55 protein-coding genes and 1 pseudogene (1 of these 56 cut by a window edge) are annotated in these 56,170 nt (G+C 70.8%); 16 read left to right on the forward strand and 40 right to left on the reverse strand.

All coding sequences use genetic code 11. The annotated features are described in order from the left end of the window. Positions 1–144: 144 nt before the first annotated feature. The 11 genes from AB0H88_RS49025 to AB0H88_RS49075 all read right to left on the reverse strand — a co-directional run bounded on the left by AB0H88_RS49025 (position 145) and on the right by AB0H88_RS49075 (position 11,002). A complete protein-coding gene (locus AB0H88_RS49025; protein WP_357656613.1) occupies positions 145–2,076 on the reverse strand; it encodes a DEAD/DEAH box helicase in 1,932 nt (643 codons plus the stop codon). A 317-nt stretch (positions 2,077–2,393) separates the two neighbouring features. Then, the gene (locus tag AB0H88_RS49030; RefSeq protein WP_357656615.1) at positions 2,394–2,753 is read right to left on the reverse strand and encodes a metal-sulfur cluster assembly factor; all 360 of its coding nucleotides are present in this window, start codon (positions 2,751–2,753) and stop codon (positions 2,394–2,396) included. Beyond that, positions 2,750–3,190: a Fe-S cluster assembly sulfur transfer protein SufU gene (gene sufU / locus AB0H88_RS49035; RefSeq protein WP_225291366.1), complete on the reverse strand. Its 441-nt coding sequence runs from the start codon at positions 3,188–3,190 to the stop codon at positions 2,750–2,752. The genes AB0H88_RS49030 and sufU overlap by 4 nt, the downstream gene beginning before the upstream one ends. A gap of 2 nt (positions 3,191–3,192) precedes the next feature. Continuing rightward, a complete protein-coding gene (locus AB0H88_RS49040; protein WP_357656617.1) occupies positions 3,193–4,455 on the reverse strand; it encodes a cysteine desulfurase in 1,263 nt (420 codons plus the stop codon). Continuing rightward, positions 4,452–5,198, reverse strand: coding sequence for a Fe-S cluster assembly ATPase SufC (gene sufC, locus AB0H88_RS49045; RefSeq protein ID WP_357656619.1), 747 nt, complete (start codon positions 5,196–5,198; stop codon positions 4,452–4,454). Before sufC ends, AB0H88_RS49040 begins: the two co-directional genes overlap by 4 nt. A gap of 4 nt (positions 5,199–5,202) precedes the next feature. Further along, entirely contained in the window at positions 5,203–5,520 is a 318-nt protein-coding gene (locus AB0H88_RS49050; protein ID WP_357656621.1) for a non-heme iron oxygenase ferredoxin subunit, read from the reverse strand. Between the two features lie 53 nt (positions 5,521–5,573). After that, positions 5,574–6,698 carry a Fe-S cluster assembly protein SufD gene (gene sufD, locus AB0H88_RS49055; RefSeq protein ID WP_357656622.1) on the reverse strand — a complete coding sequence of 375 codons (1,125 nt, stop codon included), beginning with the start codon at positions 6,696–6,698 and terminating at the stop codon, positions 5,574–5,576. Then, positions 6,698–8,110, reverse strand: coding sequence for a Fe-S cluster assembly protein SufB (gene sufB, locus AB0H88_RS49060; RefSeq protein ID WP_357656624.1), 1,413 nt, complete (start codon positions 8,108–8,110; stop codon positions 6,698–6,700). The genes sufD and sufB overlap by 1 nt, the downstream gene beginning before the upstream one ends. Then, positions 8,107–8,820: a metalloregulator ArsR/SmtB family transcription factor gene (locus AB0H88_RS49065; RefSeq protein WP_225291448.1), complete on the reverse strand. Its 714-nt coding sequence runs from the start codon at positions 8,818–8,820 to the stop codon at positions 8,107–8,109. Before AB0H88_RS49065 ends, sufB begins: the two co-directional genes overlap by 4 nt. Positions 8,821–8,912: 92 nt before the next feature. Further along, the gene (locus AB0H88_RS49070) at positions 8,913–10,133 is read right to left on the reverse strand and encodes a multidrug effflux MFS transporter (RefSeq protein ID WP_357656626.1); all 1,221 of its coding nucleotides are present in this window, start codon (positions 10,131–10,133) and stop codon (positions 8,913–8,915) included. Positions 10,134–10,225: 92 nt separating this feature from the next. After that, positions 10,226–11,002 (reverse strand): VOC family protein, encoded by a 777-nt coding sequence (locus AB0H88_RS49075; RefSeq protein ID WP_357656627.1) that lies wholly within the window; start codon positions 11,000–11,002, stop codon positions 10,226–10,228. Between the two features lie 193 nt (positions 11,003–11,195). On the opposite strand from AB0H88_RS49075, the gene AB0H88_RS49080 reads away from it, so the two are divergent. After that, positions 11,196–12,104 (forward strand): ABC transporter ATP-binding protein, encoded by a 909-nt coding sequence (locus AB0H88_RS49080; RefSeq protein ID WP_357656629.1) that lies wholly within the window; start codon positions 11,196–11,198, stop codon positions 12,102–12,104. Further along, entirely contained in the window at positions 12,101–12,868 is a 768-nt protein-coding gene (locus AB0H88_RS49085; RefSeq protein WP_357656630.1) for an ABC transporter permease, read from the forward strand. Before AB0H88_RS49080 ends, AB0H88_RS49085 begins: the two co-directional genes overlap by 4 nt. 125 nt (positions 12,869–12,993) lie before the next feature. Here the strand turns inward: AB0H88_RS49085 and AB0H88_RS49090 are convergent, their stop codons facing one another. Further along, on the reverse strand, positions 12,994–14,163 hold the full coding sequence (locus AB0H88_RS49090; RefSeq protein ID WP_357656632.1) for an MFS transporter: 1,170 nt from the start codon (positions 14,161–14,163) through the stop codon (positions 12,994–12,996). 145 nt (positions 14,164–14,308) lie between these two features. Here AB0H88_RS49090 and AB0H88_RS49095 point away from each other — a divergent pair, with 145 nt between their 5' ends. Then, positions 14,309–15,220: an EamA family transporter gene (locus AB0H88_RS49095; protein WP_357656634.1), complete on the forward strand. Its 912-nt coding sequence runs from the start codon at positions 14,309–14,311 to the stop codon at positions 15,218–15,220. A gap of 14 nt (positions 15,221–15,234) precedes the next feature. Here AB0H88_RS49095 and AB0H88_RS49100 read toward each other — a convergent pair whose 3' ends face one another. From AB0H88_RS49100 to AB0H88_RS49135, 8 genes are read right to left on the reverse strand one after another with little or no spacing between them, the layout of a single operon-like run. Then, entirely contained in the window at positions 15,235–15,906 is a 672-nt protein-coding gene (locus AB0H88_RS49100) for a GntR family transcriptional regulator (protein ID WP_357656636.1), read from the reverse strand. A 57-nt stretch (positions 15,907–15,963) separates the two neighbouring features. Beyond that, positions 15,964–16,902: an ornithine cyclodeaminase family protein gene (locus tag AB0H88_RS49105; RefSeq protein ID WP_357656638.1), complete on the reverse strand. Its 939-nt coding sequence runs from the start codon at positions 16,900–16,902 to the stop codon at positions 15,964–15,966. After that, complete coding sequence (locus AB0H88_RS49110; RefSeq protein WP_357656640.1) at positions 16,899–17,864, reverse strand: proline racemase family protein; 966 nt, start codon at positions 17,862–17,864, stop codon at positions 16,899–16,901. The genes AB0H88_RS49105 and AB0H88_RS49110 overlap by 4 nt, the downstream gene beginning before the upstream one ends. Beyond that, positions 17,861–18,877, reverse strand: coding sequence for a proline racemase family protein (locus tag AB0H88_RS49115; RefSeq protein ID WP_357656642.1), 1,017 nt, complete (start codon positions 18,875–18,877; stop codon positions 17,861–17,863). The genes AB0H88_RS49110 and AB0H88_RS49115 overlap by 4 nt, the downstream gene beginning before the upstream one ends. Continuing rightward, positions 18,874–19,767: a dihydrodipicolinate synthase family protein gene (locus AB0H88_RS49120; protein ID WP_357656643.1), complete on the reverse strand. Its 894-nt coding sequence runs from the start codon at positions 19,765–19,767 to the stop codon at positions 18,874–18,876. The genes AB0H88_RS49115 and AB0H88_RS49120 overlap by 4 nt, the downstream gene beginning before the upstream one ends. Positions 19,768–19,783: 16 nt before the next feature. Then, on the reverse strand, positions 19,784–21,157 hold the full coding sequence (locus tag AB0H88_RS49125; RefSeq protein ID WP_357656645.1) for an NAD(P)/FAD-dependent oxidoreductase: 1,374 nt from the start codon (positions 21,155–21,157) through the stop codon (positions 19,784–19,786). Beyond that, a complete protein-coding gene (locus AB0H88_RS49130; RefSeq protein WP_225291383.1) occupies positions 21,154–21,396 on the reverse strand; it encodes a (2Fe-2S)-binding protein in 243 nt (80 codons plus the stop codon). Before AB0H88_RS49130 ends, AB0H88_RS49125 begins: the two co-directional genes overlap by 4 nt. Further along, positions 21,393–22,538 (reverse strand): FAD-dependent oxidoreductase, encoded by a 1,146-nt coding sequence (locus AB0H88_RS49135; RefSeq protein ID WP_357656646.1) that lies wholly within the window; start codon positions 22,536–22,538, stop codon positions 21,393–21,395. The genes AB0H88_RS49130 and AB0H88_RS49135 overlap by 4 nt, the downstream gene beginning before the upstream one ends. Before the next feature lie 97 nt (positions 22,539–22,635). On the opposite strand from AB0H88_RS49135, the gene AB0H88_RS49140 reads away from it, so the two are divergent. Next, on the forward strand, positions 22,636–23,637 hold the full coding sequence (locus AB0H88_RS49140) for a COX15/CtaA family protein (protein ID WP_357656648.1): 1,002 nt from the start codon (positions 22,636–22,638) through the stop codon (positions 23,635–23,637). A 141-nt stretch (positions 23,638–23,778) separates the two neighbouring features. Next, positions 23,779–24,483 carry an ElyC/SanA/YdcF family protein gene (locus tag AB0H88_RS49145; protein WP_357656650.1) on the forward strand — a complete coding sequence of 235 codons (705 nt, stop codon included), beginning with the start codon at positions 23,779–23,781 and terminating at the stop codon, positions 24,481–24,483. On the opposite strand, the gene AB0H88_RS49150 is transcribed toward AB0H88_RS49145, so the two are convergent. Genes AB0H88_RS49150 through AB0H88_RS49165 form a run of 4 tightly spaced genes read right to left on the reverse strand, consistent with a single transcriptional unit; the run spans position 24,459 to position 27,987 of the window. Then, positions 24,459–25,652, reverse strand: coding sequence for a PrsW family intramembrane metalloprotease (locus AB0H88_RS49150; RefSeq protein WP_357656651.1), 1,194 nt, complete (start codon positions 25,650–25,652; stop codon positions 24,459–24,461). The two genes, AB0H88_RS49145 and AB0H88_RS49150, sit on opposite strands and share 25 nt — an antisense overlap. Before the next feature lie 17 nt (positions 25,653–25,669). Then, a complete protein-coding gene (locus tag AB0H88_RS49155; protein ID WP_357656652.1) occupies positions 25,670–26,611 on the reverse strand; it encodes a cation diffusion facilitator family transporter in 942 nt (313 codons plus the stop codon). Beyond that, complete coding sequence (locus AB0H88_RS49160; protein ID WP_357656654.1) at positions 26,611–26,994, reverse strand: metalloregulator ArsR/SmtB family transcription factor; 384 nt, start codon at positions 26,992–26,994, stop codon at positions 26,611–26,613. The genes AB0H88_RS49155 and AB0H88_RS49160 overlap by 1 nt, the downstream gene beginning before the upstream one ends. Before the next feature lie 48 nt (positions 26,995–27,042). Beyond that, positions 27,043–27,987, reverse strand: coding sequence for a heme o synthase (locus AB0H88_RS49165; protein ID WP_357656655.1), 945 nt, complete (start codon positions 27,985–27,987; stop codon positions 27,043–27,045). 333 nt (positions 27,988–28,320) lie between these two features. Between AB0H88_RS49165 and tkt the strand changes: the two genes are divergently transcribed. The 6 genes from tkt to pgl all read left to right on the forward strand — a co-directional run bounded on the left by tkt (position 28,321) and on the right by pgl (position 36,502). Continuing rightward, complete coding sequence (tkt, locus tag AB0H88_RS49170) at positions 28,321–30,351, forward strand: transketolase (RefSeq protein ID WP_357656657.1); 2,031 nt, start codon at positions 28,321–28,323, stop codon at positions 30,349–30,351. 5 nt (positions 30,352–30,356) lie between these two features. Beyond that, on the forward strand, positions 30,357–31,448 hold the full coding sequence (tal, locus tag AB0H88_RS49175; RefSeq protein WP_357656659.1) for a transaldolase: 1,092 nt from the start codon (positions 30,357–30,359) through the stop codon (positions 31,446–31,448). Further along, positions 31,448–33,061, forward strand: a complete 1,614-nt coding sequence (locus tag AB0H88_RS49180) for a glucose-6-phosphate isomerase (protein ID WP_357656661.1) — start codon at positions 31,448–31,450, stop codon at positions 33,059–33,061. The genes tal and AB0H88_RS49180 overlap by 1 nt, the downstream gene beginning before the upstream one ends. Before the next feature lies 1 nt (position 33,062). Beyond that, on the forward strand, positions 33,063–34,700 hold the full coding sequence (zwf, locus tag AB0H88_RS49185) for a glucose-6-phosphate dehydrogenase (RefSeq protein ID WP_357656662.1): 1,638 nt from the start codon (positions 33,063–33,065) through the stop codon (positions 34,698–34,700). Continuing rightward, positions 34,700–35,614: a glucose-6-phosphate dehydrogenase assembly protein OpcA gene (locus tag AB0H88_RS49190; protein ID WP_357656664.1), complete on the forward strand. Its 915-nt coding sequence runs from the start codon at positions 34,700–34,702 to the stop codon at positions 35,612–35,614. The genes zwf and AB0H88_RS49190 overlap by 1 nt, the downstream gene beginning before the upstream one ends. Before the next feature lie 114 nt (positions 35,615–35,728). Further along, positions 35,729–36,502 (forward strand): 6-phosphogluconolactonase, encoded by a 774-nt coding sequence (pgl, locus tag AB0H88_RS49195; protein ID WP_357656666.1) that lies wholly within the window; start codon positions 35,729–35,731, stop codon positions 36,500–36,502. 15 nt (positions 36,503–36,517) lie between these two features. Here the strand turns inward: pgl and add are convergent, their stop codons facing one another. From add to AB0H88_RS49215, 4 genes are all read right to left on the reverse strand, one after another. Beyond that, positions 36,518–37,537, reverse strand: coding sequence for an adenosine deaminase (gene add, locus AB0H88_RS49200; protein WP_357656667.1), 1,020 nt, complete (start codon positions 37,535–37,537; stop codon positions 36,518–36,520). Positions 37,538–37,616: 79 nt separating this feature from the next. Beyond that, positions 37,617–38,189 carry a TetR/AcrR family transcriptional regulator gene (locus tag AB0H88_RS49205; RefSeq protein ID WP_357656669.1) on the reverse strand — a complete coding sequence of 191 codons (573 nt, stop codon included), beginning with the start codon at positions 38,187–38,189 and terminating at the stop codon, positions 37,617–37,619. Between the two features lie 10 nt (positions 38,190–38,199). Then, complete coding sequence (locus AB0H88_RS49210) at positions 38,200–39,069, reverse strand: oxidoreductase (RefSeq protein WP_357656670.1); 870 nt, start codon at positions 39,067–39,069, stop codon at positions 38,200–38,202. 40 nt (positions 39,070–39,109) lie between these two features. Further along, the gene (locus tag AB0H88_RS49215) at positions 39,110–39,976 is read right to left on the reverse strand and encodes a hypothetical protein (protein WP_357656672.1); all 867 of its coding nucleotides are present in this window, start codon (positions 39,974–39,976) and stop codon (positions 39,110–39,112) included. A 72-nt stretch (positions 39,977–40,048) separates the two neighbouring features. Here AB0H88_RS49215 and AB0H88_RS49220 point away from each other — a divergent pair. Then, positions 40,049–40,465, forward strand: a pseudogene (locus tag AB0H88_RS49220) (Clp protease N-terminal domain-containing protein); the annotation flags it as partial. A gap of 321 nt (positions 40,466–40,786) precedes the next feature. Here the strand turns inward: AB0H88_RS49220 and AB0H88_RS49225 are convergent. Next, the gene (locus AB0H88_RS49225) at positions 40,787–41,809 is read right to left on the reverse strand and encodes a GNAT family N-acetyltransferase (RefSeq protein WP_357656673.1); all 1,023 of its coding nucleotides are present in this window, start codon (positions 41,807–41,809) and stop codon (positions 40,787–40,789) included. A gap of 95 nt (positions 41,810–41,904) precedes the next feature. On the opposite strand from AB0H88_RS49225, the gene AB0H88_RS49230 reads away from it, so the two are divergent. The 3 genes from AB0H88_RS49230 to AB0H88_RS49240 all read left to right on the forward strand — a co-directional run bounded on the left by AB0H88_RS49230 (position 41,905) and on the right by AB0H88_RS49240 (position 45,484). Next, positions 41,905–43,296 (forward strand): FAD-binding oxidoreductase, encoded by a 1,392-nt coding sequence (locus AB0H88_RS49230; protein WP_357656675.1) that lies wholly within the window; start codon positions 41,905–41,907, stop codon positions 43,294–43,296. A gap of 31 nt (positions 43,297–43,327) precedes the next feature. Next, positions 43,328–44,932 carry an amidohydrolase gene (locus AB0H88_RS49235; RefSeq protein ID WP_357656677.1) on the forward strand — a complete coding sequence of 535 codons (1,605 nt, stop codon included), beginning with the start codon at positions 43,328–43,330 and terminating at the stop codon, positions 44,930–44,932. 96 nt (positions 44,933–45,028) lie between these two features. Further along, positions 45,029–45,484 (forward strand): hypothetical protein, encoded by a 456-nt coding sequence (locus AB0H88_RS49240; protein ID WP_357656679.1) that lies wholly within the window; start codon positions 45,029–45,031, stop codon positions 45,482–45,484. Between the two features lie 106 nt (positions 45,485–45,590). Here AB0H88_RS49240 and AB0H88_RS49245 read toward each other — a convergent pair whose 3' ends face one another. From AB0H88_RS49245 to gap, 5 genes are all read right to left on the reverse strand, one after another. After that, entirely contained in the window at positions 45,591–45,935 is a 345-nt protein-coding gene (locus AB0H88_RS49245; protein ID WP_357656681.1) for an RNA polymerase-binding protein RbpA, read from the reverse strand. Positions 45,936–46,003: 68 nt separating this feature from the next. Next, positions 46,004–46,234: a preprotein translocase subunit SecG gene (secG, locus tag AB0H88_RS49250; protein ID WP_214636246.1), complete on the reverse strand. Its 231-nt coding sequence runs from the start codon at positions 46,232–46,234 to the stop codon at positions 46,004–46,006. A 99-nt stretch (positions 46,235–46,333) separates the two neighbouring features. Continuing rightward, entirely contained in the window at positions 46,334–47,116 is a 783-nt protein-coding gene (gene tpiA / locus AB0H88_RS49255; protein WP_357656745.1) for a triose-phosphate isomerase, read from the reverse strand. Then, the gene (locus AB0H88_RS49260; protein WP_357656682.1) at positions 47,113–48,300 is read right to left on the reverse strand and encodes a phosphoglycerate kinase; all 1,188 of its coding nucleotides are present in this window, start codon (positions 48,298–48,300) and stop codon (positions 47,113–47,115) included. The genes tpiA and AB0H88_RS49260 overlap by 4 nt, the downstream gene beginning before the upstream one ends. After that, positions 48,300–49,304, reverse strand: coding sequence for a type I glyceraldehyde-3-phosphate dehydrogenase (gene gap / locus AB0H88_RS49265; protein WP_357656684.1), 1,005 nt, complete (start codon positions 49,302–49,304; stop codon positions 48,300–48,302). Before gap ends, AB0H88_RS49260 begins: the two co-directional genes overlap by 1 nt. A 210-nt stretch (positions 49,305–49,514) precedes the next feature. Between gap and AB0H88_RS49270 the strand changes: the two genes are divergently transcribed. After that, on the forward strand, positions 49,515–50,102 hold the full coding sequence (locus AB0H88_RS49270; protein ID WP_357656686.1) for a hypothetical protein: 588 nt from the start codon (positions 49,515–49,517) through the stop codon (positions 50,100–50,102). Between the two features lie 545 nt (positions 50,103–50,647). Here AB0H88_RS49270 and whiA read toward each other — a convergent pair. From whiA to AB0H88_RS49300, 6 genes are all read right to left on the reverse strand, one after another. Continuing rightward, positions 50,648–51,628: a DNA-binding protein WhiA gene (gene whiA, locus AB0H88_RS49275; protein ID WP_357656688.1), complete on the reverse strand. Its 981-nt coding sequence runs from the start codon at positions 51,626–51,628 to the stop codon at positions 50,648–50,650. 71 nt (positions 51,629–51,699) lie between these two features. Beyond that, positions 51,700–52,617, reverse strand: a complete 918-nt coding sequence (yvcK, locus tag AB0H88_RS49280) for a uridine diphosphate-N-acetylglucosamine-binding protein YvcK (protein WP_357656747.1) — start codon at positions 52,615–52,617, stop codon at positions 51,700–51,702. A gap of 155 nt (positions 52,618–52,772) precedes the next feature. Then, the gene (gene rapZ, locus AB0H88_RS49285; protein WP_357656690.1) at positions 52,773–53,639 is read right to left on the reverse strand and encodes an RNase adapter RapZ; all 867 of its coding nucleotides are present in this window, start codon (positions 53,637–53,639) and stop codon (positions 52,773–52,775) included. Positions 53,640–53,661: 22 nt separating this feature from the next. Further along, the gene (uvrC, locus tag AB0H88_RS49290; protein ID WP_357656692.1) at positions 53,662–55,596 is read right to left on the reverse strand and encodes an excinuclease ABC subunit UvrC; all 1,935 of its coding nucleotides are present in this window, start codon (positions 55,594–55,596) and stop codon (positions 53,662–53,664) included. A 72-nt stretch (positions 55,597–55,668) separates the two neighbouring features. Beyond that, entirely contained in the window at positions 55,669–56,109 is a 441-nt protein-coding gene (locus tag AB0H88_RS49295; RefSeq protein ID WP_357656694.1) for a Rieske (2Fe-2S) protein, read from the reverse strand. Between the two features lie 44 nt (positions 56,110–56,153). Then, positions 56,154–56,170, reverse strand: the 3' end of a protein-coding gene (locus AB0H88_RS49300) for a Rieske (2Fe-2S) protein (RefSeq protein ID WP_357656696.1). 439 nt of this gene lie beyond the right edge of the window; 17 of the gene's 456 nt are visible here — the last part of the coding sequence; its start codon lies beyond the right edge, outside the window; its stop codon occupies positions 56,154–56,156.

Consider the following 56,170-nt stretch of genomic DNA (forward strand, 5'->3'; position numbering starts at 1 on the left):
GGCGCCTCCAGCCTGCTCGCCTACATCTGGTTCGGCCTGGCCGGCGCCCTGATCGCCAGCGTCGGCCCCGATGAAGGGGTACGGCGGGCAGCGCCGTGCGTTGATCAGCGTCGGCCACCGGCGTTCACCGGTGGCCCGCCGGGGTCAGCGGTCGAAGCGGCGGCCGGTGCCGCTGCGGAAGCCGCCACCCTGGCCACGGTCGTCGGAACGGTAGCCACCACGCTCGTCCGAGCGGGTCCCGCCGGAGCGGTAGCCGTCACGCGGACGGTCGTCGGTGCGGGCGGGACGGTCACGGTCGGCCGAGAACGGGCGGCCACGGTCGCCACCGGAGGCGCGGTCGTCCGAGCGGTAGCCGCCGCCACGCGGGCCGCGGTCGTCGGAACGGTAGCCGCCCTGACGGTCGTTGGAGCGGTAGCCGCCACCCTGACGGTCGTCCGAGCGAGGTGCGCTCTGACGGTCGTCGGAGCGGTAGCCGCCGCGCGGGGCGTCCGAGCGGGCCGGACGGTCGTCGCCGCGGTAGCCGCCACCACGCGGGCCACGGTCACCGCCACGGTAGCCGCCGCCCTGGCCGCGGTCGCCGCCCCGGTCGTCGCCGGAGGTGCGGGGCTCCTGCGAGCCGCCCTCGGCGTGCCGGCGCGGGTAGCGGTCGTCACCGTCGTGACGACGGGGGCGCCGGTCGTCGCCCGCGACGAAGGGGCGCTGCCCGTCGTCGTGACGGCGCGGACGGCGCTCGCCGTCGAACTCACGGCGCGGACGGCGCCCGCGACGCTCGGAACCGCTGTGGCCGCCTTCGCGGCGGGGACGCAGCGGCTTGCGGACGTCGGGCTCCCAGACGGGGACGGGCTCGCCGCTCGGAACGCGGGCGCCCGTCACCTCGGCCAGGCGGGGGTGACCCGGCTCGGCCTTGAGGCGGAAGGGGTGGATCCCGGCCCGGCGGGTGAGCTGGTCGGTCGACCGGCGCTCGCTCGGCAGCACCAGGGTGACCACGGTGCCCTTCTCGCCGGCGCGGGCGGTGCGGCCGCCGCGGTGCAGGTAGCTCTTGTGGTCCTGCGGCGGGTCGACGTGCAGCACGAGGCTGATGTTGTCGACGTGGATGCCGCGCGCCGCGACGTCGGTGCAGACGAGCACGTTGACGGAGCCCTCACGGAACTCGGCCAGGATGCGGGTGCGCTGGTTCTGGCGCTTGCCGCCGTGCAGGCCGCCCGACTTGATGCCGACGCGGGCCAGCTGCTTGCACAGCCGGTCGACGCCGTGCTGGGTGCGGACGAAGATGATCGTACGGCCCTCGCGATTGGCGATCTCCGCGGTGACGTCGAACTTGTCGTCGCGCGTCACCTGGATCACGTGGTGCTCCATGAGCTCGACCGGGGAGGTCGCGGGAGCCACCGAGTGCGTGATCGGGTCCTTGAGGAAGCGCCGCACCAGCTTGTCGACGTCGCCGTCGAGCGTGGCCGAGAACAGCAGCCGCTGCCCGTCGGCCGGAGTCTGCGCGAGCAGCTCGGTGACGACGGGGAAGAAGCCGAGGTCACACATGTGGTCGGCCTCGTCGAGGACGCTGACGTCGATGTCGCCCAGCGAGCACTCGCCCTGCCGGATGAGGTCGCCCAGGCGGCCGGGGGTGGCGATGACGACGTCGACGCCGCGCCGCAGCGCCTCGATCTGCTTGCCCATCGACATGCCACCGACGATGACCTTCATGCGCAGGCCGAGACCCCGGCCGAGCGGCTCGAGGGCGTCGTGCACCTGCAGCGCGAGCTCACGGGTGGGGACGAGGATCATCGCGCGGGGACGGCCCGGGGTGGGCCGGACGCCGGCGATGCGGGCCATGAGGGGCAGCCCGAAGGCGAGGGTCTTGCCGGAGCCGGTCTGGCCGCGGCCGAGCACGTTGGCGCCGGTGAGAACGTCGGGAATGGTCGCGCTCTGGATGGGGAACGGGCTGGCAATGCCCTGCTTGGCCAGCCCGGTGACGAGCGGCTTCGGCAGCCCGAGCTCCTCGAACCCGGGACCCGCCTCTGGGGTGCTCTCGTCGAGCTCGGGCAGGACCTCGTTGAACTCGGGCAGGACAGCGTCAAGCATGGTCACGAACTTCGTGCCTTTCAGTCGAAGTGGCGCGTCACTTCTGCGAAAAGGACGAGCCGGGACGTACGGCCATGCCGTACTTCATTGCGAGGCGCAGGTGGTCGGCACCTGCTGGGTGGGGACTGGCCTGGAGGACAGGCCGTCTACGCGCACCCATCTGCCGGCCGCAGGCGGCATTGGAACGCACATTGGTGCGCTAGGTGCACGTGTTGCCAACACGAGGAAGACACCATGTATTCCCCGACTTGTCCGAATATTTCAGACTTTGGCAGGCTGAAGCGGCTGACACCGAGATGCCAGCCGTACAGCAACGATCAGACGTTGAAGCCTAGCATACGAAGCTGCTCGCGCCCTTCGTCAGTGATCTTGTCCGGTCCCCACGGGGGGAGCCAGACCCAATTGATCTTAACATCGGAAACCATGCCCTCGAGCGCGGAATGCGCCTGATCCTCGATGACATCGGTCAGCGGGCAGGCCGCGCTGGTCAGCGTCATGTCAATGGTGGCCACAGGCTGGCCGCCCTCGGCGGGGTCGAGATTGAGCCCGTAGATCAGGCCCAGGTCGACGACGTTGATGCCGAGTTCGGGGTCGACGACGTCCTTGAGCGCCTCCATGACCTCGTCGACGGTGGCTTCACCGTCGAACCCGGTCGGTGTCTCCACCGGCTTGCTCATCGCGCAGCACTCCTCACTACAGCGTCCTTGTAGGCCATCCACGACAGCAGCGCGCACTTCACCCGCGCGGGGAACTTGGCCACGCCCGCGAACGCCACCGCGTCGCCGAGCACGTCCTCGTCGGCCTCCACCTTGCCCCTGCCCTGCATGAGGCGGGTGAACTCGTCGACCACGGACAGCGTCTCCTCGACCGTCGAGCCGGTGGTCAGCTCGTGCAGCACGGAGGCGGCGGCCTGGCTGATCGAGCAGCCCTGCCCGTCGTAGGAGACGTCCTCGATCTTGCCGGCGTCGCCCAGCTTGACCCGGAGCGTGATCTCGTCGCCGCAGGTGGGGTTCACGTGGTGAACCTCGGCGTCGTAGGGGTCACGCAGCCCCCGCCCTTGCGGGTGCTTGTAGTGTTCCAGGATCAGTTCCTGGTACATCGACTCGCCGATCATGGCTATGCGAACACCTTCTGAACGTGATGGAGGCCGCGGACCAAGGCGTCGATCTCGTCCGTGGTGTTGTACAGGTAGAACGACGCCCTGGTGGTCGCCGGTATTCCGAAGCGCAGGTGGAGCGGTCGCGCGCAGTGGTGGCCGACCCGCACCGCGATGCCGAACTCGTCGTCGAGCAGCTGCCCGACGTCGTGCGGGTGGATGCCCTCGAGCGTGAACGACAGGGTGGCGCCCCGCTGGTCGAGCGAGTCGGGTCCGATCAGGCGCAGCGTGGGCACCTCGCGCAGCGCGTCGAGCGCGTAGGCCGTCAGGCCGCGCTCGTGCGCCTCGATGGCCTCCATACCGACACCGGTCAGGTAGTCGACGGCCGCGCCGAGGCCGATGGCCTCGACGATCGGCGGCGTGCCCGCCTCGAACTTGTGCGGCACCGGCGCGTACGTCGAGTGGTCCATCCAGACGGCCTCGATCATCTCGCCGCCGCCCATGAACGGGGGCATGGCGTCGAGCAGCTCGGCCCGGCCCCACAGGACGCCGATGCCCGAGGGGCCGACCATCTTGTGGCCGGTGAAGGCCACGAAGTCGACGTCCAGCGCGGCCATGTCGACGGCGTGGTGCGGGACCGACTGGGAGGCGTCGAGCATCACCAGCGCGCCTACCTCGCGGGCCCGGCGGAGCACGTCGGCGACCGGGTTGATGGTGCCGAGCACGTTGGACTGGTGCGCGATCGACACGATCTTCGTGCGCTCAGTGATCAGTCCTGAAATATCCGACATATCAAGGCGACCGTCGTCCGTGACGCCGAACCACTTCAGCGTCGCGCCCGTGCGCTGCACCAGGAACTGCCACGGCACGATGTTGGAGTGGTGCTCCATCTCGGAGATGACCACCTCGTCGCCGGGGCCGAGAGTGAAGCGAGGGTCGGTGTTGCCCGGGTTGCCGAAGGAGTAGGCGACCAGGTTGAGCGCCTCGGAGGCGTTCTTGGTGAAGATCACCTCGTCGCGCGACGGGGCGCCGATGAACCCGGCCACCTTGTCGCGCGCGCCCTCGTAGGCCTCGGTCGACTCCGCGCCGAGCGCGTGCATGGCCCGCCCGACGTTGCTGTAGTGCATCGCCAGGTGCTCACGGACGGTCTCGACGACCGCGGTGGGCTTCTGTGAGGAGTTGCCCGAGTCGAGGTAGACGAGCGGACGCCCGCCGGGCAGCTCGCGGGAGAGAACCGGGAAGTCCTTCCTGATCCTCTCCACGTCCAAGCTGGTGGAAGTCATACAGACGCCTTCGTGTACTGCTCGTAGCCCTCGGCCTCGAGCTTGTCGGCCAGCTCAGGCCCGCCCTCCTCCACGATCTTGCCGCCGGCGAAGACGTGGACGAAATCGGGCTTCACGTACCGCAGGATGCGGGTGTAGTGCGTGATCAGCAGGATGCCCGTGTCACCCGAGGCGCGGAAGCGGTTGATGCCCTCGGACACCACGCGCAGCGCGTCGACGTCGAGCCCGGAGTCGGTCTCGTCGAGCACCGCGATCTTCGGCTGGAGCAGCTCCAGCTGGAGGATCTCGTGACGCTTCTTCTCACCGCCGGAGAAGCCCTCGTTGAGGTTGCGCTGGGCGAACTCGGCGTCGATGGACAGCGCGTCCATGCCGGTCTTGAGGTCCTTGGCGAACTGGCGCAGCTTGGGCGCCTCGCCGCGGACCGAAGTGACCGCGGTGCGCAGGAAGTTGGAGACCGAAACGCCGGGGACCTCGACGGGGTACTGCATGGCGAGGAACAGGCCGGCGCGGGCCCGCTCGTCGACGGTCAACTCCAGCAGATCGACGCCGTCGAGCAGCACCTCACCGCTGGTGATGGTGTATTTCGGGTGACCGGCGATGGCATAGGCGAGGGTCGACTTGCCCGAGCCGTTCGGCCCCATGATGGCGTGGGTCTTCCCGGACTGCACGGTGAGGTTGACGCCGCGCAGGATTTCCTTGTCCTCGACGGCGACCTTCAGGTCACGGATCTCAAGGGTGGACATGTGTTTATGACTCCTTCGAGAGCGAGACGAGGACGTCGTCGCCGTCGACTTGGACTGTGTAGACGTTCACGGGTCTGGTGGCGGGCGGGCCGGTGGGCTTGCCGGAGCGGATGTCGAAGCACGAGCCGTGCAGCCAGCACTCGAGTGTGCCGTCGTAGACCTCTCCCTCGCTGAGCTTCACCTCGGCGTGGGAGCAGACGTCATGCAGGGCGAACACCTCGCCGCCCTTGCGGACCAGCGCGACCGGGGTCTCCCCCACCTCCACGCCGATCACTCCGCCGTCGGGGATGTCCTCGACCTTGCACACTTTCTCAAGACTCATCGACCCTCGGGGGGCTCCGCCCCCCAAGTCCCCCCCTGCTGTGGAAAAGACGTTCATCGCGCGAGCTCCGCCTCCACCGCGTTCATCACGCGGTCACGAATCTCGGCCACCTGGATCTTCTCGATGAGCTGGCCGAGGAAGCCCCGGATGACCAGGCGACGGGCCTCGTCGAAGGGGATGCCGCGGGCCTGCAAGTAGAAGATGTGCTCGTCGTCGAGGCGCCCGGAGGCGCTGGCGTGGCCGGCGCCGGCCACCTCGCCGGTGAGGATCTCCAGGTTGGGCACCGAGTCGGCGCGGGCGCCGTCGGTGAGGATCAGGTTGCGGTTGAGCTCGTAGGTGTCGGTGCCCTCGGCCTCGACCCTGATGATCACGTCGCCGATCCACACGGCGTGCGCGTCCTCACCCTGCAGGGCGCCGCGGTAGTCGACGTTGCTCTTGCAGTGGGGCTGCGAGTGGTCGACCAGGAGACGGTGCTCCAGGTGCTGGCCCGCGTCGACGAAGTAGACGCCGGACAGGTCGGCGTCGCCGCCCGGCCCGGTGTAGGACACGCTCGGCGACAGGCGCACCAGGTCGCCGCCCAGGGTCACCGCGAAGCCCTTGAAGGTGGCGTCCTTGGCGAGCTGGGCGTGGTGGTGGGAGACGTGTACGGCGTCGTCGTCCCAGTCCTGCAGGCTGACGACCTTGAGCGTGGCGCCGTCGCCGACGACGAACTCGATGTTGTCGGCGTAGACCGCGCTGCCCTGGTGCTCGATGACGACCACGGCCTCGGCCAGCGGCTCGACCACGACCACGATGTGGCCGTAGGTGGCCCCGTCGTTGCCGCCGCCGCGCACCTCGATGCGGATGTGCTCGGCGGGCACCGCCTCCTTGGGCACGGTCAGGACCAGCGCCTTCTCGAAGGCGTTGTAGGCCTGGGCGCTGACGCGGTCGGCCGGCACGTAGGCCTTGCCGATGCGCGCGTCCTCACGCCCGACCCACTCGGCGGTGACGCCCGCCGGGGTGTAGGCCTGGGTGAGCACCCGTCCGGTGATCTCCGCCTTGCCGCTGTGCAGGCCCTTCAGGCGCGACAGCGGCGTGAAGCGCCACGCCTCTTCGCGCCCCGTCGGGACCTCGAAGTCGTCCAGGTCGTAGGACGCCTTCTCGTGCAGGGTCGACAAGGGCTTCTCGGTCAGGCCCATCAGCCGACGGCTCCTTCCATCTGCAGCTCGATGAGGCGGTTCAGCTCGAGGGCGTACTCCATGGGGAGCTCGCGGGCGATCGGCTCGACGAAGCCGCGCACGATCATCGCCATCGCCTCGTCCTCGCCCAGACCGCGGCTCATGAGGTAGAACAGCTGGTCCTCGCTCACCTTGGAGACTGTGGCCTCGTGACCCATCGAGACGTCGTCCTCGCGGACGTCGACGTAGGGGTAGGTGTCGGAGCGGCTGATCTGGTCGACCAGGAGCGCGTCGCACTTGACCGTGCTGGCGCTGCCGTGGGCGCCCTCCTCGATCTGCACGAGACCGCGGTAGGAGGTGCGGCCGCCGCCGCGCGCCACCGACTTGGAGATCACGGTGGAGCTGGTGTGCGGAGCCAGGTGCACCATCTTGGACCCGGCGTCCTGGTGCTGGCCCTCGCCCGCGAAGGCGACGCTCAGCGTCTCACCCTTGGCGTGCTCGCCCATCAGGTAGACGGCCGGGTACTTCATGGTGACCTTGGAGCCGATGTTGCCGTCGATCCACTCCATGGTCGCGCCCTCGTAGGCGACGGCGCGCTTGGTGACCAGGTTGTAGACGTTGTTGGACCAGTTCTGGATGGTCGTGTAACGGCAGCGGGCGTTCTTCTTCACGACGATCTCGACGACCGCGGAGTGCAGCGAGTCGGAGGAGTAGATCGGCGCGGTACAGCCCTCGACGTAGTGGACGTAGCTGCCCTCGTCGACGACGATCAGGGTCCGCTCGAACTGGCCCATGTTCTCGGTGTTGATCCGGAAGTAGGCCTGCAGCGGGATCTCGACCTCGATGTTCGGCGGCACGTAGATGAACGAGCCACCGGACCACACGGAGCTGTTGAGGGCGGCGAACTTGTTGTCGCCCACCGGGATGACCGAGCCGAAGTACTCCTTGAAGAGCTCCTCGTGCTCCCTCAGGCCCGTGTCGGTGTCGACGAAGATGACGCCCTTCTCCTCGAGGTCCTCACGGATCTTGTGATAGACGACCTCGGATTCGTACTGGGCGGCGACACCGGCGATGAGGCGCTGCTTCTCCGCCTCGGGGATGCCGAGCTTGTCGTAGGTGTTCTTGATGTCGTCGGGCAGCTCGTCCCAGGAAGCGGCCTGCTTCTCGGTCGAGCGCACGAAGTATTTGATGTTGTCGAAGTCGATGCCCGTGAGGTCGGAGCCCCAGGTGGGCAGGGGCTTCTTGCCGAACAGGCGGAGGCCCTTCAGGCGAAGGTCGAGCATCCACTCCGGCTCGTTCTTGAGCGCGGAGATGTTGCGGACGACCTCCTCGGACAGGCCACGCTTGGCCACCGCCCCTGCGGCATCCGAGTCGGACCAGCCGAACTTGTAATTCCCGAGGCCTTCCAGCTCCGGGCGGTCGGTGACAGTCACCTTCCGGTCTCCTTGCTTTTGTCGCTATGGGTGGCCCTGCTCGTCGCAAGACCCAGCGCGTGCGGGCTCACATGTGTGGTGCAGACCCCGTCGCCGTGCGCGATCGTGGCCAGGCGCTGCACGGGGGTGCCGAGCAGCTGCGCGAACGCCTCGGTCTCGGCCTCACACAGCTGCGGGAACTCCGCGGCCACGTGCGCCACCGGGCAGTGGTGCTGGCAGAGCTGGTCGCCGCCCAGATTGGCCTTGGTGGCCGAAGCGGCGTATCCATCCGCCGACAGCGCCTGCGCCAGCACTTGTACGCGCTGGTCGGCCGGCACCGTCCGCATGACCGGCTCCAGGCGCCGCAGCAGGCTGGACACCTGCGAACGGGCGAAGTCGGTCACGGCTTCCTCGCCCACGCGCTCGGCCAGGAAGCGCAGCGCGCTGCCGGCCAGGTCGTCGTAGGCGTGCTCGAAAGCACTGCGCCCCGCGTCGGTGATGGCGAACAGCTTGGCCGGCCGCCCTCTCCCGCGCTGCCCGTGCGGACGCACGGTGCGGGGCTCGATCATCCCGTCGGCCAGCAGCGCGTCGAGGTGACGGCGGACGGCGGCGGGCGTGAGCCCGAGCCGCTCGCCCAGCGCGGCCGCCGCGACGGGACCGTGCTCAAGGATCAGCCGTGCCACACGGGCGCGGGTGCCGCGCTCGTGTCCGGGCTCGATCGACGTGGGCACGTTTTTCACAACATCAGTGTGCCGTAATTCCTTCCCAGTTCACAAATGGATCCAGAAAAGAAGGGGAATGGAATTTCTCACGCAGGGTAGGCTTACCTAACTCTGCCGATGACCAGGAACGACACGGCCGAGCAGGCGATGAGCCCCAGCATCACCGACGCCATCGGCACTGCCGTACTCGAGCCCACCAGGCCGACCAGCGGCGCGGCCAGGGCGCCCAGCGCGAACTGGAGGACGCCGAGCAGGGCGGAGGCGCTGCCCGCGATCTGCTGCGGCTGGCTGGCCAGGGCCAGCGCGCCGGTGCCCGGAAGCACCAGGCCCTGGCCGCACATGATGACGAACAGCCCGGCGACGATGCCCGCCAGCCCCATGCCGATCATGGCCGCGGCCAGCAGCAGCGCCGCGCCGGTCAGGCCCACGCACAGGCCGATGGCCACCAGCCGGGCCGGCGGCACCCGCCCCGAGAGCCGCCCGCCGACCTGCGCCATGAGGGTCAGGCCGAGCGCGTTGAGCCCGAAGATGAGCGAATACTGCTGCGGTGTGGCGTGGTAGACCTCCTGCAGCACGAACGGTGAGCCGGAGATGTAGCCGAACATGGCGGCGAAGGCCATCCCCGCGGTCAGCGCACCGCCCATGAACGAGCGATCGCGCAGCAGCTGCCAGAAGACGCTCACGGTGTGTTTGAGGCCGCCGCTCTCCCGCTCGTAGGCGGGCAGCGTCTCACGGACCCCGCCTAGCACGGCCACGAGCAGCACGATCCCGGCCAGGCTCAGCGCGACGAACACCCCGCGCCAGGAGGTGAAGCCGAGCAGCTGCGCGCCCGCGATCGGGGCCAGGATCGGCGCGAGGCCGCTGACGAGCATGAGGGTGGCGAAGATGCGCGCGATGGCGGCGCCGTCGTACAGGTCGCGGACCACGGCCCGGACGATGACCAGGGCCGCGCCGCCGAGAATGCCCTGCAGCAGGCGGAAGACGATGAGCACGGGCACCGAGGGGGCGAAGGCGCACAGCAGCGAGGCGAGCGTGTAGCCGGCCACGCCCACGATCAGCGGCAGCCGGCGGCCGCGCACGTCGCTCACCGGCCCGGCGACCACCTGGCCGACGGAGACGCCGATGAGGCAGGCGGTCAGCGTCAGCTGTACCTGGGCGGGGGTGCTGAGCAGCTCGCCGGTGATGGCGGGCAGGGCGGGCAGGTACATGTCGATCGAGAGCGGGCCGATGGCCGAGAGCGCTCCGAGAATGATTAACAGCAGTCCGCGGCGGTTCCCGTTGACGACAGGTGACGTGAGTGGCGTGGCTTCTGCCACGGACATGCGTGAACCCCTCTCCCTCGCAGGCTTGTGGCCCACGAGGGCCGAGGGATGAAACCAAGGTCCGGTCTACCTAATTCCCAGTTATGGGATATTTAGCGGTCTTCGTGGAGTTGGATCACGGACAGCGCCGCGCCCTGTGGGTCGGTGAGCGTGGCGAACCGCCCGGGAGGCGCGTCCATGGCCCCGACGAGGATCGTGGCGCCCGCGCGCTCGGCGGCGGCGACGGTGGCGTCCAGGTCGTCGACGGCGAAGTAGGTCATCCAGTGGGACGGCGTCTCCGGCGGGTAGTTCGGCGACAGCTCGATCATCCCGGCGATGCTCGCGTCCCCGAGGTGCCACTCGGTGTACTTGACACCCTGCATCTCCTGGCGGTGCGGGGTCCAGCCGAAGACGGCCGGATAGAACCGCTCCGCGCTCGCGACATCACGGGTGACGAGCTCGTTCCAGCAGAACGAGACCGGCTCGTTGACCAGCTCGGCGCCGTTGTGGCGGCCGGCCTGCCAGGCCGAGACGAACGACCCGTCGGGCGCCTGGAAGACGGCCATGGTGCCTTCCTCGAACACCTGCATGGGCTCCACGACGACGGTCCCGCCCGCGTTCTTGACCCGGTCGGCGGTGGCGGCGGCGTCGTCGATGGCGATATAGGTGTTCCAGGCCGAGGGCATGCCTTCCCCCATGACGGGGCCCACTCCGGCGACCTTCTCGCCGTCATAGGTGAACTGGCCGTAGCCCCCGGCCGCCGGATCGTCGATCATCTCCGCCTGCCAGCCGAAGACGTCGTCATAGAAGCGGACGGACGCCTCGACGTCGGTGCTCGACAGATCCACCCAGCAAGGAACACCGGGCTCATAGCCACTGCGCTGTGACATGGCAACCTCCTGTGATGTGGACGTCACTCTCAGACTTTCACTCCTGGTGGGGACTTTCCGGGAAACGGCCGGGTCAACAGCTGTCCATATCCGGCCACGCGATCCGCCCCGCGGATCGGCCCCGCGATCGGCCTGGTACGGCCGGGCAGGGTTGCCAGGCGGACCGCGGCGGACAGTCCCTAAACTCGTGGCCATGGAATCCCCAGCCGTCGAGCTCATCGACCTGGTCAAGCGTTACGGCGGCGCCACGGCGGTCGACGGCCTGTCGCTGCGCGCCGAGCGGGGCGCGGTCACCGCCGTGCTCGGCCCCAACGGCGCCGGCAAGACCTCGACGGTCGAGATCTGCGAGGGGTTCCGCAAGGCCGACTCCGGCACCGTACGCGTGCTGGGCCTGCCGCCCGACCAGCCCGCGCTGCGGCCCCGGGTGGGCGTGATGCTCCAGGCGGGCGGCGTGCCGCCCGCGGTGCGCTGCGGGGAGTGGCTGCGCCTGGTCTCACGCTTCTACGCCCGCCCGCTCGACGCCGGCGCCCTTCTGCTACGGCTCGGCCTGGCCGAGCACGCCCGCACCCCTTACCGCCGCCTGTCGGGGGGCCAGCAGCAACGGCTCTCCCTGGCCGCGGCGGTGATCGGCCGGCCGGAGCTGGTGTTCCTCGACGAGCCGACGGCCGGGCTCGACCCGCAGGCCAGGCACGCCTGCTGGGATCTGGTGGGCGAGTTGCGGACGGCGGGGGTCTCCGTGGTGCTCACCACCCATCACATGGACGAGGCCGAACGCCTGGCCGACCACGTGGTGATCATCGATCGGGGCCGGGTGGTGGCCGAGGGCAGCCCGGCGTCGCTGACCGGGGCCGAGCGGCAGTTGCGCTTCCGGGCCCGGCCGGGGCTCTCGCTGGATGAGCTGCTCCACGCGTTGCCGGGGGGCAGCGCGGCCAAGGAGTCGCCCGCCGGCCACTACATCATCGAGGGCCAGGTGGGGCCGGAGTTGCTGGCGACTGTGACGACCTGGTGCGCCGCCGAAGGCGTCATGGCCGATGATCTGAGCATCGAGCGCCGCACACTCGAAGACGTCTTCCTGGAGCTGACCGGCAGGGAGCTGCGATGACCACGCTCGACTTCACTCCCGCCCCCGCGGCGGCGCCGTTCGCCCGCATGGTGATGGCGCAGGCGGCGGCCGAGACGCGCGCGACGCTGCGTAACGGCGAGCAGCTGCTGCTGACGCTGATCATCCCGGTGCTGCTGCTCGTCGGGTTCTCGCTGGCTCCGCTGATCGACGTCGGCGGGGGGCGGCGGATCGACTTCCTCGCGCCGGGCGTGCTCGCGCTGGCGATCATGTCGACGGCGTTCACCGGGCAGGCGATCGCGACGGGCTTCGAGCGCCGCTACGGCGTGCTGAAGCGGCTCGGCGCGACTCCCCTGTCGAGGGCCGGGCTGCTGCTGGCCAAGACGGTGGCGGTGCTCGCGGTCGAAGGCGTCCAGGTCGTGGTGATCGTGGCGGTCGCGCTGGCGCTCGGCTGGCGGCCCCAGGGCTCGCCGGTGGGCGCGCTGCTGCTCGTGCTGCTGGGGACGGCGGCCTTCAGCGGGCTGGGGCTGCTCATGGCGGGCGTGCTGCGGGCCGAGGCGACGCTGGCCGCGGCCAACCTCGTCTACCTGGTGCTGCTCGGCGCGGGCGGGGTGATCTTCCCGCTGGCGAAGTTCCCCGCCGGGATGCGGCCGGCCCTGGAGGTGCTGCCGATCTCGGCGCTGACCGGCGGGCTGCGTTCCGTGCTCGCCGGGGGCGCGGCCCTGCCACTGGGGGCGCTGGGGGTGCTGGCCGCCTGGGCGGTGCTGTCGCTGGGCATCGCCGCGCGCACGTTCCGCTGGGAGTGAGCGGGATCTGAGCTGGACCTGAGCTCGGCGGCCCTTAGGTGGGCGGCCCCGCCTGAGCTGGGCGGTCCCGAGCTGGACCTGAGCTGGACGGCCCTTAGGTGGGCGGCCCTGAGCTGGATGGGGCGTCAGGCGCGGCCGGTGACGCCGTAGCGGTGGCGGCCGATGACGGCGACCACGGTGAGCGGCACCGCCACGGCCGCCGAGACGCCGAACAGCAGCGCGTACCTACCGTCCTGGGCCGCCGGGCCGCCCGCCCACGACGACACCGCGCTGCCGACGAACAGCGCCGCGGCGAAGAAGGCCACGCTGGTCCCCCTGGCGTTGGGCGCGACGGTGGTGATCCAGGTCTGCAGCGAGGAGTGCATGAACGACCACCCCACGCCCAGCAGCAGCGCGGTGACACCGACGGTCACCAGGCTGACATGGATGGCCACGAGCGCGTACCCGGCGCAGAGATGCGCTCCCCCGACGGCGATGAGCACGGCCGGAGGCCACGTCCGCGACAGGCGTTTGACCAGCCTGCTGAACAGCCACAGGCCCACGCCGTAGGTCGCGGTGGCCAGACCCGCGACCGCCGCCCTGACCCCGCCGTGCTCCAGGGCCGTGGCGAGGAAGGCCATCGTGCCGAGCAGCACCGCGCCCTCCACGAAGGCCAGTCCGAACACCAGCAGCGCCCACGGCTCGCGCAGCACCGCGCCCACGTGCCTGCCCAGCCCGGCGATCTCGGCCCGGGGCGGCTCGGGCAGGGAGCGCAGCGCGAGCGCGCAGGCCAGCGCGCAGGCCGCGGGCACGGTGAACGCCACGTGCCAGTCGACCAGGTCGGCGAGCACGCCGCCGAGACCGGTGGCCATGGCGATGCCCAGGGCTCCCGCGCCCATCAGGTCCGACAGAGCGCGCTGCCGTACGACGGGCGCGACCGTGTCGCCGACGTAGGTGAGCGAGGTCGGGATCACCGCGCCAAAGCAGGCGCCGGCCACGATCCTCGACACCACCAGCGCGCCCAGCGCCGGCATGAGGGCGGAGACCACCCCGGCCAGCGCGGCGCCGAACATCGCCGCCCGCATCACCCGCACCCGTCCGAACCGGTCGGAGAGCACGCCCCACAGCGGCTGCGTCAGGCCGTAGGCCAGGTAATAGCCGCTGGCGACCGCGACCGCCGCCGACAGCGGGACGCCGAGGTCGGCGGCGATCAGGACGAGCATGGGGTTCACGGCGAACCGGTCGAAGCTGCTGACGAAGGTGGCCGCGGACAGCACGAGCGGAGGACGGACGAGGGAGGCCGGGGGTGCGGTCATGACTCCATGGTCGAATTGTCGGCTTCAACGGTTCAGTGCGTATTTGTACCACCCTAGTGGGGGAATGTCGGCCCAGCTCGGTACCGTTCTAACCGCCGTCCCCCTACCGAGCCGTCGGCCTGTGCCGTGCCTATTGAGGAGTGCTGTGAGCGCCTTCGCCCTGGATGATCCCTTCGACCGGGGATCCGGTCTGCCCAGGCCCGGCAGAATGCTGCGCAGCGCCGCCGACGCCATTCCGCCTTCCGGGCTGGTGCTGCTGGCGATCTTCTCCGTGCAGCTGGGGGCGGGCTTCGCCAAGGAGCTGTTCGCGGCGCTGCCGCCGAGCGCGGTGGTGTTCCTGCGCATCGGCGCGGGCGCGTTGATCATGGGCGCGGTGGCCAGGCCCAAGCTGAAGGGGATGTCGTGGCGTGACCTGGGGGTCGGGCTCGTCTTCGGCGTGACGCTGGCGCTGATGAACCTGTCGTTCTACGAGGCGATAGCGCGGCTGCCCCTGGGGATCGCGGTGGCGATCGAGTTCCTCGGGCCGCTGGGCGTGGCGGTCGCGGCCTCCAGGCGGCGGCTCGACCTGGTGTGGATCGGCCTGGCGGCGGCGGGCGTGGCGCTGCTCGCGCCCTGGGGCCAGTCGGCGGCGGTGAGCTGGGCCGGCATCGGGTTCGCGCTGGGGGCGGGAGTGTTCTGGGCGGCCTACATCCTGCTGTCGGCCTCGGTGGGGCAGCGCTTCCCCGGCACCACCGGGCTGTCGTTCGCGATGATCGTCTCGGCCGTGGTGGTCGCGCCGGTGGGCATCGCGTCAGGCGGCGGCGACCTGCTCCACCCGCATCTGCTGCTGATCGGGCTCGGGGTGGGGCTGCTGTCGTCGGTGATCCCGTACTCGCTGGAACTGCAGGCGCTGCGGCGGATGCCGAAACACGTGTTCGGCATCCTGATGAGCCTGGAGCCCGCGGCGGCCGCGCTGGTCGGCGTGCTGGTGCTGAGCGAGATGCTGCACGCGCAGCAGTGGGCGGCGATCATCTGCATCGTGGCCGCGAGCCTGGGCACGACCCGCGCGACGAAATGACCTCTCGGAAGTGATCAGCGCGGGTCGGCCCAGATGCCGCGGACGTGCTGGATGTGCTCGGACATGATGTGGCGGGCCGCCTCGGTGTCACCCGCCTTGAGCGCGTCGAGCAACGCGACGTGCTCCCGGGCCGAGTCCGACAGCGTGCCGCGCTCCGACAGCTGTGACAGGCCGTAGAGCCGGGCCCGGTTGCGCAGGTCCTTGACCACCTCGACCAGGTGGGCGTTGCCCGACAGCGTCAGCAGCTCCACGTGGAAGCGCAGGTCGGCGTCCACGTACCCGAGCAGGTCACCCCGCTCGGCGGCGGCGACGATCTCCTCGGCGACGGGCCGCAGCCGCTCGAAGTCGGCCGCGCGCGAGCTGTCGGCCAGACGGGTCACGGTGGGCACCTCGATGAGCTGCCGGATCTCGGTCAGCTCGTCGAGATCGCGGTCGGACAACTCGGTGACCCGGAAGCCCTTGTTGCGCACCGCCTCGACCAGTCCCTCCTTGGCCAGGTCGAGCATGGCCTCACGGACCGGCGTGGCGGAGACGCCGAACTGCGCGGCCAGCACCGGCGCGGAGTAGACCACCCCCGGACGCATCTCACCCGTGATCAACGCGGCGCGGAGCGCGTGCGCGACCTGCTCGCGCAAGCTCTGCCGCTCACCCACCATCGGCAGGTCGAGCCGGTCCTCGGCAGCCATCCGGCCATCCCTTCGCTCAGTACACGCCCGCTGTTCACCCCCTGCTGGGGCACCCCGCTAAACCCACGCCTCGTACGCGGCGGCGGCGACCACCAGGTCCTCCCACGCCATCCCGGTGCTCTTGAACACGCGGGGACCGGAGCCCGCAGGAACCCGGCCGGCGATCAGGTCGGCGAGGTTCCCGGCGAGATGACCGGTGGTGATCGTACCTTGGCGCACCGGGATGACCACATCCCCCGCTTCGGCCAGCGCCGCCGACCTGGCCTCGACGACGACCGTGGCGCGGGCGATGAGATCCCCGGCCAGCTCGCGGGCCTCTGGTTCGTGCGATCCGACCGCGACCACCGTGGCGTCGTCGCGAACCAGTTCGCCGGGGAAGAGCGGCTCCCTGGCCGTGGTGCAGCAGGCGATCAGGTCCGCCTCCGCCACGGCACTCAGGTCCGGAGCCTGGCCGTGCACCGCGCGGGCCGGCAGGCCGTGGTCGCGGCAGCGGGCGGCGAGGCTCTCGGCGCGTTCGGGGTCGCGGCCGACGACCGTGACCCGTTCGACCGGCCGGACCGCGCCCAGCGCGAGGATGTGCCCCCACGCCTGCGGGCCCGTGCCGAACACCACCAGGTTATGGGCGTCCGGCTCGGCCAGATGCTTGACGGCGAGCGCCGAGACCGCCGGGGTGCGCAGCGCGGTGAGCGTGATGCCGTCCATGGCGGCCAGCGGGCTCAGGGTGTCGCCGTCGAGCAGCAGGTAGGTCCCCTGGATGCGGGGCAGCCCGCGCTCGGCGTTGCCGGGTGCGATGGTGACGGCCTTCACGCCCGCGTACCGTCCCGCGGCGGCGGGCATCAGCAGGAGCTGCCCGGCGGGCAGCTCGACGATCGGCCGCAGCGGCGTCTCCTCCGGATCGAGCCCGTCCCGCAGGGCCTCTTCCAGGATGCGTACGGCCCGCGCCACGGGCACCAGCCGCTCGATGGTGGCGGCGTCGAGGTAGGGCAGCGCGTTCACCGCAGCACGAACCCGGTGCCGAGGGGGTCTTCGGGGTCGAGCTCGAAGGTGTGCCGCCCGGTGCGGTAGGCCATCCCCTCGATCTCGGCGACGACGCCCTGGTCGGTCACCTTCCCCACGGTGGCGACGAACGTGCCGCCGGCGATGCCGGTGTGGATCAGCGGTCCCTGGTGACCGTCGTCGTACAGCAGGGCGAGCCGCGCGGCCGTGCCGGACCCGCACGGCGAGCGGTCCACCTCCCCGTCGGCGAACACGGTCACGTTGCGCTGGCGCGGCCCTTCGCCCGGGACGTCCTCGTAGAAGATCACCCCGTAGACGCCGGACAGCCGGTCGTCCGCCGGGTGCCGCGTGGCCGGGTGGCCCGCCAGGGCAGCCTTGATACGGCGGCCGTGGCCGACGAACTCCGTCAGGCTTCCGGCCTCGACGGACAGGCCGACGGCCGAGGCGGGCAGGGTGGCGTAGATGGCTCCGCCATAGGCGAGGTCGACCTCGACCCCGGCGACGGGGACGGCGCGCGCGACGACGTACGACGGGACGTTGACGAAGGTGACCGACTCGACCCGCTCCCGCGAGCCGCGCACGCGGGCCGTGACCCGGCCCGAGGGCACGTCGACGACCACGTCCGTCTCGCCGCCGGGGTCCGCCTCGACCAGGCCCTCGCGGACGGCGTGCACGCCGAGCGCGATCGTGCCGTGGCCGCAGGCGGTGGAGTAGCCGTCCTTGTGCCAGAACAGCGCGCCGAAGTGGGCGCCGGGGTCGTCGGGCGGGACCAGGAAGCAGCCGTACATGTCGGCGTGGCCTCGCGGCTCTTGGCAGAGCAGCCGCCGCACCCGCTCGGCCGGGCCGCCAGGTGCGGCGGCCCGGCGTTCGAGTACGGTGGCGCCCGGGATGTCCGGGGCGCCACCGGTGACGATCCTGAACGGCTCGCCGGCGGTGTGGTAGTCGACCGTGGTGACGCTCACAGCTCGAATCCCTCAGGGAAGGGGTCGCGCGGGTCGAGGAAGTACTGGGCGGTGCCGGTGACCCAGGCGCGCCCGGTGATGGCCGGCACGACCGCGGGCCGCCCCCCGACGGTGGTCTCCCCCAGCAGGCGGCCGATGAAGCGGGTCCCGATGAACGACTCGTTGACGAACTCCCCGCTGCCCGGCCCCCCGCTCACGGCCAGCTCGCCGCGGGCGTGCAGCTGGGCCATCCGGGCGCTGGTGCCGGTGCCGCACGGCGAGCGGTCGAACCAGCCCGGGTAGATGGCCATCGCGTGCCGCGAGTGGTGCGCGTCCGAGCCCGGCGCGGCGAAGTAGACGTGGTGGCAGCCGCGGATGCGGTCGTCCTCGGGGTGCACGGGCTCGTCGGCCGCGTCGATCGCCGCCATCGTGGCCAGGCCGGCGGCCAGGATCTCGTTCTTGGCCTTGCGGTCGAAGGGCAGGCCGTAGTCGTCGAGGTCGACGATCGCGTAGAAGTTGCCCCCGTACGCCAGGTCGTAGCGGATGTCGCCGAAGCCGGGCACCGTGACGACGGCGTCGAGCCTGTCGCAGTAGGCGGGCACGTTGCGCAGCGTCACCGACATGGCCATGCCGTCCTTGACGGCCACGTCCACCTCGACGAGCCCGGCGGGCACCTCCAGGCGCACGGTGGTGACCGGCTCGACGACCTCCACCATGCCGGTCTCCACCAGCACGGTGGCCACGCCGATGGTGCCGTGACCGCACATCGGCAGCAGCCCGGACACCTCGATGAACAGCACGCCCCAGTCGGCGTCCGGCCGGGTGGGCGGCTGCAGGATGGCGCCGCTCATGGCGGCGTGGCCGCGCGGCTCGTTCATCAGCAGCCTGCGGATGTGGTCGAGATGGTCGCGGAAGTAGACGCGCCGCTCGGCCATGCTCGCGCCGGGGATCACGCCCACGCCGCCGGTGATCACACGGGTGGGCATGCCCTCGGTGTGCGAGTCGACGGCGTGGAAGACCCGCTTCGTCCTCATCGCATGCCCTCCGCGAGCGCCTTCTCCGTCGCACCGCGTACGGCCGCCTCCTGCGTCTCGGTCAGGGGCACGCGCGGCAGGCGGCAGGGCCCGCCGTGACGGCCCGCGATGTCCATCGACAGCTTGATGGCCTGCACGAACTCCGTCTTGGAGTCCCAGCGAAGCAGCGGGTGGAGCGTACGGTACAGGGGCAGCGCGGTCTCGAGGTCACCGGCCAGCGCGGCCCGGTAGAGCGCGACGCTGGAGGCGGGCAGCGCGTTGGGGTAGCCGGCGACCCAGCCGACGGCCCCGGCCACGGCCAGTTCCAGCAGCACGTCGTCGGACCCGATCAGCACGTCCAGCCCGGGGGCCAGCTCGCCGAGCTCATAGGAGCGCCGCGGGTCGCCGCTGAACTCCTTCACGGCCACGATCAGGCCCTCGCCGTGCAGGGTGGCCAGCAGCGCGGGCGTCAGGTCCACCTTGGTGTCGTAGGGGTTGTTGTAGGCAACGATCGGCACCCCGGCCTTGGCCACCTCGCGGTAGTGCGCGACCACGGAGCGCTCGTCGGCCCGGTAGGCGTTGGGCGGCAGCAGCAGCACCGAGCCGCAGCCGGCCGCAGCCGCGCGCTCGGCCCACAGCCGCGACTCCGCCGCGCCGTACGCGCCGACACCCGCCATCACGTTCGGCCCGCCGACCGCCTCGACGGCCGTCTCGATGACCTTGGCCCGCTCCTCGGCGGTGAGCGTCTGGTACTCGCCCAGCGACCCGTTGGGGACCACGCCGTCGCAGCCGTTCTCGACCAGCCAGCGGCAGTGCTCCGCATAGGCGTCGAAGTCGACGGACAGGTCCTCACGCAGGGGGAGAGCCGTAGCCACCATGACACCGTGCCAGGATTTAATGCGATTTGTCATTAAAGAGTCCTCCAAATCAGGGTGTATCGAGTTCGAGTTCGAGCTCGGCGAGAGCGCCGAGTGAGATGGGTTGCGCGATGGGGCGGCGAGGGGGCCGTGGCGACTCCCCCGCCAGGCAGGCGACCGCGTAGCCGCAGACGCGGCCCTGGCACCAGCCCATGCCGGGCCTGGCCAGCAGTTTGATCGAGCGCGCGTCGGTGGCGCCGAGCTCCAGCGCCGCGCGTACGCGGGCGACCGGCACCTCCTCGCACCGGCACACCAGCGTGTCGTCGCGCAGCCAGCCCTGCCAGCCCGGCTTGATCGGATACGCGTGATGCAGCGCCTCGCCGAACGCGCGCATCCGCCGGCGCCGCCTGGCCAGCACGCCGGGCACCGGCGCACCGGCCACGGCCAGGCCCGCGATGCGGCCCTCCAGCTCGGCCAGGTACCGCCCGCCCACGCCGACCGGCTCGCCCGCCGCCCAGACGCCGCGCGCCGTGGTGCGCTGGTGGTCGTCCACCGCGAGCACGGGCATGCCGTCCGCGTCCTGGCGGGTCTCACAGCCCAGCTCGACGCCGAGCTCGATCTGGGGGACGAAGCCGTAGCCGACGGCCAGCGTGTCGCAGGCCAGCTCGCGGGTGGCGAGCACGTTCCAGTCACTGTCGAGCCGCGCCACGGTGACCGCCTCCAGCTCGCGCTCGCCGTGGGCGGCGATCACCGCCTGGTGCGTCCGGTACGGCACGCGGTGCCTGGCCATGGCCAGCCCGTAGCCCGCCGCCTCCCCCGCCTTGCCCGCGGCCAGCAACGGATGCCGGGCCAGGCCCAGGCCGCCGTTGGCCTCCAACACACCCAGCACCTCGGCCCCCGCCCCCGCCAGGCCGGTGGCCACGGGCAGCAGGAACGGCCCGGTGCCCGCGACGACCACCCGGCCGCCCGCGACGACGCCGTTGCCCTTGAGCAGCGCCTGGGCGCCGCCCGCCGTCAGGACGCCGGGCAGGTCCCAGCCGGGGAACGGCAGCGGCCGGTCGTGCGCGCCGGTGGCGATCAGCAGGTCGCGGCAGCGGATCGCCACCGCGCGGCCGTCCGGGGTCTGGCAGTGGACGGTCAGCTGGTCGCCGTCCCGCGTCACGGTCCACACCTGGTGGCCGAGCAGGACCTCGGCCCGCTCGGCGAGCGCGCGGGCCTGCCTGAGGAACCGGTCCAGACCCGGCGTGCCGGTGCGCGCCGCTCCGGGCGGGTGACGGAAGTACTGACCGCCGAGGCGGGCGCCGGAGTCGACGAGGACCACACTCAGGCCGCGCAGGGCCGCCGTCAGGGCCCCCGCCACTCCGGCGGGCCCGCCACCGACCACGGCGAGATCGCAGGTCACGCTCACGTAGTCGGCACGAACACGGTCGTCGATCGGGCTCATGCGGTCGTCACCTCGTCTCCGGGCCGCGCCTCCAGCAGGCAGGCGCGTTCTGGTGGGCGGCCGTTCACCGTGATCAGGCAGTCGAAGCAGACGCCGATGCCGCAGAACAGGCCGCGCGGCCGCCCGCCGAAGCGGGTGGTCCGCCAGGCGCGGACCCCGGCGGCGTGCAGGGCCGCGCCGATCGTCTGCCCCGGCTCGACCGGCACGGCCCGGCCGTCGATCGTGATCTGGAAGGTCACGCGGACTCCTCGGTCGCGAAGCGGTCCGGGCGGAAGGGGTACAGGTCGAGTTCGGGGCCGGCGCCGGTCAGCAGCTGGGACAGCAGGAGCCCGGTCGCGGGCGCGAGCCCGATCCCGGCGCCTTCGTGTCCGCACGCGTGATAGAGCCCGGGCGCGCGCGGATCCGGCCCGATCACCGGCAGATGGTCCGGACAGTACGGCCGGAACCCGCAGTACGACCTGATCACTCGTACCTCCCGCAGCGCCGGGAACAGGGCGACGGCCTGAGCCGCCAGCCGGGCCAGTACCCGGGGCGAGATCGTGCGGTCGAACCCGACCCGCTCCCTGCTCGCCCCGATGAGCACGGTCCCCGCCGGGGTGCCCTCGACGACGGCCGAGGTCTCCAGATCGGCGGAGTCGCTGGCCACGTTGGTGACGTAGGCGGCGGTGTAGACCTTGTGCCGGATCAGCGGCTCGCGCAGCGGCTCGGTGACGAGGATGAACCCGCGCCTGGGCAGGACCGGCAGCGCCACGTCCGCGAGCCCGGCGATCTCGCCGCCCCACGTGCCGGCCGCGTTGATCACCGCGCCGCCGAGGATGTCACCCTGGTCGGTCCGTACGCCCGTCACCCGGTCCCCTGACCGGGTGAACCCGGTCACGGTGACGCCGGTGCGCAGGTGGAGCGTGCCGTGGCCGTAGCTCTCCGCGCCGTGCCTGAGCAACTGCGCGGCGGCCAGCATGGGCTGCACCTGGGCGTCCTGCGGGTAGTGGACACCGCCCGCGAGCCCCTCGGCCAGGTGCGGCTCGTAGTCGCGCAGGCCGGCGGCGGGCACGACGGTGTACTCGACACCCTGCTTGCCCGCCAGCCCGACGAGCTGCCGCTGGACCTCGTCGGTCTCGGCGACCACCAGCCCGCCCTTGGGCTCGTACTCGAACCCGCCCAGCGCGGCCAGCTCCCCCCACAGGCGGTTGGACAGCAGCGCGAGGTCCAGCTCCGGGCCCGGCTCCTTGTCCGAGACCAGCACGTTGCCCTCGCCCGCGCCCGTCGTGCCGCCCGCCACGGGGCCGCGGTCCACCACGGTCACGTCCAGCCCGGCCCGTGCGGCGTAATAGGCGCACGCGGCGCCCACCACTCCGGCGCCGATGACGATCACATCCGACATCCTCACCTCCCGTCTGTAATATGTCACATACCCATGCTGCTTGAGAAGCACGTTCCCGGGTTAAGGACCGGACAACCAGGCCCTTACCATCAATGACGTGAAGCTCGTCGACGTGAAACTACCCACGGACCACCCCAACCCCCTGGTGCGGCGCCTGTTCTCCTTCTGGGCACCGACCGCCGAGTCGATGCGGGGCTGGGCACTGGCGTCGGTGGTGGTCAACGCGGGCATCACCGTGACGGGCGCGGCCGTGCGGCTCACCGGCTCCGGGCTCGGCTGCCCGACCTGGCCGAGGTGCACGCCCGACAGCTTCGTGCCCGTCGCGCATCCCGAGATCGCGGCCACCACCATGGCCGTCGAGTTCGGCAACCGGCTGCTGACGTTCCTGGTGCTGGCGGTGGGGTTCGCCTGCGTGGTGTCGGCGATGCGGCTGGCTCCGCGGCGCAGTCCGCTGCTCTGGCTGGCCCTGCTGCAACCCGCGGGCATCGTCTTCCAGGCGCTGTGGGGCGGGCTGGTGGTCAGGAGCCTGCTCAACCCGTTCACGGTCAGCGTGCACTTCCTGGTCTCCATCGCGCTGATCGCCGCCTGCTGGACGCTCTACGCTCGAGCGGGCGAAGGCGACGGGCCGGTCCGCCGGGTGACGCACCGCGACATCCGGCGCCTCGGCTTCGTGCTGGTCGCGGCGGTGGCGGTGCTGCTCCTGGCCGGGGTGCTGGTGACCGGCACGGGGCCGCATTCCGGCGACGCGGTGGCCTCGCGCTTCGATCTCGACATCGAGAGCGTGGTGCGCCTGCACTCCGACATCGTCTACATCGTGCTGGGGCTGTCGTTCGCGCTGCTGTTCGCGCTGCACGTGACCGACTCGCCCAGAGCGGCCCGCCGGGCGGCGCTGGCGCTGCTCGTGGTGGAGCTGGCCCAGGGCGTGATCGGCTACATCCAGTACTTCCTGGCGGTGCCCGCCCTCCTGGTGGGCCTGCACGTGCTCGGCGCGACCCTGGTCTGGATCGCCACGCTCAGGGTGGTCACCTCGCTGCGCACCCGCGCCCCGCTGACGGCCCCCGCCGCTCCCGCTCCGGCCGAATCACCGGCCAGAGTCTGAGCCGCTGAACCCCTCCCCCACCGAAACGGCAGCCCCGATCTGACGCCGTCGTGCCCCTCCCCCACCGAAACGCCAGCCCCGATCTGAGCCGTTGTGTCAAGGTATGAGGGACTACCTCCCCCTACCTTGTGAGGCCCCTGAGTGGCTTTAGCCCGTCCCGCTCGGAAGACCCTGCGACGCCTGTACCAAGGGCTGGTACTCCTCAGCGTGCTCGCCCTGGCGCCGATGACCTGGGCGTGGCTCGACAGCTCCGACCACCGCGAGGTGGCCGACACCGCCGGCTGGCTGACGCGGGTGCCGACTTCGCAGGTGGCGCTCGTGCTCGGCGCGGGCCTGTACGCCGACCGTCCCTCGTCCATGCTGGCCCGCCGGCTCGACATCGCGGCCGAGCTCTACCACGCGGGCAAGGTCAAGGCGCTGCTGCTGTCAGGCGACAACAGCCGCAAGGAGTACGACGAGCCGACGGCCATGCGCGACTACCTGCGGGCCAAGGGCGTGCCGGACGCGGTGATGGTCCTCGACTACGCCGGGTTCGACACCTGGGACTCGTGCGTGCGGGCCCGCAAGGTCTTCGGCGCCGAGCGGCTGACCGTGGTCACGCAGGTGTTCCACCTGCCGAGAGCGGTCACGCTCTGCCGTACGGCGGGCCTGACGACCTTCGGCGTGGGCGACGACTCCACCAAGCAGTATGCCGCGACCACCTACGTCCTGGCCGGACGGGAGCTGTTCGCCACCGGCAAGGCGTTCGCCGACGCGCTCCTGCTGCACTCCGACCCGGTCTATCCCGGCCCGCGGGAGACCTCGCTGCGCGCGATCCTGGCTCAGCCGGGAGCGCCGGGCGCGTAGCCCGGTGGCGGGGTGCCCCGCGTCGCGGTCCCGAGATGGGCGGGCGGCGCCGGGAAGCTCGCCTTGGCGGTGCTCATGCATTCGAGCAGGGCCCGCTGCTCCTCGTGGAAGGTCTGCTCGTCGATCATCCGCCGGGCCGCCCGCTCGTGCAGCAGGCCCAGCTCGGTCGCCGCGAGCTGGTAGTCGCTCATCGCGCGCAGTCCGCGTTTGCCGCCGTGGACCTTGGCCCACTGTCTGGCCTGCCGGCGCCGCGACAGGGCGGACAGCATGTAGATGTCGGCCGGGTCGACCAGCTTGGTCGGCTCGTACGGCGGCAGGTAACGCTGGATCAGGGCGACGATGCGCCGCCGGTCACTGATCACCAGCGCGATCAGCACCACGAGCACGACCAGCAGCACCAGGTAGGCGATGACCAGGCCGGGGAAGCCGCCGTAAGAGCTCAGACCGTTCCAGAGGCCGTGCAGGAGCATCGCGCCGACCCAGCCGGCCAGGATGGAGAAGACCCGGTCCGACCCCTGGCGCTGGGCGGCGTAGGCGACCGCGACGCCGATCATCGAGGTGAACAGCGGGTGCGCGAACGGCGACAGCACGCCGCGCAGCACCACCGTGACGGCCAGCCCTATGCCGCCCTGGTCGGAGTTGAGCGCGGCGATGTAGTAGCTGACGTTCTCGCTCATCGCGAAGCCGAGGCCGACCATGCTGGCGTAGATGATGCCGTCGGTCGGCCCGTCGAGCTCGGCCCGGCGGAACCTGAGCAGCCCGAGCAGCACCAGCCCCTTCATCGTCTCCTCGACCACCGGGGCGCCGAACGTGGCGGCGACGTTGCGCGCGCTGGCCGCGCTCAGGTTGGCCGCGTCGATGATGTAGTGCAGGTTGAGCGAGTTGATCAGGCCGGCGACCAGCACCGCCACGCCCGCCCCCCAGGCGAAGGCGAAGATGAGGTTGCTGCGCGGCTCCGGCTCCATACGATCCAGCGCCAGCACGGCGGCCAGCAGCAGCGGCACCGGTGCCAGCGCCAGGACCAGCGAGATGAAGAACTGCACGGGCGCGCCGTTGAGCACGTCGAAGGCGAAGGAGACGAGCGCGCACAGGCCGGTCACGATCAGCCCGATGATCAACGCGAACGACGGGCGGTCCTTCAACACCCAGCGTGGATCACGGGACGCCATACCGTGACTGTAACGGATCAAAAAGGCGCTGTCCTGCCCAGGTGGCGCGGTCCGTGCGGGTCCTCACAATGCTCCGCCCGGTCCTTCAGGCCGTGGTCCACCTGTAGCGTGGTGTGGCCGATCTCGAAGCGATCGTGCAGCAGGTCAGCCAGGCGGGTGCGGACCCGGTGGCAGTCGGACCCGCGGGCCACGATCACGTGCGCCGACAGCGTCGGATAGCCGCTGGTCACCGTCCAGACGTGCAGGTCGTGCACCTCGACCACGTCAGGGTCGCCGGCCAGGACCCGGCCGATCTCGTCGGGATCGAGATCGCTCGGCGCGGCCTGGAGCAGCACCCTGGCCGAATCGCGCAGCAGCCCCCAGCCGGCCTTGAGCATGAGCGCGGCGACCACGAGCGCGGCGATCGCGTCGGCCTGCCGGAACCCGGTCAGCCACACCACCACGCCGGAGATCGCGGTGGCGATGAAGGCGTACATGTCGTTGAGCACATGCTGGAAGGCGCCCTCGACGTTGAGGCTGCGCCGGTCGGCCCTGGACAGCAGCCAGGCGGCCAGCGCGTTGACCGCGATGCCGGCCACGGCCGTGACGACCACGATGGGCCCGGAGACCTCGGGCGGGTCCATCAGCCTGCGCACGGCCTCGTAACAGAAGTACGCCACGAGCAGCAGCAGGGTGATGCCGTTGAGCTGGGCCGAGAGGATCTCGGCGCGCTTCCAGCCGAAGGTGTAGGCGCCGCGGGCGGGCCGGGCGGCGAAGCGCATCGCGACCAGGGCCAGCGCGATCGCGCTGGCGTCGGTGAGCATGTGGGCGGCGTCGGAGATCAGCGCGATCGAGTTGGCGATCAACCCGGCGACCACCTCGATCGCCATGTAGCCGACGATCAGCGCGAGCGCGCCCACCAGGTAACGCTTGTCGGCGTCGGCCGAGTGGCCGTGCCCGTGACCGTGTCCCTGGCCCATCAGCGCTCCTCCTTCATGTGCTCGCGGCTGAGGTCGAGCAGCATCCGTACGTGCGCGTCGGCCAGCCGGTAGTAGATCATGCGGCCCGCCCGGCGGCTGGCCACGATGCCCGCCGTACGCAGCAGCCGCAGGGCGTGGGACACGGCCGTGTCGGTCACCTCGACCGCGTCGGCCAGGTCGCACACGCACAGCTCGCCCGCCTCCAGCAGGGCGTACAGCAGGCGGGCCCGCGTGGCGTCGCCCAGCAGGCGGAACAGGTCGGCGAGCCGGGTGGCCTCGTCCGGCGTCACCAGCCGGTCGCGGGTGGCCGCGACGCGCTCGGCGTCGGGCTCCTGAACCACGCAGCCGTCGAATGAAGCGACAACACCTGAAGAGCTATTCATATGTTCACCATAACGACAGGACGAAGCCCACCGCAACAGGCGGTGGGCTCAGCTCAGCAGCGGATCGATGGCGACGGCGAGGAACAGCAGCGCCAGATAGGCGTTGGACCAGTGGAAGAAGCGCATCGGGCGCAGATCGACACCGGTCTTGCCGGAGTTGAGGCGGGCCAGGAGGCGATGGACCTCCCACAGGCACATGGCGCCCAGGACGGCGGCCGCGATCGGGTAGAACAGCGTGGTGTGCGCCACCGGCCACAAAGCCAGCGAGCAGAGCACGGTGGCCCAGGTGTAGGCGATCGACTCCAGGATCACCCGGCGCTCGGTGGCCACCACGGGCAGCATCGGCACCTTGGCCGCCGCGTAGTCCTCCTTGTAGCGCATGGCCAGCGTCCAGGTATGCGGCGGCGTCCAGAAGAACACCACCCCGAACAGCGCCAGTGGCGCCCAGTCGAGCCGCCCGGTGATGCCCGCCCAGCCGATCAGCACCGGCATGCAGCCCGCGATGCCGCCCCAGACGATGTTCTGGGCGGTGCGCCGCTTGAGGATCATCGAGTAGACGATGACGTAGAACAGGATGGCGCCGGTGGAGAGCACGGCGGCCAGCCAGTTGGTGGTCAGCCAGAGGCCGACCAAGGACAGCACGCCGAGCACGATGCCGAAGATGAGCGCGCCGGTCGGCGAGACCTGGTGCCTGGCCAGCGGGCGCCGTCTGGTGCGGCGCATCTTCTGGTCGATGTCGCGGTCCACGTAGCAGTTGAGCGCGTTGGCGCTGCCCGCGGACAGGGTGCCGAACACCATGACCGACACCGACGTCCACAGCGGCGGCAGTCCGCCCGCCGCGAGGAACATCACGGGGAGAGTCGTGATCAGCAGGAGCTCGATGATCCGCGGCTTGGTCAGAGCGATGTAGGCCTTCACGAGCGTGCCGATCGTCCTCGGCGGCTCGGCCGCGGGAGCGGGGGCCGTCGTCTGCCTGTTCGTCAGCACCGTCAAGGCGCTTCCAGCACGTGCGGAGTCAACGCGTAACCTCTGATTGGAGCGGAATCTCATGGACGGACGCCACGGCGTCCCTGTGATGACAACGAGAACAACCAAACTGTAGTAGCAGGGTCGTCCGGTCCGGCCAATGGGGGGACACGCACGGGGTGGAAGGGGAATCTTTCGCCGACTCCACTCAGTTAGGGTCCGGTGTGGCGGGATATGCCAACCGGTACCACCAATGACAACTAGATTCCGGAGACCGAGCACTTGAGCACCGAACTCGTGCCAGACCTCGAATGGACCGACCTAGACAAGCAAGCGGTCGACGTCGTTCGAGCCTTGGCCATGGACGCAGTCGAAAAGGCGGGTTCGGGTCACCCGGGCACCGCCATGAGCCTGGCTCCCGCCGCGTACCTGCTGTTCCAGCACGCGATGCGCCACGACCCCACGGATCCCACGTGGCTGGGGCGTGACCGCTTCGTCCTGTCGTGCGGGCACTCCAGCCTGACCCTGTACATCCAGCTGTTCCTGTCCGGATACGGACTCGGCCTGGACGACCTGAAGGGGTTGCGCCAGTGGGACAGCCTGACCCCCGGCCACCCGGAGCACGGGCACACGGTCGGTGTGGAGACCACCACGGGCCCGCTCGGCCAGGGCCTGGGCAACGCCGTCGGCATGGCGCTGGCGGCCCGCCGTGAGCGCGGCCTGTTCGACCCCGACGCCGAGGCGGGCGCCTCGCCCTTCGACCACCACATCTGGTGCATGGTCAGCGACGGCGACATCGAGGAGGGCATCAGCCACGAGGTCAGCTCGATCGCCGGCCACCAGAAGCTGGGCAACCTCACCGTCATCTATGACGACAACCACATCTCCATCGAGGACGACACGCTGATCGCGAAGTCCGAGGACGTGGTCAAGCGCTACGAGGCCTACGGCTGGCACACGCTCAGCGTCGACTGGACCGAGTCCGGGGAGTACGTCGAGGACGTCCAGGCGCTGCACGCGGCGCTGGAGGCGGCCCGCGCCGAGACCGACCGGCCGACGTTCATCCGCCTGCGCACGATCATCGGCTGGCCCGCCCCGAACAAGCAGAACACCGGCAAGATCCACGGCTCCGCCCTCGGCGCCGACGAGGTCGCCGCCACCAAGCGGGTCCTCGGCATGGACCCGGACAAGAGCTTCGACGTGCCCGCCGAGGTGCTGGAGCACGCGCGCGAGGTGGCCCGCAGAGGCCACGAGGCGCACGCCGCCTGGCAGAAGGGCTACGACGCCTGGCGCGAGGCCAACCCCGAGCGGGCCGCCGAGCTGGACCGGATCTCCCGCCACGAGCTGCCCGCCGGGTGGACCGAGGCGCTGCCCGCCTTCGACAAGGGCGGCTCGATGGCCACCCGCAAGGCCTCCGGCGAGGTGCTCAACGCGCTCGCGCCGGTGCTGCCCGAGCTGTGGGGCGGCTCGGCCGACCTGGCCGAGTCCAACAACACCACGATGAAGGGCGAGCCGTCCTTCATCCCGGAGGAATACCAGACCAAGGAGTTCCCCGGTAACCGCTACGGCCGCACGCTGCACTTCGGCATCCGCGAGCACGGCATGGGCGCGATACTCAACGGCATCGCCCTGCACGGCGGCACCCGGCCCTACGGCGGCACGTTCCTGGTCTTCTCCGACTACATGCGCCCCTCCGTGCGCCTGGCGGCGCTGATGAAGCTGCCGGTCACCTACGTGTGGACGCACGACTCCATCGGACTGGGCGAGGACGGCCCGACCCACCAGCCGGTCGAGCACCTGTGGGCGCTGCGCGCGATCCCCGGCCTCGACGTGGTGCGCCCCGGCGACGCCAACGAGACGGCGTACGCCTGGCAGGCCGTGCTCGAGCACGACGACCGGCCCGCCGCGCTGGCCCTGACCCGGCAGAACCTGCCGGTCTTCGAGGGCACCAGCGCCGAGGGCGTGGCCAAGGGCGGCTACATCCTGCACGAGGCGTCCGGCGGGCAGCCCCAGGTGATCCTCATCGCCACGGGCAGCGAGCTGGAGCTGGCCGTCAACGGCCGCGAACTCCTCGAAGCCGAAGGCATCCCGACGCGGGTCGTGTCGATGCCGTGTGTGGAGTGGTTCCAAGGGCAGGACACTGCGTATCGGCAGACTGTTCTGCCGTCAGCGATCAAGGCCCGGGTCGCGGTCGAGGCGGGCATCGCTCTCGGCTGGCGCGAGTTCGTCGGCGAGAGGGGCGAGGTCGTCAGCCTTGAACACTTCGGCGCGTCCGCACCGTATAAGACGCTGTACGAGCAATTCGGGCTGACGGCGGAGCGCGTGGCCGCCGCGGCCAAGGCGAGCCTCGCCAAGCTGGGCCACGACAAAGGCGAGACGACGGGAAACTGAACGAAATGAGCGAGAACCTCAAGAAGCTGTCCGCCCAGGGCGTGTCCATCTGGCTGGACGACATCAGCCGTGAGCGCCTGCGCACGGGCAACCTGGACCAGCTGATCCGCGAGAAGAACGTGGTCGGCGTCACCTCGAACCCGACCATCTTCGCCGGCGCGCTCAGCAAGGGCGACGCCTACGACACCCAGCTGCACGACCTGGCCGTGCGCGGGGTCGACCTCGGCGAGGCCGTGCGCGCCATCACCGCCTACGACATCCGCTGGGCCGCCGACGTGCTGCGCCCGGTCTACGACGCCACCTCCGGCGTCGACGGCCGCGTATCCCTGGAGGTCGACCCGCGGCTGGCCCGCGACAGCGACAAGACCGTGGCCGAGGCGCGGGCGCTGTGGTGGCTGGTCGACCGGCCCAACCTGTTCATCAAGATCCCGGCGACGGTCGAGGGGCTGCCCGCGATCACGCAGGCGCTCTCCGAGGGCATCAGCGTCAACGTCACGCTGATCTTCTCGCTGGAGCGCTACCGCGCGGTCATGGACGCCTGGCTGGCCGGCCTGGAGGCCGCCCAGGCCAAGGGCCTCAACCTGGGCACGATCGAGTCGGTGGCGTCGTTCTTCGTCAGCCGGGTCGACACCGAGATCGACAAGCGGCTCGACCAGCTCGGCCGGCCGGAGCTCAAGGGCAAGGCCGGCGTGGCCAACGCGCGCCTGGCCTACGCCGCGTTCGAGGAAGTGATGAACTCCGAGCGCTGGCAGCGGCTGCGCGCCGCCGGCGCCCGCCCGCAGCGCCCGCTGTGGGCCTCGACCGGCGTCAAGAACCCCGACTACTCGCCCACGCTGTACGTCGACCAGCTCGTCGCCCCCGGCACCGTCAACACGATGCCGGAGAAGACGGTCGACGCGACCGCCGCCGGCGCCAACATCACCGGTGACACCGTGCGCCCCTTCTACGAGGACGCGTGGAACACCATGGCCGCGCTCAAGGAGGCCGGCGTCGACTACGACGACGTCGTCAACGTGCTGGAGGACGAGGGCGTCGAGAAGTTCGAGGCGTCCTGGAACGAACTCCTCGAGAGCGTCAGCAAGAACCTGGCCCGCTGATGACTGTCTCGTACCGCGAGGAGGGGGTGGCCAACGCCGCCTCTTCCGCCGCGGGGCGGCTCGTCGCCGACGGCGTGCCCGCGCGGCTCGCCGCCGGCGATCCCACGCTGTGGGGCAGTGACGCGGAGGCGGGGGCGGCCGTCCGGCTGGGCTGGCTGACCCTGCCCCGCACCTCGCGCGAGCTGCTGCCCGAGCTCGGCAAGCTGGCCGAGCGGGCGCGCGCCGAGCGCCTGACCAACGTGGTGCTGGCCGGGATGGGGGGCTCGTCGCTGGCGGCAGAGGTGATCTGCGCGAGCGCCGACGTGCCGCTGACCGTCCTGGACACCACCGACCCGGGTCAGGTGCGCCGGGCGCTGGTCGAGCCGCTGGAGGCCACGATCGTGGTCGTGGCCAGCAAGAGCGGCTCGACGGTCGAGACCGACAGCCATCTGCGTGTCTACGAGGAGCTCTTCCGCCAGGCGGGCATCGACCCGGCCGACCGCATCGTGGTCGTCACCGACCCGGGCTCGCCGCTGGAGCAGACGGCCGTGGACGCGGGCTATCGCCTGGTCCCGGCCGTGCCCGATGTGGGCGGCCGCTACTCGGCGCTGTCGGCCTTCGGCCTGGTGCCCAGCGCGCTGGCCGGGGCCGAGGTCGAACGGCTGCTCGACGAGGCCGACGAGGTGCTGCCGCTGCTCTCGCTCGACGCCGGCAACCCCGGGCTCGAGCTGGGCACGGCGCTCGGCGGGGCGGCGCTCGCCGGGCGCGACAAGCTGATCGTCGACGACCGGCTGTCCGCGATCAGCGGGCTGTCGGACTGGATCGAGCAGCTCGTCGCCGAGTCCACGGGCAAGAACGGCCTGGGCATCCTGCCGGTCGCCGGCGCCGAGCCGAACGGCGCCCGTGACGAGCTGGTCGTCGGGATCGAGTCCGACGACGGCGACGTGCGCGTCGACGGGCCGCTCGGCGCGCAGTTCCTCATCTGGGAGTACGCCACGGCCGTGGCCGGGCTGCTGCTCGGGATCGACCCGTTCGACCAGCCGAACGTCGCCGAGTCCAAGGACAACACGGCCGCGCTGCTCGACATGGAGGCGCTGCCGCTGGGTGAGCCGGCGTTCGTCGACGGGCCCGTGGAGGTGTACGGCGCCACCAAGGCCAGGGATCTGCCCGGTGTGCTGAGCGAGCTGCTCGAAGCGGTGCCCGACGACGGCTACCTGGCCGTGATGGCGTATCTGGACCGGCTGTCGGCCTTCGATGTGTTCGTGCCGGAAGGCGCGGACTTCGAGCAGATGACCGACGCGTGGATGGCGGCCGACCCGGCCACGCTCAGGGCGCTGCTGGCGCTGCGCACCGACCGGCCGGTCACCTTCGGGTGGGGGCCGCGGTTCCTGCACTCCACCGGCCAATATCACAAGGGCGGCCCGCAGAACGGGGTGTTCCTGCAGATCACCGGTGCCGTGGCCGACGACGTGCCGGTGCCCGGCAGGCCGTACACGCTGGGCGGGCTCGAGCTCGCACAGGCCCTCGGCGACCTCGGGGCACTGCTGCGGCGCGGCCGCCCGGCCGTACGCCTGCACTTGACCGATCGCGCGGCCGGAGTCGCGCACCTGCTCGCAGCCGCACAGGAGGCTTGACATGAAAGACCCCGAAACACCCTCGGAGGAGGCCCTCGAACGTGAGGCGACAGACTTTGAGGAGACACTGGCGGCGACGGTAGCCACCTCGGCCGCGGCCACCTCCACCACCTTGGAGGTGGCGGCCGCCAACCCGCTGCGTGATCCGCGCGACAAGCGGCTGCCCCGGGTGGCGGGACCGTGTGTGCTGGTGTTGTTCGGCGTGACGGGAGACCTGGCCAAGCGCAAGTTGCTGCCGGCGATCTACGACCTGGGCAACCGAGGGCTGCTGCCGCCCGGTTTCTCGCTGGTCGGGTTCGCCAGGCGTGACTGGAAGGACCAGGACTTCGCCCAGGTGACGCATGACGCCGTCAAGGCGCACGCCAGGACGCCCTTCCGTGAGGAGGTCTGGAAGCAACTGCGCGAGGGCATCCACTTCGTGCCGGGCGAGTTCTCCGACGACGGGGCGTTCGACGCCCTGGCGATGGCGTTGAAGGAGATCGACGAGACCCGGGGCACCGGCGGCAACTATGCGTTCTATCTCTCCGTGCCGCCGAAGTTCTTCCCCGTGGTGGTGGAGCAGCTCAAGCGGACCGGTGTGTCCCAGGCGCCTCCCGGGTCGTGGCGGCGCGTGGTGATCGAGAAGCCGTTCGGGCACGACCTGAAGTCGGCGCACGAGCTGAACGAGATCACCACCTCGGCCTTCCCGGAGAGCTCGATCTTCAGGATCGACCACTATCTGGGCAAGGAGACCGTCCAGAACATCCTGGCCCTGAGGTTCGCCAACAACCTCTACGAGCCCATCTGGAACCGTAGCTTCGTCGACCACGTGCAGATCACCATGGCCGAGGACATCGGCATCGGCGGCCGGGCCGGCTACTACGACGGCATCGGCGCGGCCCGTGACGTGATCCAGAACCACCTGCTCCAGCTGCTCGCCCTGGTGGCGATGGAGGACCCGACGTCCTTCGACGCCTCCGCGCTGCGGCGGGAGAAGGAGAAGGTGCTCAAGGCCGTGCGCCTTCCGTCCGACCTGGGGCTCAACACCGCGCGCGGGCAGTACGACGCGGGCTGGCAGGGCGGCGAGAAGGTCGTCGGCTACCTGCAGGAGGACGGCATCTCATCCGACTCCACGACCGAGACCTACGCGGCCATCAAGCTGGAGATCGCCAACCGGCGCTGGGCGGGCGTGCCGTTCTACCTGCGCACCGGCAAGCGCCTCGGCCGCCGGGTCACCGAGGTGGCCGTGGTGTTCCAGCGGGCGCCGCACCTGCCCTTCAGCAAGGACGACACCGAGATCCTCGGCCAGAACGCGCTGGTCATCAGGGTGCAGCCGGACGAGGGCATCACCGTGCGGTTCGGCTCCAAGGTGCCGGGCACGGCCATGGAGGTGCGTGACGTCTCGATGGACTTCGCCTATGGGGAGTCGTTCCTGGAGTCGTCCCCGGAGGCGTACGAGCGGCTGCTGCTCGACGTGATGATCGGCGACCCGCCGCTCTTCCCGCACCAGCGGGAGGTCGAGCTGTCGTGGAAGATCCTCGACCCGATCGAGGAGTTCTGGGCCACCCAGGGCCAGCCCGAGGGCTACCCGTCCGGTTCGTGGGGGCCGCCGTCGGCCGACGCGATGATGGGCGACGGCCGCGTATGGAGGAGACTCTGATGACCACCTTCATGCTCACCGACACGACGGCGGGGAAGATCTCCGCGCAGCTGACGCAGCTGCGCCACCAGATGGGCGCGCCCGCCATCGGGATGGTGCTGACGCTGATCGTGGTCTGCGAGGAGCGCGACCAGTACGACTCGCTGCGCGCGGCCAGCGAGGCGGCGCGCGAGCACCCCTCACGCATCATCGTGGTGATCAACCGCGAGCCCGACGAGACCAACCGGCTCGACGCGGAGCTGCGCATCGGCGAGTCCACGCCGGGCGAGGTGGTCGTGCTGCGGCTCTACGGCGAGCTGACCGATCACGCCGACTCGGTGGTCAGCCCGCTGCTGCTGCCCGACACCCCGGTCGTGGCCTGGTGGCCGGGGCTGGCGCCCGAGGTGATGTCCAAGGACCCGGTCGGGATGCTCGCCCAGCGGCGCATCTCCGACGCCAGGGGCTCGCGCGACGGCGGGGTCGAGTCGCTGGTGACCAGGGCCAAGGGCTACGCGCCCGGTGACACGGACCTGTCCTGGGCCCGGCTGACGCCGTGGCGCAGCCTGCTGGCGGCGGCCTTCGACCAGCCCACGGGCAAGGTGCGCAAGGGCACCGTGGAGGCGTCCCCGGGCAACCCCAGCGCGCCGCTGCTGGCCGCGTGGCTGTCCGAGCGTCTCGGCGCGCCGGTCAAGGTGGCCGACTCCGACGGGCCCGGCCTGACCGCCGTCCGGCTCACGCTGGCCGACGGCGTGCTGGCGGTGATCAGGAGCGACGCCCGGCTGGCGACGCTGTCGCGGCCCGGCCAGCCGGACCGGAACGTGGCCCTGGCCCGGCGACAGACCGCCGAGCTGCTGTCGGAGGAGCTGCGGCGGCTCGACTCCGACGAGATCTACGGGGCGGCGGTCAAACGACTGGCCCGCTCGCACAAGTCCTGACGCCTCCTCCCACCGGTCATGGCGGGCCCTGTCTTACGAGGGGGGCGCGCCCGGCCGGTGGGCGCCGATCGTGAAAGAGCGACAGTGAGAGAACGACAGTGAGAGAGTGAGTACGTGAGCGTTCCCAATGTGGTCGTCCATCGTGACGGCGACGTCCTCGCCAAGGCCGTGGCGGCGCGGATCATCACCCGGCTGGTCGACGTGCAGTCGGCCAAGGGGTCGGCGTCGCTGGTCCTGACCGGCGGCACGGTCGGCCACGCGACGCTGGCCGCGATCGCCGCCACGCCGGCGCGCGACGCGGTCGACTGGCACCACCTCGACATCTGGTGGGGCGACGAGCGCTTCCTGCCGACCGGCGACCCCGAGCGCAACGAGACGGGCGCCCGCAAGGCCCTGCTCGACCACGTCGACCTCGATCCCGACCGGGTGCACGTCATGGCCGGGCCCGACTCGGGGATGTCGGCGGAGGAGTCGGCCGAGGCCTACGCGGCCGAGCTGCGCAAGGCGGCCCGGCCGGAGGACCACGGCCCGGTGCCCGGCTTCGACGTGATGCTGCTCGGCATCGGGCCCGACGCGCACGTGGCGTCGCTGTTCCCCGGGATGCCCGCCCTGTACGACACGCGGCCGGTCGTGGCCGTGCACGGCGCGCCCAAGCCGCCGCCCACGCGCATCTCCCTGACCCTGCCGACCATCCAGGCCTCGCGCGAGGTGTGGGTGGTGGCGGCGGGCGAGGAGAAGTCGGGTGCCGTACGCCTGGCGCTGTCCGACTCCGGGCCGGTGCAGGTGCCCGCGGCCGGGGCCAGGGGCCGGGTGCGGACGCTGTTCCTGCTCGACCGGACCGCCGCCGCCAAGCTCCCGCCGGGCCTGGGCCGCATCGCCTCTCCCTGAGCTTCCGTAGTGCCCTCAGCCGGTCAGTGAGTCGATCTCGGCCAGCAGGGTCTGCTTGCGCGCCGGCGGCAGGAAGGACGCGTGCACGCCGTTGCGGGCGAGCCGGGCCAGTTCCGGCTCGCCGAGGCCGAAGACGTGCGCGGCGAGGCGATACTCACCGGCCAGGGTGGTGGCGAACATGGGCGGGTCGTCGCTGTTCAGCGTGACGAACAGCCCCTCCTCCAGCATCCTGGGCAGCGGGTGCTCCTCGATGCGGGCCACCTGTCCCGTACGCAGGTTGGAGGTCGGGCAGACGTCCAGCGGCAGCTGCCTCTCGCGCAGGTGCGCCACCAGGCGCGGGTCCTCCAGGCAGGAGATGCCGTGCCCGATGCGCTCGGCGCCCAGCCCCTCGATGACCTCCCACATGGTCTCGGGACCGGTCATCTCGCCGCCGTGCGGCACGCTGTGCAGCCCTGCCGCCCGCGCCGCCGCGAACGCCTCGCGGAAGGCGTCACGGTACGGCGCCCGGCTCTGCTCGATCCCGCCCAGCCCGAAACCTACCAATGCGGCGGGAGGTTCTTCCAAGGCGTGCGCGAGCGTGACCTTGGCCGCCTCCTCACCGAACTCCCCGGGGATGTCGAAGATGTAGGCCATCTCCACCCCGTGGTCGGTCTCCGACCGGCGGGCGGCCAGGTCGAGCGCCTCGGTGACCTCGCGCATGGGCATCCCGACGATGCTGTGGGCGTACGGGGTGACCTGCAGCTCGGCGTAGCGGGCTCCCTGGGAGGCCAGGTCACGGGCCAGGCCGAGCACGAGGGCGGCGATGTCCTCCGGCTCCCGGACCAGCGCGTTGACGGCCTGGTACACCTGGGCGAAGTGGGGGAAGTCGCGGAAGGTGTAGAACGCGCGCAGCTCCTCCTCCGTGGTGGGGACCGGGCCGCCGGGGTGGCGGCGGGCCAGCTCCAGCACGGTGGGCACGGAGGCGGAGCCGACCAGGTGCACATGCAGCTCCACCTTGGGCAACGCGTCGATGAAGGCGTCAATGGGGGTCGTCATGGCGACGACCCTAAGCCCGACATTTCGCCCCAGGCCATGTTTTGAGACGAAATTTCACACAAGAATGTTAGGTTTGGCTCTATTGAGCCCAGGCACGCACCAGCGGCAGCAGGACCTCGTCCACCGATTCCGCGACGAAGGACCCGTCGAACAGGGGCCCGAGGAAGATCATGCGGTGCCAGACCAGTGCCTCCGCCACCCCGAACAGGCGGCCGGAATCCACCGGCCCCGGCAGGTCACCGCGCTTCCTGGCCCGCTCCAGCAGCGCCTCGACCCCGCTGAGATCCTTGGCCGGCATGTGCTCGCGCAGCGTCCTGGCCAGTTCCTGGTGCGAGACCAGCGTCGAGGACAGCCCCATGATGAGCCCGTGCTTGCGCTCGACCGCGCCGCACAGGCCACCGAGCACCGCGGCGAGGTCGCCGCGCAGCGAGCCGGTGTCCTCGGCGGCCGGCGTGTCCATGTCGAACCGGCGGCAGATGACGTCGACCACCAGCTCCGGCTTGCCCGCCCACCGCCGGTAGATGGTCGCCTTGCTGGCCTTGGCCCGCTTGGCGATCTGGTCGACCGACATCCGGTCGTAGCCCATCTCCGACAGCAACTCCAGCGTCGCGTCGAGGATGGCCCGCTCCCGCCCGGGGTCGAGTGGTGCCACGTGCACGTCCTCAGCTGTAGGTGATCTCCTCGAATCGTACGCCGGTCAGCCGCGTGGACACCTCCCACAGGTCGGCGGCGAGCTGCTCGGAGCGGGCCGCCTCCGACGGCGTGAGCAGCTGGGTCTTGGGACCGACGAACTCCCCGCCGTGGATCTCCGGCGAGGTGGCCGCGTAGAGGGAGGACACCGCACCGGCCGCCGCGCTCTTCAGGAACACCCCCACGAGGGGCTGTAGCGGCCCCACGCTGAAGAAGTTGGTGGCCGTGGCACCGGGATGGGTGGCGACGCTGAGGAGGTCCACCTGGGACCGCTCAGCGCGTCGTTGGAGCTCCAGGGTGAAGAGCAGGTTGGCCAGCTTGGAGCGGCCGTACGAGCTCATCTTCTTGTAACCGCGCTCCAGACCCAGGTCGTCGAGGTCCAGCTTGCCCATCTTGTGCGCGTCGCTGGAGACGTTGACCACCCGCGCGCCGGGCCGGGCCAGCAGCAGGGGCAGCAGCAGCCCGGTGAGCGCGAAGTGGCCCAGGTGGTTGGTGCCGAACTGCATCTCGAAGCCGTCACGGGTCAGCTGGCGCGGGATCATGCCGATGCCCGCGTTGTTGACCAGCAGGTCCACCCGATCGACGCCGGCCGCGAAGCTCCTGACCGAGGCGAGGTCGGCCAGGTCCAGCGTGCCGTGCTCGACCTGGGCGCCGGGGACGGCCCGGCGGATCTCCTCGACGGCCGCGCCGCCCTTCGCGGCCGAGCGGGTGGCCACGACGACGCGGGCGCCGTGCCTGGCGAGCTCGAGCGCCGTGGGCAGGCCGATGCCGCTGTTGGCGCCGGTCACGATGGCCGTCTTGCCAGTCAGATCGGGTATGTCGGCGGGGGTCCAGGTGCTCATCGCCACTCCAGGTGTACGAAACCGTTTCGTACACTTTAACCTACCGCTCCACGCGGTGCCGAGCGTGCCGCTCCTCCCGTTCGGCGACCTCCAGCCGCTGCGCGCTCTCGGCGAGCCGCTTGCGGGCCTTGGCCAGCTTCCGCTCCAGCCCGGCGACCCGCTCGGCGCGCTCGTCGTGCTCCTGTACGGCCTGCTCCAGGGCGGTGACCCACTCCCGGTGGGTGTCCAGCGCCTGCTGCCGTTCGGCGGCCTTCCTGGCTTCGGTCTCCTCCCGCCTCTTCGTCTCCGCCTCTTGCCGCTTCTTGGCCTCCGCGCTCCTCGCCTCCGCGCTCCTCGCCTCCGCGCTCCTCGCCTCCGCGCTCCTCGCCTCCGGGGCTGAGTCGGCTGAGGTTGTCGAGGCCGCCGGCTTCTTGGCGGGCTTGCCGCGCGGCGCCGGGGCGGGGGCGGGGGCGGGGGCGAAGCCGCTGTAGCTGAGCGGCTTGGCCAGGTGGCCGCGCCGTACCTCCTCGGCCGCGCCCGCGTCCACGACGGCGGCGTCGAGCGTCTGCTCGGCCTCGGCCGCCGCGGCGGCCGACACCCCGGCCTCCCGCCTGATCAGCCGCGACAGCCGTCCCGCCAGCTCGCCGCGCCGCCGGGTCAGCTCCGCCAGCGCCTCGGCGTCGTGTCTCTCCCACGCCTCGCGCAGCTCCTGCCCGAGCGACAGCAACTCGCCGAGGTCGTCCGGGTGCTCGCGGGCCAGCCGGTTCACGGCCGACGCGGAGACCGTGGGTTTACGCAGTCCGGCGATGTCGCGGGCCAGCCGTACCTCGCCCGCGTCCTTGGCGGCACGGGCCTCGGCCTCGCGCGCGGCGGTGAACTCGGACGGCGGGAGCTCATACAGGCGACCGGCCACCTCGTCAAGATCCACACCTGTCAATTACCCCACATCCGCTGGTTTGTAGCGCATAGTGGAGACACGCCACTCGAACGGAGGCCATCGGTGTTCGAGCGCTTCACTGACCGTGCCCGCCGGGTCGTCGTCCTCGCCCAGGAGGAGGCGCGGACGCTGAACCACGCCCACATCGGCACGGAGCACATCCTGCTCGGCCTCATCCACGAGGGCGAGGGCGTGGCGGGCCTGACACTCGACAGCTTCGGCATCGAACTGGAGAACGTGCGCGCCTTCGTCGCGCGCGAGGTGGGCGAGGGCGACGACGCGCCGAGCGGGCACATCCCGTTCACCCCGCGCGCCAAGAAGGTCCTGGAGCTCTCGCTGCGCGAGGCGCTGCAGCTGCGCCACAACTACATCGGCACCGAGCACATCCTGCTCGGTGTGATCAGGGAGGGCGAAGGGCTGGCCGCCCAGGCGATCGTGGACGCCGGTGTGGAGCTGGGCGAGCTGCGGCACCGCGTGCTCATCCGGCTCGGGCAGGGAACCAAGGACCGGCCGGCCGAGATGTTCTTCGCCGGCGGTATGGCGCTCGGCGAGCGGCTCACGCAGATCCAGGAGAGCCTCGAACGCATCGAGCGCCACCTGGGCATCCGGCAGCCGGACCAGGCGGCGCCCGACCCGAAACCGGCAGAACAGGGCCCCGGGCCGGACCCGTCAGAACGGGACTCCGGGCCGGAGCGGGACCAGCGGGACCAGCGGGACCAGCGGGACCAGCGGGACCAGCGGGACCAGCGGGACCAGCGGGACGAGCGGGACGAGCGGGACGATGGACGAGGCGAGAGCGCCTCAGGCTGACGCCATCGCGCCGACCGGCAGCCTGGCCTCGATCACGCCCGGGTCCTCGGTGTAGCCGAGCGTGGCGCCCAGCGACAGCAGGAGCCGCCGCATCCGTACGTTGTCGGACAGCATCGTGGCCCTGACCTCGGCGTAGCCGAGATCGCGCGCCTCGCGTACCAGGCTCCTGGCCAGCGCCGTGCCCAGACCGCGCCCCTGCCAGCGGTCCTCGACCAGGAAGGCCATCTCGGCGATGCCGGGATCCGGGGTGAACATCAGGCTGGCCATGGCCACCACCTGGCCGTCGTGCCCGGCGACGATCGAGTGGCCGCGGCTGCGGTCGCAGAGCCGGTCGAACATCCGCGCCGGCAGCGCGGGCATCGAGGTGAAGTAGCGGAACCTGCGCGCCTCGGGCGAGCACCTGTCGTGCAGGTCACGGACGGCCTCGCGGTAGATCGAGGTGAGCGGCCGGACCGTGACCTCCTCGCCGTCGGCCAGTTTGACCGTGGGCTCGGCGGCGCCCTGCTCGACCGGCGGCTGCGCGAGCCGGACGAAGGAGGCGGCCCGGGCCGCCTCGGTCAGGGTGAAGGGCAGCTCGGCGCGGCGCAGCCGGACGGCGCGCCTGGGTGCGACGGGCACCACGAGCAGGGTCGGGTCGGGAAGGTCACTCACCGCTTCACCATAGATCCACCTGGCATCGTCGGCGCGCAGCAACTCGGCCAGGTACTCCGGCAGCCGCCACGGCATCGACCGCAGCCGGGAGGCGAGCAGCAGCGCGCGGGTGGGCTCGTCGGTCAGCTCGTGCGCCGTCGCCGGGACCACCTGGACCCGGCGGCCGCCCGCCGCCTCCAGGGCCTCACGCACGGCCTCGGGGCCGGCCGGGATGTCGGCGACGAACTCGTCGACGGTGCCGTCCGCGTCCGACTGGACGCTCAGGCCGAGGATGTTGCCGCCCCTGTCCGCCAGGGCCGCTGCCAGGGAGGCCAGCCGGCCCGGACGCTCGTCCACCGTGGTGCGAATGCGCAAGAATCCCATAGGAAGAGGATGCCGGGGAGGTGTTACCTGGCCGCTAACGTCGTGTTTCGAATGCGAGTTTCGTAGCGAGATGCGGCGTATAGGAGGATACGGCCATGAACGCGCATGTCTCCCTGTCGTCCGGATTCGTGAACGGCGACGTCTCCTTCTGGTACCGCTCCTCCGGCGTGCCCTCACCTGGTCCGCGCCTCGACGGCGACCTCCAGGCGGACGTGGCGATCGTCGGCGCGGGCTACACGGGGCTGTGGACCGCGTACTACCTCAAGCAGGCCCAGCCGTCGCTGAACGTCGTGGTGCTGGAGAAGGACTTCGCCGGGTTCGGGGCCTCGGGGCGCAACGGCGGCTGGCTGACCGGCGACCTGGCCGGGTCGCATCAGCGCTACGCCAGGACGCACGGGGTGGAGGGGGCGCGCCGGCTGCAGCGCGAGATGTACGCCTCGATCGACGAGGTGATCCAGGTCTGCGAGAAGGAGGGCATCGACGCCGACGTCGTCAAGGGCGGCGTGGTCAACGTTGCCCGCACTCCCTCCCAGGCGGCCCGGTTGCGGGCCTCGGTGTCGGCCGCCCGCGCCTGGGGCATCGAGGAGGCGGATCTGCGGCTGGTCGATCCCGCCGAACGACTGCGGGTGGCGGGGGCCGTGGCCGCCTCCTGGAGTCCGCACTGCGCGCGGGTGCAGCCCGCCAAGCTGGTACAAGGGCTGGCGCGGACCGTACGGGAACTCGGGGTGACCATCTACGAGCGGACACCCGTCACGGAGATCACCCCGGGGCTGGCCGTGACGCCGTTCGGGACGGTCCGCGCGCGCCACGTGCTCCGCGCGACCGAGGGGTTCACCTCGCGACTGAAGGGGCTGCGGCGGCAGTGGCTGCCGATGAACAGCTCGCTGATCGTCACCGAGCCGCTGCCCGCCTCGTTCTGGAAGACGGTCGGCTGGGAGGGGGCCGAGCTGCTCGGGGACATGGCCCACTACTACATGTACGCGCAACGGACCGCCGACGACCGCATCGCCTTCGGCGGGCGCGGCCGGCCGTACCTGTACGGCTCGCGGGTGGATGCCAGGGGGCACACGCACGAGCAGACGGTCGAGGCGCTCTGGCGGCTGCTGATCGACTTCTTCCCCGCCGCGGCGTCCTCCTCGGTGGCGCACGCCTGGTCGGGGGTGCTGGGGGTGCCGCGCGACTGGTGCTCGACCGTGCACGTGGACCCGGCCACCGGCCTGGGCTGGGCGGGCGGCTACACCGGGCACGGGGTGACGACGGCCAACCTGGCCGGCCGGACGATGCGGGATCTCGTCCTGGGCGAGCGGACGGCGCTGACGGAGCTGCCGTGGGTGGGCCGCCGGGTGCGAGCGTGGGAGCCGGAGCCGCTGCGCTGGCTGGGGGTGCACGCGATGTACCGGTTGTACCGGGTGGCCGACCATCGGGAGCGGTCGATGACGGGCACGTCCGTACTGGCCCGCATGGCCGATCTGATCACCGGCCACTGAATCACCATCGTCATGGAGATTGGGGAGCACGATGAACACGCTCTTTCGAGGGGGACGGGTCTTCACCGCGAAGACCGGCTTCGCCGAGGCCGTGCTGGTCCGCGACGGTGTGATCGCCGCCGTGGGCGACGAGCGGGACCTGGTACGGCTGGCGCCGGGGCACGAGAGCGTGGACCTGGAGGGGGGTCTGCTGGTGCCCGGGTTCATCGATGCGCATGTGCATCCGGTGCAGGCGGGCCTGGAGCGCGCCAAGTGCGATCTATCCGAAATTTACGGACTCGATGCCTACCTGGCGAAGATCGCCGACTATGCGGCGAAAAATCCTGAAAAAGAGTGGATTGATGGCGGCGGGTGGGACATGTCGGCCTTCCCGGGTGGGCTGCCGCACCGCGAGCAGCTCGCCTTCGCCGACCGGCCCGTCTACCTCATCCAGCGCGACCATCATGCCGCCTGGGTCAACGCCCGCGCCCTGGAGCTGGCCGGCGTCACCGCCGACACCCCCGACCCCGCCGACGGCCGCATCGAACGCGACGCCGACGGCGCGCCCAGCGGCGTCCTGCACGAGGGCGCGATGGACCTCGTCGGCCTCCTCACCCCCCGCCCCTCCGCTCGCGATCTGGACCGGGCGCTGGAGGAGGCGGAGCGCTACCTGTTCTCGCTCGGTATCACCGGCTGGCAGGACGCCATCGTCGGCTCCTACGCGGGCTCGGTGGACCAGCTTCCCACCTACTTGTCGGCGGCCGGCGCCGGCAGGCTGCGGGCCCGCGTGGTGGGCGCCCTGTGGTGGGACCGTACCCGTGGCCTCGACCAGATCGACGACCTGACCGCGCGGCGCGCTTCGGCGGAGGGGTTGGACCGGTTCCGCGCGACCTCCGTGAAGATCATGCAGGACGGCATCACCGAGAACTTCACCGCCGCGACGCTGGAGCCCTACTGCCTCTGCGGCGGCACGGGCCTGTCCTACGTCGCCCCGGACAAGCTCAGGAAGTACGTGGCCGAGCTGGACCGCCTCGGCTTCCAGGCGCATGTGCACGCGATCGGCGAGCGGGCCGTACGCGAGGCGCTGGACAGTTTCGAGGGCACCTCGCCCGCCAACCGGCACCACATCGCCCACCTGCAGATCATCGAGCCGTCGGACGTGCCCCGCTTCGCCGCCCTCGGCGTGACGGCCAACCTGCAGCCGCTCTGGGCGACCCACCACGCGCAGATGGACGAGCTGACGCTGCCGTTCCTCGGCGAGCCCCGCTCCTCATGGCAGTACCCCTTCGCCGACCTGCTCTCCCACGGGACGCGGTTCTGCGCGGGCAGCGACTGGCCGGTGTCGAGCGCCGACCCGCTGCAGGGCATGCACGTGGCCGTCAACCGTACGGAGCCCGGCAGCTCGGTGCACGCCGACTACCCCACGGCGCAGACGCCGTTCCTGCCCGGCCAGCGCCTCGACCTGGCGACCGCGCTGACGGCGTACACGGCGGGCTCGGCCTGGGTCAACCGCTCCCCCGCCGGGGTGATCGAGCCGGGCCGCCCGGCGGACCTCGTCGTCCTGGACCGCGACCCGTTCACGCTGCCGGAGCGCGACATCTGGACGACTCAGGTGCGCATGACGTTCGTGGACGGCGTAGCGGTCCACGACGGGTAGGCGCGGATCCGGGGGTAGGCGCGATCCGGCCTCCATGGGCGGGTCGGGTGCGCGATCTGGCGCTACGGAACGCGCACCCTCGCCGTCCCGCACGCCATGCTCTTCGCCGTCCCGCTGACGGTCATGTACTGGCGCGACCTGGGGCTGGGACGCCGGATCGCGGCCGTGGCCTCGGTGGCGTCGATCCTCTGCGCCTGCGTGTGGCTGCTGCCCGTACCGCTGCACTGGGCCGACCTGGCGGGACTGGTGTGGCCGTTGGCGTTCACGATCGGCGCCTCGGCGGTGCGCGACCTGCTGGACCTGGACACCACAGGGGTGGACCACGAACTGGCCGCCGAACACGCGGCGGCGGTGCGCCAGGGCTATCTCAGCGGCCGGGCCGACGTGCTGCGACTGGTGGAACAGGTCACGGACGCGGCCGCCCACCGCCTGAGCGAGGACCGCGAGTCGCTCGACCCGCGCTTCCTCCCGGAGATCGAACGCCGCCTGGCCCAGGTCCGCGACCGCGTCTCAGCTCTCCGGCACCAGCCAGATCCTGAGACCACCCCATAGATCCCGACACCCCGAACCCTGCAAGCGAACCCCGGGAACGGCCCACGTCACCAACAGCGAAGGGCCCCGGCGCAGTGTGCCGGGGCCCTTCTGAGATAACAAGATCCTACCAGGGGGACTTGTTGTTGCGGAGACGCTCCAGCGCTTCCTCGAGGATCGCCTTGCCGTCCTTGTCGCTCCTGCGCTCCTTCACATAAGCCAGGTGCGTCTTGTACGGCTCGTTCCGGGGCGGGGCAGGCGGGGCCTGCTCGTCCTGGCCGGCCGGGAGGCCGCAGCGTGGGCAATCCCACGTTTCGGGCACCGCCGCATCGCTGGCGAAGCTGGGCCGCGTCTCATGCATGTTGGCGCACCAGAACGGGACCCGCACTCTCGGAGCTGCCTCGCCGCGCTCGGCCTCCCCCATCGGGCCGGCGCCGACACGGCTGCCACGGATCGCGTTGCCACTACCCACGGATGAACTCCTCGCTCGATCGCCCCGTGACCCACGGGGGGAGAATCACTGTCACGCGTCAATCTGACTCAGGGCCGCAGAAGCAGACCCAGAGCGATGATGCAGACGAACCAGACGGTGCCCGTGATCACGGTCAACCGGTCGAGGTTACGCTCCACCACCGAGGAACCACCGAAGTTCGACGAGAAACCGCCGCCGAACATGTCAGACAGGCCACCACCCTTGCCCTTGTGGAGCAGGACGAGCAGGATCATGAGACAGCTCGCCAGGATGAGGGCGATGGAGATTCCGATTTCCACGGTATGCCTAGTCCTTCAATGCTCTGTCACGCGTGACGATTCAAACTTGCTTCTAGAGGGTACGGCTTGTTGTCAAGTCGCACCCCCGGAACGACTCAGTTAGCCAGACATATCGGAGAAACGGCAGATCTTAACGAACTCCCCGGCATCGATGCTGGCACCGCCCACGAGCGCGCCGTCGATATCGGGTTGAGCCATGATCCCAGCGATGTTGCCTGACTTGACTGACCCTCCGTAAAGGATACGTACTGCGGAGGCCACTTCGGGGTCGTACAGCTCAGCGAGTCTGCCTCGCAGCGCCGCACAGACCTCCTGGGCGTCCTCGGGAGTGGCCACCTCGCCGGTGCCGATCGCCCACACCGGCTCGTAGGCCACTACCATCGATTGTGCCTGCTCAGCGGAGACTTTGCGCAGTCCGCCGTCAAGCTGGCTCAAGCAATGTGAAACTTGCTCGCCCGCCTGGCGCACGGGAAGGCCCTCGCCGACGCACAGGATCGGCGTGAGCGAGTGGCGGAACGCGGCGTGCACCTTGGCGTTGACCAGGTCGTCGTCCTCGCCGTGATACTGCCGCCGCTCCGAGTGGCCGGCCAGGACGAACGTGCAGCCCAGCTTGGCCAGCATCGCGCCCGAGATCTCACCGGTGTAGGCGCCCGCCTCGTGCTGGGACAGGTCCTGCGCGCCGTAGACGATGCGCAGCTTGTCACCGTCGACGAGCGTCTGAACGCTGCGCAGGTCGGTGAACGGCGGCAGGACGGCGATCTCCGCCTTGTCGAAATCCTTGTCGGTGAACCCGAAGGCGAGCTTCTGGACCAGCGCGATGCCCTCAAGGTGGTTGAGGTTCATCTTCCAGTTGCCGGCGAAAAGCGGCTTTCTCACGGTCAGTCCTCCAGGGCGGCGAGTCCGGGCAGAGTCTTGCCCTCGAGATATTCCAGGCTCGCCCCACCACCGGTGGAAATGTGCGAGAAGCCATCTTCGGGCAATCCGAACTTCCGTACGGCCGCCGCCGAGTCGCCACCGCCGACCACCGTCAGGGCGTCGGCCCCGATCAGTGCCTCGGCCACGGCCCGGGTGCCGCCGGAGAAGGCGTCGAACTCGAAGACGCCCATGGGGCCGTTCCAGAAGATGGTCTTGGCGTCGGCCAGCTTGGCCGCGAACAGCTCACGGGTCCTGGGACCGATGTCGAGCCCCTCGCGGTCGGCCGGGATCGCTGTGGCCTCGACCACGTCGTGCGGCGCGTCCTCGGCGAAGCCGGTCGCGGCCAGCACGTCGACGGGCAGCACCAGGTCGACGCCGCGCTCGGCGGCCTCGTTGAGGAAGCCGCGCACCTGGTCGAGCTGGTCCTCCTGGAGCAGCGACTTGCCGACCTCATAGCCCTGGGCCTTGAGGAAGGTGTAGGCCATGCCGCCGCCGATCAGCAGCCGGTCGACCTTGGCCAGCAGGTTGGCGATGACGCCGAGCTTGTCGGAGACCTTGGCACCGCCCAGCACGACCACATAGGGGCGCTCGGTGTCCTCGGTGAGCCTCCTGAGCACCTCCAGCTCGGCCACGATGAGCTTGCCCGCCGCGTGCGGCAGCAGCCGGGGCACGTCATAGACGCTGGCGTGCTTGCGGTGGACCGCGCCGAAGCCGTCGCCGACGTAGAGCTCGGCGAGCCCCGCCAGCTTCTCGGCGAACGCGCCACGCTCGGCGTCGTCCTTGGACTCCTCGCCCGCCTCGAACCGGAGGTTCTCCAGCAGGGCGACCTGGCCCTCCTCCAGCGCGTCCGCGACGCCCTGGGCGCTGTCACCGACCACGTCGGCGGCGAAGGCCACGTCCTCGCCGAGCAGCTCGGCGAGGCGCTCGGCGACCGGCTTCAGCGAGAGGCCCGGGTTGGGCCGCCCCTTGGGGCGACCCAGGTGAGCACAGACGATGACCTTCGCGCCCGCGCCGGTCAGCGCCTTGATCGTCGGTACCGACGCGCGGATACGGCCGTCGTCGGTGATCGTCTCACCGTCGAGTGGGACGTTGAGGTCGGCGCGCACGAGCACGCGCCGACCCTTCACGTCGAGATCGTCGAGCGTACGCATCAGAGGTCCGCGCCCACCAGCTGGATGAGGTCGACGAGGCGGTTGGAGAAGCCCCACTCGTTGTCGTACCAGCCGACGACCTTCACCTGGTTGCCGATGACCTTGGTCAGGCCGGCGTCGAAGATGCAGGAGGCCGGGTCGGTGACGATGTCGCTGGAGACGATCTCGTCCTCGGTGTAGCTGAGCACGCCCTTGAGCGGCCCCTCGGCGGCGGCCTTGTACGCGGCGTTGACCTCTTCGACGGTCACGTCGCGGCCGACCTCGACGGTCAGGTCGGTGGCCGAGCCCGTGGGGATCGGCACGCGCATCGCGAACCCGTCGAGCTTGCCCTTGAGCTCGGGCAGCACCAGGCCGATGGCCTTGGCCGCGCCGGTCGAGGTGGGCACCACGTTGACGGCGGCGGCGCGGGCGCGGCGCAGGTCCTTGTGCGGGCCGTCCTGGAGGTTCTGGTCCTGCGTGTAGGCGTGGATGGTGGTCATCAGGCCCTTCTGGATGGTGAAGGCGTCGTTCAGGACCTTCGCCAGCGGAGCCAGGCAGTTGGTGGTGCAGGAGGCGTTGGAGATGATCGTGTGCTTGGCGGCGTCATAGGTGTTGTCGTTGACACCCATCACGATCGTGACGTCCTCGTTCTTCGCCGGGGCGGAGATGATGACCTTCTTGGCGCCGTTGTCGGCGTGCACCTTGGCCTTGGCCGCGTCGGTGAACAGGCCGGTCGACTCCAGCACCACGTCGACGCCGAGGTCGCCCCACGGCAGCTTGGCCGGGTCGCGCTCCTCGAAGACCTTGATCGCCTTGCCGTCGACGATGATCTCGTCGCCGGCGACCTTCACCTCGTACGGCAGGCGGCCGAGGATGCTGTCGTACTTCAGCAGATGGGCGAGCGTCGCATTGTCGGTCAGGTCATTGACCGCAACGATCTCGATGTCCTTGCCACTGGCGGCCACCGCACGCCAGAAGTTGCGACCGATGCGGCCGAAGCCGTTGACGCCTACGCGGATGCTCACGGGAACCGATCTCCTCGTACGTGATGGCGAGCTGAAAACCTCAATGACAAACCCTATCGGAACCAAATTGGTTTAGACCACTTGACTCCCCCTCCCGTGAATCCACGATCCGGAGGCGTAATTTGTGAGCTTCGAGTAAAGTGCCCGACTCATCGGAGTAAGTTCCGGCATTCTCTGGGGGCTGAGATGTCACAACCTAGGTCCGGCCTGATGTCTGGCCTGGTCGTGGGTTTCGTAGCAACGCTCGTCTGCGCCATCGCGCAAGCGGCGGTACTCCTCTACGGAGACCGCTTCATCCCGGCTGCCTTCCTGACCGCCGGCGACGGCCTCTGGGCGATGACCACGATCGCCTTCGCCTCGGCCCTGCTCCTGTCTGTCCTGGTATGCCTGTTCAGGCCGGGCAGTCGGCTCCTGCCGTGGTGGTCGGCCCTCTGCGCGGTGGCGGCGGTGGCCCTGGGATGGACCACCGCCCGCGCGGCGAGCACCGGCGGCCGGCCCGACCTGAGCCTCGACCGCCTCATGACCAACTTCCCGGCCGAGCTGGCCGGCCTCTGGCCCTCGCTGAAGGACTCCTGGGAACTCTGGCTCCCCCTGGCGGTGGCGGCCCTGACGGCCTATTTCCTCGTACGCGTACGAGTGCGCCGCGTCCGGGCCCGCCGAGCCTCCCTCACCCCACAGGAGGACCCAGCTCCGGCCGAACCGGAATACCGAGCCCCCTTCGAGCCCCTCCAAAGCCCCACCAACCCCTCACGCCCCACGGGCGACCTCTTCACGCCGAGAGACTCGGGCCGCGCCTGAAACGGCTCACCGGCCCGGTCCACGGAGACCGGCCAAGCATGCGCACGTCACGGCGGGACGTCCCTCCACCGGAGGAGCGTTCCCCTGGACAGAGCCCAGCCCACGACGGCGATCGGCGCCCACCGTGCCGTGCCGTAATGCATGAACCGCTTTGACGGCAGGCCACACACGGCGGAGCACCACCGGGAGAACCCGCAAGCTCCCCACACGGACAGGCCCGTCCAAAACGCAGCGATCCCCGCACGGAGAAGCCCGCCCAGAACCCTCAGCACCGCCCTGCCGCGCTCCCGGCGACCCCTCCCGAGGCACGCACGCGGGCACGTTGCCCGCAGACACCGGGCCCGCAGACACCGGGCCCGATCACATGCCCGCGATCACCGGGCCCCAGCCACCGGGCCACCGCGCCGCACAGATAACGCCTGCACTGAGTCACCGCACCGCACAGAGAACGCCCTCACCAGCCACCACACCGCACAGCGAAACTTCACCGGGCCACCGCATCACACAGGCCACACAGGGACTGCGCGCCGCGCGGAGAAACGCCCTCACTGGGCGAGCATGTCCACGGTGAGGTTCGCCTCGGTGTTGGGGATGCCCAGGTCGGTGGCACGTTTGTCGGCCATCGCCAGCAACCGCCGGATGCGTCCGGCGATCGCGTCCTTCGTCAGCGGCGGATCCGCGATCTGCCCCAGCTCCTCCAGAGACGCCTGCTTGTGCTCCACCCGCAGCCGCCCCGCGATCACCAGGTGGTCGGGCGCCTCCTCACCCAGGATCTCCAGCGCCCGCTGCACCCGCGCCCCCGCCGCCACCGCGGCCCGCGCCGAGCGGCGCAGGTTGGCGTCGTCGAAGTTGGCGAGCCGGTTGGCCGTGGCCCGCACCTCGCGACGCATCCGGCGTTCTTCCCAGGCCAGCACGCTGTCGTGCGCGCCGAGCCGCGTCAGCAGCGCGCTGATGGCGTCGCCGTCGCGCACCACCACCCGGTCGACGCCCCGCACCTCCCGCGCCTTGGCGTGGATCTTGAGCCGCCGCGCCGACCCCACCAGCGCCAGCGCCGCCTCGGGCCCCGGGCAGGTGACCTCCAGCGACATGGAGCGTCCCGGCTCGGTCAGCGAGCCGTGCGCCAGGAACGCCCCGCGCCACGCGGCCTCGGCGTCGCAGGCGGCCCCCGCCACCACTTGACGAGGCAGGCCGCGGACCGGGCGCCCGTGGTTGTCGATGAGACCCGTCTGCCGGGCCAGCGCCTCACCGTCGCGGTAGACGCGCACGACATAGCGCGAGCCCTTGCGCAGCCCGGCGGGTGCCAGCACGAGCACTTCGGCCTTGTGGCCGAACACCTCCCCGATGTCCTTGATCAGCCGCCGCGCGGTGGCGTTGGTGTCGAGCTCCGCCTCGATCACGATGCGCCCGCCCACCAGGTGCAGCCCGCTGGCGAACCGCAACAGCGTCGACACCTCCGCCTTCCGGCAGCAAGGCTTCAGCACTGGCAGGCGGCTCAGCTCGTCCTTCACCACACCCGTCATCGCCATAAGCGTTAGTCCTCCCCCATTCAGACCGGCTCTCAGCAGTGTCTCGCACCTTTGCGCCGCGCCGACCAGGATCAACGCTTCTGGAGGAAAATCTCGTCCAGGACGGAGGCAAGACGTCGTGAGTCATGCCGGGGGGAGCCGTCGGCGGCCGCGACGTCGGCCATGACGAGCCGCCCGCCGAGCGCGATGGCGGCCTTCTCCAGAGCGTCGCGGTCGTCGACCACGCCGGTGTCGGCGAGCACGACGTCGACGCGCAGGCCGGGCGCGTGCTGCCGGAGCACCTCCAGGTGCTGCTGGGGTGAGAAGTCGTCGGTCTCACCGGGCTGCGGCGCCAGGTTGAGCGTGACCAGCCGCTGGGCTTTCGACTCGTGCAGCGCCCGAGCCAGCTCGGGCACCTTGAGATGCGGTAACACGCTGGTGAACCACGATCCGGGCCCGAACACCAGCCAGTCGGCCTCCAGCACGGCGCGTACGGCCTCAGGCCGCGCCGGCGGGTCCTCGGGCACCAGCGAGATGGCCTGCACCCGGCCGGGGGTCAGCGCGCAGGCCACCTGCCCGCGTACGGTCGAAATGACGCCGTCGAGCTCCACCTCGGCCACGATGTCCAGCGGCACCGACGCCATCGGCAGCACCCGGCCGTGGGCGCCGAGCAACCGGCCCACCCAGTCGAGGCCCGCCACGGGGTCGCCGAGCAGCTCCCACAGCGCCACGATGAGCAGGTTGCCGACGGCGTGGCCGTGCAGGTCGCCCTCGCTGCGGAAGCGGTGCTGGACGACCTCGCTCCAGGTACTCCCCCACTCGTCGTCGCCGCAGAGCGCGGCCAGCGCCATGCGCAGGTCACCGGGAGGGAGTACGCCCAGCTCGCGCCTGAGCCGCCCGCTGGAGCCGCCGTCGTCGGCGACCGTCACCACCGCGGTCAGGTCGCCCACCACGCCGCGCAGCGCCGACAGCGAGGCATAGAGCCCATGCCCCCCGCCCAGCGCCACCACCCGCGGCCGGTCACTCGGCGCCGCGCCGACTACGACCCGGTCATCCGGCGCCGCACCGACAACGACGCCGTCACCCAGCACCGCCTCGGCTACGACCCCGTCACCCGACGCCGCCTCGGCTACGACCGCCTCACCCTGGCCTTGGCCTTCATCGGTCACTCCCGCCCCACATCCCGGTGGCTGACCTGGACTTCCATGCCGCGGTCACGCAGGCGGCCGGCGACCTGCTCGGCCATCGCCACACTGCGGTGCTTGCCACCCGTACAGCCCACCGCCAGCGTGGCGTAGCTCTTGCCCTCGCGCGCGTAGCCGGCGGCGATCACCTGCAGCACCTCCTCGTACGCGTCGAGGAACTCCTTGGCTCCCGGCTGACCGAGCACGTAGTCGCGCACCGGCGCGTCGAGCCCGCTCATCGGCCGCAGATCCGGCACCCAGTGCGGGTTGGGCAGGAACCGGCAGTCGACCACGAGGTCGGCGTCGACCGGCAGGCCGTACTTGAAGCCGAACGAGACCACGTTGAGCCGCAGCCCCGGCCGGTCGTCGCCGCCGAAGAAGTTGACGATCTTGTTGCGCAGTTCGTGCACGTTGAGCGAGGAGGTGTCGATCACCAGGTCGGCGTTGGCCCGCACCTCGCGCAGGATGCCGCGCTCACGGGCGATGCCGTCGACGAGCCGGCCCTCGCCCTGGAGCGGATGGGGCCTGCGTACGTTCTCGAACCTGCGCACCAGCCCTTCGTCGCTGGCCTCCAGGAAGACCACGCGCACGCGTACGCCGCGGCCCTCGAGCTCTTCGATGGCGGCGTTGAGGTCGCTGGTGAAGGCCAGGCTGCGCACGTCGACGACGGCGGCCACCTTGTCGGCGGCCAGCTTGACCTTGCCCGCCTCCTCCGCCATGGCGAACAGCAGCCCTGGCGGCAGGTTGTCGATGACGAACCAGCCCAGGTCTTCCAACGCCTTGGCCGCGGTGCTGCGACCCGCGCCTGACATGCCGGTGACGATGACGAACGCCGGCTCGGTGTTCATTGCCTCACTCCGTTCGGCGGGCTCACTGTCCCTCCCCCTTCAGCGTCGACGCGATCACCTCGGCGATGGCCGGGCCGATGCCGGGGACCTCGCACATTTCGGCGGCGGTGGCCTCGCGCAGCTTCTTCACGGAGCCGAAGTGTTTGAGCAGCGCCTGCCTGCGCGCCGGTCCGAGGCCGGGCACGGTGTCGAGCGCGCTCTCCTTCACGGTCTTGGACCTCTTAGCACGATGGTAGGTGATGGCGAACCTGTGTGCCTCGTCCCGCACGCGTTGCAGCAGGTAGAGCCCCTCACTTGAGCGCGGCATGATCACCGGCTGGTCGTCGCCGGGCAGCCACACCTCTTCGAGCCGCTTGGCCAGGCCGCACACGGCGACGTCATCGATGCCGAGCTCGTCGAGCGCCCGCTGGGCGGCGGCCGCCTGGGGCCCCGCGCCGTCGACCACGACCAGATTGGGCGGGTAGGCGAACTTGCGCGGCTTTCCGGTCTCCGGGTCGATGGGCCCGTTGGGTCCGTCGGCGTCGTCGTCGGCCGCCAGCTCCCCGGTGGCCGAGCGCTCCTCCAGGTAGCGCCGGAATCGCCGCTGGATGACCTCGTAGATGGAGGCGACGTCGCCTTCCTTGGTCCTAACGGCGAAGCGGCGGTATTCGCTCTTGCGGGGCAGGCCGTCCTCGAAGACCACCATCGACGCCACGACGTTCTCGCCCTGCAGGTGGGAGACGTCGTAGCACTCGACGCGCAGCGGCACCTGGTCGAGGTCGAGCGCGTCGGCGATCTCCTGCAGCGCCTTGCTGCGGGTGGTCAGGTCGCCGGCCCTGCGGATCTTGTGCTGGGCGAGCGACTCCTTCGCGTTGCGCTCGACGGTCTCCATCAGCGACTTCTTGTCGCCGCGCTGCGGCACCCGGACCTCGACCCGGGCGCGACGCTGCTCCGACAGCAGCTCGGTGATCGCCTCGTTGTCGGGCGGCAGCACGGGCACGAGGACCTCGCGGGGCATCGACTCGGCGCCCGCCTCGCCGTACATCTGCAGCAGGAACTGCTCCACCAGCTCACCCGGCGAGCTCTCCTCGACCTTGTCGACCACCCAGCCGCGCTGGCCGCGGATGCGGCCGCCGCGCACGTAGAAGACCTGGACGGCGGCTTCGAGCGGGTCCTCGGCCAGCGCGATCACATCGGCGTCGGTGCCTTCGCCGAGGACGACGGCCTGCTTCTCGAGCGCGCGCTGCAGGGCCTGGATGTCGTCGCGGAGCCTGGCGGCCCGCTCGTATTCCTGCGCCGCGGCGGCCTCGCGCATGTCCCGCTCCAGCCGCTTGATGAAGCGGCCGGTGTTGCCCGCCATGAAGTCGCAGAAGTCTTCGGCCAGGGCCAGGTGCTCGTCCGGGGTGACCCGGCCCACGCACGGCGCCGAGCACTTGTCGATGTAGCCCAGCAGGCACGGCCGGCCGATCTGCCCGGCCCGCTTGAACACCCCCGCGCTGCACGTGCGGACGGGAAAGACGCGCAACATCAGATCGACGGTCTCGCGGATGGCCCAGGCGTGCGAGTAGGGGCCGAAGTAGCGGGTGCCCTTGCGCTTGGCGCCCCGCATCACCTGCACGCGCGGGAAGTCCTCGCCCATGGTGACGGCGAGGTAGGGGTAGGACTTGTCGTCGCGGTATTTGACGTTGAAGCGGGGGTCGAACTCCTTGATCCAGGAGTATTCGAGCTGCAGCGCCTCGACCTCGGTGCCGACCACCGTCCAGTCGACGTCGGCGGCGGTGGTGAGCATGGTCTGGGTGCGCGGGTGCAGCGCGGAGAAGTCGGCGAAGTAGGAGTTGAGCCGCTGCCGCAGGCTCTTGGCCTTGCCGACGTAGATCACCCGGCCATGCGCGTCCCTGAACCGGTAGACCCCCGGAGAGTCGGGAATGGAACCCGACTGGGGGCGGAAACTCAGGGGACTGCGCACTGATCTCGCCACGTTCAAAGACTAACGGGCCACACCGACAAGGTGGCCCGCCGTACCAGGCGTCCTGGCACGGCGGGCGTGCGCCTAGGCGAGCGTGATCTGGTCTCCCTCAACCTTGATCTGCTGCTCAGGAAGCGGCTTCTTGGCCGGTCCGGCGGTGACGGATCCGTCGTCGATCTTGAACTTGCTGCCGTGGCACGGGCAGTCGATCATCCCGTTCGCGACGCCGCCGACCGTACAGCCCTGGTGGGTGCAGATCGCGCTGAACGCCTTGAACTCGCCCGACTTGGGCTGCACCACCACCACCTTCTGCTCCTTGAAGACCGTCCCCCCGCCCACGGGGATGTCGGAGGTCTTCGCCAATGCGCCACCCGCGGCCGCCGGAGCACTCGACTGCGCCGTGGCGGTCGAGGTCTGCGCGCCGCTCGCGGCGTCGTTACTGCCGCACGCGGTCAGCGCCAGTGTCAGGCCACCCGCGCCCACACCGGCGATCATCGCTCTGCGACTCTGAAAGTCATCTCCCATGAGCTCACCCAACCGCACACAGGTGAGAAATTCATGAGGACCCGCTAGGCAAGCGTGATCT

It is taken from the genome of Nonomuraea sp. NPDC050680 (assembly GCF_040654555.1).
In the GTDB taxonomy this organism is placed as follows: Bacteria; Actinomycetota; Actinomycetes; order Streptosporangiales; family Streptosporangiaceae; genus Nonomuraea.

Coding starts and splice junctions, on each gene's coding strand:
- AB0H88_RS49210 (WP_357656670.1), bottom strand. CDS start 39,069: ATGAGCACCTGGACCCCCGCCGACATACCCGATCTGACTGGCAAGACG.
- AB0H88_RS49115 (WP_357656642.1), bottom strand. CDS start 18,877: ATGAGGACGAAGCGGGTCTTCCACGCCGTCGACTCGCACACCGAGGGC.
- AB0H88_RS49235 (WP_357656677.1), top strand. CDS start 43,328: ATGAACACGCTCTTTCGAGGGGGACGGGTCTTCACCGCGAAGACCGGC.
- tal (WP_357656659.1), top strand. CDS start 30,357: ATGAGCGAGAACCTCAAGAAGCTGTCCGCCCAGGGCGTGTCCATCTGG.
- AB0H88_RS49180 (WP_357656661.1), top strand. CDS start 31,448: ATGACTGTCTCGTACCGCGAGGAGGGGGTGGCCAACGCCGCCTCTTCC.
- AB0H88_RS49125 (WP_357656645.1), bottom strand. CDS start 21,157: ATGAGCCCGATCGACGACCGTGTTCGTGCCGACTACGTGAGCGTGACC.
- AB0H88_RS49050 (WP_357656621.1), bottom strand. CDS start 5,520: ATGAGTCTTGAGAAAGTGTGCAAGGTCGAGGACATCCCCGACGGCGGA.
- whiA (WP_357656688.1), bottom strand. CDS start 51,628: ATGGCGATGACGGGTGTGGTGAAGGACGAGCTGAGCCGCCTGCCAGTG.
- AB0H88_RS49270 (WP_357656686.1), top strand. CDS start 49,515: ATGTCTGGCCTGGTCGTGGGTTTCGTAGCAACGCTCGTCTGCGCCATC.
- AB0H88_RS49040 (WP_357656617.1), bottom strand. CDS start 4,455: ATGACTTCCACCAGCTTGGACGTGGAGAGGATCAGGAAGGACTTCCCG.
- AB0H88_RS49295 (WP_357656694.1), bottom strand. CDS start 56,109: ATGGGAGATGACTTTCAGAGTCGCAGAGCGATGATCGCCGGTGTGGGC.
- AB0H88_RS49230 (WP_357656675.1), top strand. CDS start 41,905: ATGAACGCGCATGTCTCCCTGTCGTCCGGATTCGTGAACGGCGACGTC.
- sufD (WP_357656622.1), bottom strand. CDS start 6,698: ATGGGCCTGACCGAGAAGCCCTTGTCGACCCTGCACGAGAAGGCGTCC.
- tkt (WP_357656657.1), top strand. CDS start 28,321: ATGGACGCAGTCGAAAAGGCGGGTTCGGGTCACCCGGGCACCGCCATG.
- AB0H88_RS49075 (WP_357656627.1), bottom strand. CDS start 11,002: ATGTCACAGCGCAGTGGCTATGAGCCCGGTGTTCCTTGCTGGGTGGAT.
- AB0H88_RS49080 (WP_357656629.1), top strand. CDS start 11,196: ATGGAATCCCCAGCCGTCGAGCTCATCGACCTGGTCAAGCGTTACGGC.
- AB0H88_RS49190 (WP_357656664.1), top strand. CDS start 34,700: ATGACCACCTTCATGCTCACCGACACGACGGCGGGGAAGATCTCCGCG.
- AB0H88_RS49025 (WP_357656613.1), bottom strand. CDS start 2,076: ATGCTTGACGCTGTCCTGCCCGAGTTCAACGAGGTCCTGCCCGAGCTC.
- AB0H88_RS49120 (WP_357656643.1), bottom strand. CDS start 19,767: ATGACAAATCGCATTAAATCCTGGCACGGTGTCATGGTGGCTACGGCT.
- sufC (WP_357656619.1), bottom strand. CDS start 5,198: ATGTCCACCCTTGAGATCCGTGACCTGAAGGTCGCCGTCGAGGACAAG.
- AB0H88_RS49160 (WP_357656654.1), bottom strand. CDS start 26,994: ATGAATAGCTCTTCAGGTGTTGTCGCTTCATTCGACGGCTGCGTGGTT.
- AB0H88_RS49135 (WP_357656646.1), bottom strand. CDS start 22,538: ATGTCGGATGTGATCGTCATCGGCGCCGGAGTGGTGGGCGCCGCGTGC.
- AB0H88_RS49225 (WP_357656673.1), bottom strand. CDS start 41,809: ATGGGATTCTTGCGCATTCGCACCACGGTGGACGAGCGTCCGGGCCGG.
- zwf (WP_357656662.1), top strand. CDS start 33,063: ATGAAAGACCCCGAAACACCCTCGGAGGAGGCCCTCGAACGTGAGGCG.
- AB0H88_RS49085 (WP_357656630.1), top strand. CDS start 12,101: ATGACCACGCTCGACTTCACTCCCGCCCCCGCGGCGGCGCCGTTCGCC.
- sufU (WP_225291366.1), bottom strand. CDS start 3,190: ATGATCGGCGAGTCGATGTACCAGGAACTGATCCTGGAACACTACAAG.
- AB0H88_RS49100 (WP_357656636.1), bottom strand. CDS start 15,906: ATGGCTGCCGAGGACCGGCTCGACCTGCCGATGGTGGGTGAGCGGCAG.
- AB0H88_RS49030 (WP_357656615.1), bottom strand. CDS start 2,753: ATGAGCAAGCCGGTGGAGACACCGACCGGGTTCGACGGTGAAGCCACC.
- AB0H88_RS49155 (WP_357656652.1), bottom strand. CDS start 26,611: ATGGGCCAGGGACACGGTCACGGGCACGGCCACTCGGCCGACGCCGAC.
- rapZ (WP_357656690.1), bottom strand. CDS start 53,639: ATGAACACCGAGCCGGCGTTCGTCATCGTCACCGGCATGTCAGGCGCG.
- AB0H88_RS49090 (WP_357656632.1), bottom strand. CDS start 14,163: ATGACCGCACCCCCGGCCTCCCTCGTCCGTCCTCCGCTCGTGCTGTCC.
- add (WP_357656667.1), bottom strand. CDS start 37,537: ATGACGACCCCCATTGACGCCTTCATCGACGCGTTGCCCAAGGTGGAG.
- AB0H88_RS49150 (WP_357656651.1), bottom strand. CDS start 25,652: ATGGCGTCCCGTGATCCACGCTGGGTGTTGAAGGACCGCCCGTCGTTC.
- AB0H88_RS49240 (WP_357656679.1), top strand. CDS start 45,029: ATGCTCTTCGCCGTCCCGCTGACGGTCATGTACTGGCGCGACCTGGGG.
- AB0H88_RS49070 (WP_357656626.1), bottom strand. CDS start 10,133: ATGTCCGTGGCAGAAGCCACGCCACTCACGTCACCTGTCGTCAACGGG.
- AB0H88_RS49260 (WP_357656682.1), bottom strand. CDS start 48,300: ATGCGTACGCTCGACGATCTCGACGTGAAGGGTCGGCGCGTGCTCGTG.